Here is a 46389-nt window from a genome sequence, read left to right on the forward strand (position 1 = left end):
TGGTGGGTCGTGAGAGGCTCGAACTCCCGACATCTTCGGTGTAAACGAAGCGGCTCTTACGCAACCTACTGAAAACTGCGCCAATAAACACTTTGTAAATGAGGTTTTCCGCGGCCTGCGCAATCTTCGCAGGTTCACGTTGGTTCAGTGAACCGCCATGCACTTCGTAAATCGCCGCGGTGTTCGATTCCCTAGAGGTCTGCGCGAAACCTGCGCCCGCCAATAGCTTACGGGGAAACACCCCCCATTTTCATGATATGAGACTCAATGGGTTGCGCGGGGGTTGGAAACGATTATTGCCAAGAAAGCACCAGCCCCTTGACGCCCTGAGACTTCGCAAAGCGCACTGTTGACCATGTGCCGGACCTCTGCCGCTCTGGCCCGTCTGGTGCCGCAATCATGCGATCTACGGCCCTCACGATAGTCTTGTTGCGATCTAGGTAGGGCGCAGGCGGCAAGATCACATCGGACGCAGTGAAGGCGCGGAAACTGTCGTTTGTCGGCGGATGGGCGACTGTCTTTAGGCCAAGCGCCCGCGCAACCTCAAACGCCTGTTCGTCCCACCCGCTGCAATCTCCTTGGTGCAACTCTGTAGCGCCCCACTCCAAGAGCAGGACGCGCAGTCGGTCAACCGACCGAACAGGGCGCGGGTAGCGTGATCCTGTTACGCCGACGATCATCTTGTGTCTCCGTCAATGGGTTGCAGGGGGCGTATGCCCTCCTATTTGGATTTGGGTTTCGGCATCGCCGCGATGAACCTTGCCAGCGCGGCTTTGCCTGTCGGCGTTGCGTAAAAACGCCTCAATATTTCCAAGCTATCCATGCTTTCTCCTATTTGGACATTACAAAGCCGGGATAATCTGGCCCCGGCAAACCAGCCGCGCAGCGCGGGCATTTTGCATTCCCTGCATCATCGAACACCCAGCCAGCGCGAACCGCATCACGCTTCATTTCTCGGCGCGGGATAGTCCCCGATACATTCCGACCCTCGGCAGCATCGGCGCAATCGTTGCAGACTATTTCGCACCAAACGAAAAATGACACGGGCCGCGCTCCTTTGTTAGACGTTTGGCCAGAACGGAACCCAATGCGATCCCTTCGGCCCCAAGATCATCGCGCCGCGCTCGGTGCGAAGCGCGATAAAGCCCTCGGGCATGATCGGGGTTGAAACCACGTCAAAGCCCATATCCTCCAAAGTGGCATTGCAAGCCATCGTTTCGCCCGCTTTGCGGAACCCGGCCTCGCGCGCCATTTGTTCAATCGTCGCCATCGCCTGCGCTCCTATTTGGATTTGGTTTCGCCGCGCAGAGAGCGCCGCTTGTTGCTTACGTTCTGGGCGCTGGCAAACTTGGCCTGTAGCCCGTCGAGGTCGCCGCCCGGTTCGATCCGCGCCACGTCACCATTGACGATGATCGAGACACCCTTGCCCTGCAACTCCGGCAGAAACCAAGCCACGTCTTTGACGCCAGCGCCAAGGCATAGCGCATTGGCAAACACCACCGTATCACCGGGCTGCACCGCCATAATCATCGCCTCGCGCTCCGCAAGCTGACCACGGGGGCGCGTTGATACCCGCTTGATCGTGTCCTGCCACACCGTGCCTATCGGGCTTGTGTCGCACCCCAGAATATCCAACGCCTTGCGCTGCTCTGCCGCTGCCGGTCGCCCCGGTGCGGCGAGAATATAACCCCAAATTTTGCTCATTGTTGGATTTGTCTTACCTCTTATTCCTTGCCTCAACTGTATTACCATAGTAAGCTAATGGCAACATAAACCGGAGGCCAATATGGCGGAGAATAGCGGAATTGAATGGACTACCCACACCTTTAATCCTTGGATCGGCTGCACGAAGGTAAGCGCGGCCTGCGATCACTGCTATGCAGAGGCTTGGGATAACCGCTTCGGCGGCGAGCGTTGGGGGCCACATGCGTCGAGGACGCGGACAAAGACATGGGGCAACCCGATCAAATGGAACAAGCAGGCCGCAGGCGCTGCCGAGCGTCCGCGCGTGTTTGTCGCCTCTCTGGCTGACGTGTTCGACAACCACAAAAGCATCCTGACTTCATGGCGGCATGAGTTGTGGGCGCTGATCCGGCAGTGTCCGAACCTTGATTTCCTCATGCTGACAAAGCGCCCGCAGAACATCGCGCGCTATCTGCCCGAGGATTGGGGCAACGGTTATCCGAACGTCTGGCTGGGGGCGACCGTCGAAAGCCAGAAAGAAGCAGACCGGCTGGCCCACCTGACTGCCGTGCCTGCTGTGGTTCACTTCTTGAGCATGGAGCCGCTGCTCGGCCCGGTCGATCTATCGCAGCATATCGACAGGCTGGAATGGGTCATTACCGGGGGCGAAAACGGCAGCGCCTATCGTCCTGTTGATCCTGACTGGTTCCGCAGCCTGCGCGACCAGTGCGCCGCCGCCGATGTGCCGTTCTTGTTCAAGCAATGGGAAGGTCGCAACCAACGTGAAATCAAGGCCAAGGGCCGGGAACTGGATGGCGTCGTGCATGACGGCTATCCCGCCCCGGTCGCGGTCCACTAAACCCCCACCGAAAGGATAACCCCATGAATGGAATTGAGCGCATCGCCGCAGAGCGCAAGCGGCAGGTTGAAAAAGAGGGCTGGACGCCCGAGCATGACGACGCGCACAGCAAAGGCGAATTGAACGCCGCAGCCGTGGCATACGCAGCCGCAAACCTTGATCGCATCTGGGGCGGCGAAGATGCGGCCTTCCACTCCTTCTTCCCCAGCAATTGGCAGGTGGCGTGGTGGAAGCCGAGCGCCGACCCCATCCGCAACCTCGAAAAAGCCGGGGCGCTGATCGCCGCTGAAATCGACCGCCTGCAACGCTTGGCAGGCAAATCCAACTAACCCCGCCCCCCAAACGCAAAAAAACCCGCGCCCCAATTAAGGAGCGCGGGCTAACAGCCATATCCCCCTGTAACGGGCAATAACAGCCTAGCCGCGCTCAATCGGGTCAAGCGCCCGCAACACAATCCCGTCTTGCTTGTGGAAGGTGATGGACTGAATAGCCCGCCGCCCTCCATAGCCCATAGATGCGGCGTAGCTGTCAGGGGGGCAGAATGCCCGCAGGCTTTCCCACCGCATCGGGCCGAGGTCTTTGGCGCTATCGTGATGGATATGACCCGTGAAAATGTGCCGATGCCGCGTGTCTGACCAAAACGGGCAAACATCGCTGAGATACATTGCCAGCCGATCCGGCTTTGCTTTGTCGCCGTGGTGGCCCGCAATCAAGCACTTGCCCCACTGCATCATAAACAGGTCGCGCGGCTCTTTCTCGACGGTCACGCGGTCGCTATCCCTGTATCTCTCAGCAAGGGCAAAGGTCAGAACCAAGTGTGCGTGAATGTCGTGGTTGCCGCGCAGGACGCGCACCAGCACATCGGAGTGCTTTTCGCTTAGGCGGTCGATCACCTTGGCAATTAGGGCAACCCCATCGTTAAGCACCTTCCAGTGCCGCCCGTCCACGTCCAGCTTGTGCTTGCTCTGCGGTGTCTCTGCCCGTTCATCATCCGCATGAAAAAAATCACCACCGATCACAAGCACCGCTTGCTTGCTGGCAGGGGTTAGCGCGTCCAGCTTGTCGAAGGCGTAGGACATATCGCCCGCCGCCGTTTTCATGTCGTAATTGGTTTCGCCTGTTTCCCTGCCCCATGCCTGCATTCCAAAATGCACGTCCATCAGCGGATAGAGCGAACACAGGTCGTCCATGACGTTTGCAGGGGGGTTGGCAGGGGTTGCCGCTGGAATGCCCGAAAAGGCATCCTGTAGCCCGTCTATGAGGCTCTGCGCGTCCTGCTCTGGCATCTTCCACCGCGTCGAGATACGCGAACCCGTTTCAGGGTCCACATTCACGATCCAGCCGCCCTGCGCTTCGCCGGGGGTGATTGCCGCGTTTTGGATTGCGCCCCTAACACCTAGTGAAAGGTCTAGCCCGCGCGTTTTGGCTACTCTAATCCGATGTTCAAACGTCCCGGTAGGAAGGCCCAAAGCCGCCGCTGCTGTGGTGTTGTATCGGTGCTCTGCCTTGGCTTGGATCGCTTCAAGGCATTGCGCGTCTGTGAGGGGCGGCGTAGGCACTTATGAAGCCTCACCCGTCTTGCGGCGCAGATTGGCAACGCCCTCAAGATACCCGTCCACCGATACGCGGACACAGAAGACGTTGTATTTCATGCGGGGGTTAGTGACCTTGCCATCAAGGAAACGAGTCATTCCGGCGCGGGTCTTTTCGCACTCGGCTAAGGTGGCGTAGGTTCGCGGCTCATAGCCGTCGATAACGTGCGGAGACAGGTCCGCTGGCGTTGTGAATAACGCCACCAGTACAAACCAGTGCATGGCGATTTCCTTTTGAGGGGAGGCCGCTTATTCCAGCGGCAGGAGTTCGTAAGCCAGAACGGCAGTACGGTCATTCACAATGCCGCCATTCGGCGCGCCGGGGCATTGATAGGTCAGGGCCAAGTAAACCGTCACACGGCCCGGTCGGATTGTCTCAGGGGGGATCATGCCAACGCGCAGACGGGTTTCCGTGTCGCTGATCTGCTGTGCCACCGATTTGCCGGATAGCATCTTGCCGGGGGTCGGAATGTTCATTCGATCGGCAAACAGCGGGACGCGCTCAATCAGGCGGCACTTGTTGCCTAACCGTGTCCGCGAAACCACAAGGATCATGTAGACGTTTTCGCCCTGCGTTACGGGTTCCTCAATATAACTCATACCGTCCGGCTGGCGGATTACGCGGTCTTCGCCTTGCAGGGATTTAACGTCTCGGCTCAGGTCCGCGATAGCATACTGCATTTCGCGCCATTGCTTGAGAAGGTCGGCAGCGGGTCCATAGGTCACAGACCAAGCGCCGCCAAAGAAGCCGATGATAATTGACACCGCGCCAAGCACCTTCGCCAGTTCGACAACGCGTCCGCGCCATGTGTGGGGGAACTCATCGCCTGTCATTCGTCACAGCCCGCTTTCAGGCCGCTCAGGAGCCTCACGCCACTTTCCTTGGACCGTGGTCCACCATCGGCAAGCAACGCGCCTGCGTGGGCTTTTCTGGCGTCCTGCGTTGCCGTGCAAAGCGCCTCCCTATTGGGATAGGTCACGCAAGCGCTCATCAAGCTCAGCGGGATCAATATGCTCAGACAACGCATCATTTACACGCCCTCTCGTTTCTGATTGTTCAAGTTTGCGTTCGATGCGGGTGTCTTTGCCGCCGAGCCAATACATGAAGAGGCCAGCCGCGCAGATTGCGACAACCACGACGACAACGCGGGTCATTGCAGCGCCTCTAGGCACAACTCACGCTCAGCCCCGCGACGGTTCTCCAGCCCACGAACAACGCGCCCGCCAGCTTTGCGCCACCGGGGTAGTTCGTTGCACGCGCCGCGCAGGTCGCCCGCGTTGGCTTTCCGTGCCAGCGTAGACTTACACGCCGCGCCCGTGCCGACATTGTAGGACCATGAGGTAAACGCCACCTGAACACCCTCGGGGTATGTCGGCAGGCCGGGAATGCAGGCCGCAAGCTGCGCGTGAAACTGCTCAACAGCAGTCGCAAGCATGGCATCGCATTCCGCTTTGGTGTATACATCGCCTAGGGAAACGCCCCGCGTCTCGCCATAGCAAACCGTGGGAATATTCCGAGCCAGCGCGTCAGGATAGGCCGTGGTTCTCAGCCCCTCCCACGGGCCGATAAACGCAACAGACGCCGCGATAACGGCAGAGATACCCGCCGCCCCGCGTTTCGTCTTTGGCTTGGTCTTAGAAAACAGGCTTCGCAGCCACGCCATTATCTGGGCAAGGAACTTCATTCGTCGTCCTCCATGTTGGATTGAGCCGCCACACGGGCGAACAAGGCCACTGCCGAGATAGCGCCAGAGAACGCCGCTAGGACGCCATCAGGCCAATCGGGGAGCCATAGCTGGGTAGCCACCTCAATGCCGCTCAGAGCGCCAGCAAGGATGATTAAACGCACCGACCACGCACGGGTCAGCACTTTGCGCCAGTTCGTCACAAACATATGTCACCTGTTATTTAGGAAAGCGCCGCTCATAGCTTCGGCGCGTGTGTTGCGGCTCAGCCCACGCGAACAGCCAGTCGAGAACGCGGCCAATCCGACGCCACGCCCGCTTGTCTTTCCGCCACCACGAATAAGCGCACAGCGTCATGGGCTGGCCTGTCAGTAAGCGGCAGATGCGCGAAGACACCCACTCGCAGAGGGTTAGGAAAACCGCCATAGGATCACCTCTTGCGGAAGGGGGTGTAGAAAATCGGCTTGAGAAAAACCAACCCCAGCAGCATAACGACAGACAGCGGGATTAGTGACCAGTGGATGCTTGCCACGCAGGCCATTAGCTCAACGTGGTCGCCTGAGTAGTCGTGCTGAATGCAGCACTCAGTTAGCGAGAAGCTGAACCAAGTGTCAGGCCACCACGTACACTGGAAGTCAGTCACTTAGGGCCAGCCGGACTCAATGTTAATTGCAGCCAGTTCAGCCAGCGTGGTAGCCGCCGCAATCTCGCCCGCGATCGCCGCCTCGCGGGTAAAACATGCCTGCACATGCGCCTCAATGGCATCGGCCAGCGCGATGATGGTTGGTGCATCCAGCGTCGAAAACGTGCCGGGGCCGGACTTCCAACTGCCGATGGTGTAGTTCGGATCGGCCTGCGCTTTGACATAGGCGGCAGTGAGCGCGGCCTGCGTCTTTGTATCAGTTGCCAGTGGCGAGCCGTTGAAGGTGGTGCCGCCGAACTCAACCTCGTACCGCTTGGCGGCGGCTGCATCGAGTAATTGCGCCTTCACGTCTGCAACTGGCTTATCGCGGTAGGTGTAGAGCGCTGTAGCGGTGGTGCTGTCCACGTCCACTGTGCGCTCAACGTCTTTTCCGAAGGGCGCATCTGGGCCTGCATCCACAAGCGGGAAAAGCATCTGATCGGGGCCAAAAGGTAGCGCCTGCTCCGGCTCGTTTTGTGGAAGGGAGGTGTTGATCTTTGTTTCGCGCTGCATGGCGCGGGGGAGCCAATCATCGTACTCCTTGCCCGCTGGGTGCATATACCATTTGCCCATTTATTCGTCCTCGGTTCTGGTTGAAGGGAATTGCCGCTCGTCGCCCGGCCAGATAATGCGAACCCCGCCGGGGCCGCCGTTGTAGCCGTGCGTGTTGTCCCGAGCCGTCGAACCTCGACCCCCGTAGCCACAAGCGGTACCTGATGGAGAGCCAGTGCCACCGCGCGGGGTCGAGGCATCGCCGCCCGCACCATTTGCGCCTTGACCATACAGGCCAACACCGCCGCCGCTGTTGTTTCCTGCGTAGGTATCCCCGAAGCCGCCGCCACCCGCGCCGCCCGTGCCGGACGTGCCGTTGTTTGCGCCACCGACCCCACCAGTGCCGCCAGCGCCAGAGTAGCCACCAGCGCCGCCACCGCCCGCACCATAAAAGCCGCCGGAGTTGCCGCCGGTGCCGCCATTACCACCGCCATCGCCTGTGCCTCCGGAGCCTCCGATCTGAGCATTTGCTCCATTGGCTATGCAGTGTGCGCCAACAAAACTCTGACCACCGGCGGATGGGTAGCCCGTCTGTCCAGACCCCGCTTTGCCGACTTGCACTGTTATCGTTGCGCCGGGGGTCACTGATATATTGTTCGTGTATCTAAGCTCCCCACCGCCGCCGCCGGAGGAGCCGTAGGAGCCGGTATATACAGCCCCGCCGCCGCCAACACATACAGCCGATATGCTGTAAACGCCCGCAGGGACCGTGAAGGTATATGCGGCATCTGTTCCGCTATAGTTTAGGTACTCGATCTGACCCACCACCGGGCCAGAGTTTGCGGCGGCTTTGAGAAGGCGCTTATGGATCATCAGCCCATCTCCGTCCCTGCGGCGAACCCATGCCATGTGGTGCCGCCATCGCGCGTGAAGAACGTAAGCACATCAACACCAGCAGCCGTCAGTGTTGGGGCGGTTGCGGCAGGCCAATCCACAGAGGCGGGCCAGTTGAAAGTTTGCGACCCCCCATTGGTGAGAATGAGTGTGAAGCCAGCGGCGGTGCCAGTTGCAGGCGGATTGTCGAAGGTGGGTGTCGTCGTGCCTGTGACAGTGAGCGTGAACACCGTGCCTGCCTCGCAATCTATCGACGGTGTTGCGCCCGATGCGATGGCGACAACGGTTTCTTGCAGTTCGAGCGTTTTGAGCGGGCCGGTGAATATCGCGCTAGAGAGCGAGGCATAATCGCCACCGTCGATTGTCAACACGGTCCAATTGGTCGCGTCCGAGGACGGGTCAGTCGCAACGCCGGAATGCGTGGTTTTGGCGCGGTAGGTCTGCTGGTTCACCGGGCTAACCACCGCCGAAACATTTGCGGTGTAGCTGGCCTCAGATACCCACTCAGACGCACCAGCGGCGGCAGCGGCAGCATCCCGGTAGGTCGCCGCATCGTCGGCGCTGTCGCTTGCGTTGCTGGCGCTGGTAGCCGCTTCGCCCGCCTTCGTCGTGGCCGTGCTTGCCGCCCCGGTTGCTGTGCTTGCCTTTGCATTCACGTCAGAAGCAAGCGCGTTGGCCTCCGTCGCAAAGTCCGGCAGCGCGCCGAGAAAGTTGTCCGCAGCCTCATCAAAAACGCCTTCCGACATTGTTGAATTAGGCACAGGCGTAGGAAGTGGTGTGATTGCCATTAGACAAGCCCTTCGATTTCGAGTGTCATTTCTGAGGATTGCGGGCCAGTTCGCAGCGTGATGAAATCCTTGTAAAACCCAAGGATCACCGTTTCCGGCCTGTTTTGGTCGCCAACGTAGACGGTCGGCTTGGCCCGCTGTGCTGCTAAGGCCCGAAAGGTCGGATTGACCTTGCCATTGGGAATGAAGATGTCGTATGTCGCGATTTTAGCGAACCCGCGTTCAGTGATAACGAACCGCCCGAAAGCGTCACGCTCCTTGCGGCTAAAGTCCTCAATGCCAAACTGAAAACTCATCATCGTATCACCGAGGACTTGGAACTCCCCAACCGCGATTTCGCCAACCGAAGCATCGGCCCCGGTTTCGTTCACAACCGTCACGCTGATTGTCGCGTCTCGGTATCGTGGCAGGTCAAAGAAAACCGCCGTATCTTCGCGGGAGGCGCGGGTGAAGAAATACTTATACCAGCTACCCATGCCCACAGGCGATGAAAGCGAGATCGTCCGGTCATATACCAAGCCCGCCGTGGGGTCGGTCACTGTGACTTGGATTGACTGCCCCGACACGTTGAAGAACGCGATGCCGTTAACAACGCCGCCCGTTGTGATATCCACGTTGATCGGCGCTTCGTCCTGCACTGTCGCGTCACCAATAACCAAGTCGAACATACGCCAGCGGTTAATGACGCCCACCTTGATCCAAGTGGGAACCTCTTTAGCTGCCCCCGCCGTTGGTTCGTCGTCTGTGTCGGGAGTTGCCACCACCTCGTAAAGATCAATCCCGACATAGCGCTGGTCGCCCGTGTTATAGGTGCCTGCTGTCCATTCCGTTTCAGTGATCGGCACATCGCTTGTCAGCATCGCAGGCGTGACCGTGATCGGGGCAAGCATACTCATGCTCATGCGGTTTCTCCCTGCAATTCAATCTCACGCAAGCGCCGCTCCTGCTTGTTGTTGATCTTCACCAATTCGCGGATGTACTCGTTCAGCTTCGACAGTTCCCGGCGGACCTCTGGGTCGCTGCTGACAGCCATGACGCCGCCGCCCTTGGTCGTGTCGGTCACTACCTCGCGGGGGTGCATCATCGCCATGAAACCGCCCTTGCCATCCAAGCCGCCGGAGCGCGGCCCGTTGCCGGTGTAACCGCCGCCGTCGAAACTCGCCAAATGCTCGAAGCCCGGTGGTAGACCTATTCCCGGCGAGGCGTAGTCGCGCCAGTTCGCACCGCTGCCGACGGAGTAGTCGTAGACCCCGCCGGGCTGGTAACGGGGATCATCAGCGAGGTGTTCAAAGCCGGGAGGAGGGCCATCGCTGCCAAACGCACCGCCGTTGCTGCTGCCGCCGCTGCCTGCCTTCTCAGCGGCTGCTTGCGCGGCCATAAACGCCTTGATCGCGTCCGCTAGGCTCAATATTCCTTCGTCAATACCAAGCAAAGCATCAAGCTGCTGCTGCAACATGGCGACTTCCAGATCAGACTGCGCCTGCATGTCGGAAATCTGCTTTTCGAGCAGCAGCACCGCTTCCTCGTCCGCGTTAAGCGCAAAGCCTGCGGTCTTTTCCAGTTCGGCAATCACGCCGGACGTGCGGTAGAAGTCGCGACGATAGCCCTCAAGCGTCTCGTATGTGTCCGCAGAGGGGCTAGCCACCGCCTGTAGGGCCGCTTGCAGCGCGTCTAGGTCGTTAATCTGCCCCTGACCTACCAACGTGCGCAGATAGGCCGCAGCGCGGTCCTGTGACTGCCGTTCGGCCTCTACGCTTGGGAAAACACGGTCATGCAATGCGCCTTCCAAAGCGTTCGCGATAGCGCGGGATGCCGCCAAACGCTCACGCGCCCCCGTCAGTTCGTCTTGAAGGCCAGAGATCGCCGACTGAAACGCCGCGCGGGTCGCCTCCATCTCGCGGGCAAATGCGCTGCGCAAGTCCTGCGTTGCCGTGGCAAGTGCCGCCTGTGCGTCCCGCTCGGCTTGGGCGCGTGCTGCTTGTACCGCTGCCGCATTCTCCGCCGCAGCCGCGTCAAGTGCGTCCTTCGTCTGCTGTGCGGTGCCGTTAACCTCAACAAAAGCCGCCGCAACATCCATCAGCGCAGTATAAGTATCCCGCCCGCTCTGCGTGGTCAGGTCTTGCGCCTTCACCAACGCCATATACTCGGCGTGGGTGTCGGGGATGGCTTCGCCAATATCGCCAAAGGTGTCGTTGAGGGCGTCCACAGCCAACTCGACTTTGCGCGCCTTTTGCTCGGCCTCGGTTAGCATACTGGTGAACAGATAGCCGGTCTTTTGGCTGAACGCGTCCAGCCCGCCCGACAATTCAATCAGGTCACGCGCAGCCACACCGCTCGCCACACTCACGTCAAGCAGGTTTGTGTCAAAAAGGGTTAGCGCCTCGTTGACGATTGTGAACGAGTTAGCCAGATCGGCCAAGACTTGATCCGCTGTCTCGCCTTCGCGGATGACGTTGCCCATTTCCTCTTGAAAGTGGCCAAGCGCCGCATAGCTGAACTGCTTAGCCAATACGCCGAACGCCCGCTGAATTTCCGCCTGCGCCTCTTCGTCGGACAAGCCCTTGAGCGAGACGCTAATCTGGCTGGCAAAGCTGCTGAAGTTGTCAGCCGAGAGGCCCAGCACATCGCCCATTGCCAACGCGCTATCCTTGATCGCGTCTACCGCGTCCTTGATCGGGCCATCATCCTCCATCGGGCTGTAGTTGGTCCGCTTTTTCTTGGACAGCCCCCAGAAACGCGACTTCTCGATCTTTTCAAACTCTTCCACCAAGGTTCCGGTTGCGTCAGCCGTGATGCGCAGGCCCTTGTCGAGAATCTTTGTCTTGCTGGAGAAGAAGCTGAACACAGCCGCGACTGCTGCCACGGGGAGTGCGACCGCGCCAATGGCCGTGCCAAGCCCTGCAAGGCCCGATGTAGCCTGTGTCGCCATCGCGCCGACCGCGCTTAGCCCGCCACTGATACCACCGCTTGTGAACGCCCCCAGAGCCGCAGACGCGCCGCCGAGGATACCGGACCCGCCGCCCCATGCGCCTAGCAAGCTGCCAAACATGCCGCCTGCGCCCCCGCCGATGCCCATGAGGTTGCCAAGCCCGCCCCCGCCCGGTGCTGCCGCCTGTGCTGCGGTGCCTGCCATGCCTCCGCCTACGCCCATCAGCGACAGCTTGATCGGGTTCGCAATCGCGGTGGCAATCATTTGCTTGAGCATGTTCTTGAACGCGCCCAGCAAGTCGTCAAAACCCTTAAGGCCCCCAGCCACGAAATCCGCGATTGCATCGCCCGCTTTGGAGATCATCGGGTCGCTGTTCGCAAATTCGTCATTGAGTTCGGCAACCGCGTGAGCATACGCGCCGTCAGACAGGCCGTTTGCGGCTAGTTCGTTGAGGTTGGCGAGTTCGGCGTTGTACTTTTTCAGCGGGTCGGCATCGAACTCTAGGCGCTCGATTTCGTCGGCGAACTTCTTTGCCTCTTTCGCTGCGGCCTTCATCGCCTTAGACGCTGCGCCGCCCGCACCCTTCGACGCTTTTTCGACCTTGTTCAGCGCCGTGATCTTGTTGCGGTATTCCTCGTTCAGGTTCTGGACATTGGTGAATTCCTTCACCTGACGGTTAATCACGCCGGAGATATACGCGCGTTCTGCCTCGTTCGCCGCGTCAGCCAAGCCGTATTTCTGCTCAAGTTCCTTGCGATAACCCGCCGCGCTGGCAGTGATCTGACCAAGGCCAGCATCAAGCGCGGCAATCTGCGCCGTTAACTGTTCCGCCTTGTTCTGGAATCCCTGAATACCTGCCGGGGCCATAGCAAGGTTGGCGGCAACCTGGGCGGCATACTGAGCGGCAACTGAAAGCTGGCCCGACAGGTTGGCTGCGGCGTTGGCTGCGGTGTTTGCGCTATTCGCAGAGCCATCTAGACGGGCTGTGATGCGGGCTGCGGCTGTCTGCGCCTCAAGCAAGCGCTGCACCATTTCCCGCAACTCAGGGGGGATATCTTGTGCGCTGCCAAATGCTGAAACGAGGTATTGATTCAGGCGGTCAACGGTCTGAACGATTTCCTCCGGCCCCTTGGCGGTCCTGATTTCGTTCAAATGGTCGCGCAACTTCAACGCTTGCTCGCCCGTCACGCCGAATTGCTCTTGAAGGCCCGCAAGCGCCTTGTTGTAGGTGTCGCTCAGAACTTCAAGTTCTGCTGGGCCTTCTTTAACGATAGTCGCCAGCCGCTCCAGTTCGCTAAAGTCCATCGTGCCGAGCGCGACTGTTAGCTGATCCAGAGCCTTGCCAAGGTTTACCCCCTGCATAAACTCGAATGCCCGCTTGGCTTCTTCGGCTGCGGAACCAAACTCTAGCGCCAGTTCGGAGACAGACATTTTCGCCTGATCTGCCGCGCTGGTGTAATCGTAGGACGCCTGAGAAAGGCTATCCATTGCGTTCTCTAGTTCCTTGGCGTTGTCCCGCCCCGTGATGAGGTCTGCCGCCATAGGCAGAAGCGCACCAGCCACAACACCGATACCGATGCCTACAGCGCCAAAGCCTAGCGCAAGGTCCGGCAACTGGATCGCCAGAGCGCGTACAAAGTCGCCTGTCGCCGCTGTCTGCTGTGCTACCTGCGAAAGCTGCATCGCGGCCATGCGGCTCTGATGCGCAAATCCGCCGTTACCGCCCATCTTAGCGCCTGCGGTCTGCGCCGCGTTGCCAAGGCCGAGGTATTCTTTTTCGGCTAGGTTGAGAACGCGATTTGCTTCGGCCTGCGTGATAACGCCTTGCTTTAGGGCCGCGTTTAGCTGTTCTTGCGCTGCCTCATATCTGCGGCTGCTTGCATAAAGGGGGTCGAGCGAGGAGCGCAGCGCGGTGTAGGCTTGCGTGGCTTCCTCTGTGGCTTGCTCGCTCGCCTGCTGTGCGGCTGCCGCACGTTCCGCAGAGGTGGCCACACCCATGTACTTACTCGCGGCTTGCTCTAGCATACCGTTAGCGACACGCTGCGAGATCGTGCCTTGTTCAACAAACCGCGCGACCTCTTTTTGAGCCGCCGCGAACTGCCTTGATGCGGCATAAGCCGGGTCAATCGACGCGCGGAATTGCTCAAAACTGCGCGATGCATCATTCGCCGCCGCTGGAACCTTGCGCACCGCGTCCTCTACGCCTTTCATCGACTTTTTGACGCCAGCTTCGGTTTTGGCCCCGGCAGAGGTAACGGCGGCAAGGTCGGTCTTAGCCTTCAACAGGCCAGACGTATTCGCGCCCAAAACGAGCGTGGCAAAATCGGTCATGCGGGTATTCCTTGCGGCAACGAAAATTAGCCCGTAGCCTTCCGGCGACAGGATAATTAGAGGTTGAAATGCGGTATTTTTTTCTTTGGGTCGCTCTTAGCGCCACGCCATCTTGGGCATACGATACGCACAAAGAGTGCATTGAGGCGCAGGTACTGATCTACGAGAACTTAGATTCTCTCAGGCATTCATCATCGAACTTCGGAATTACGTTTAGGTCTCAGGAGCATGGGCTAGATCAAGCCCGAGAAGTAGACGCCAAGTGGAAAGAGGTCGTTGACGGGTACGAACAAGTTTCCAAGCTTCACGCAGATTACTGCAAGTCCTACCCCGCAGACGAATGACTAACTTTAGTCAGATCACACCTGAAGAGGCATATAATCAACTAAATGACGCGCTAAATGCCGTCCGCAAGAGGCACCCAGATAACCTACTGGAAGGCCCGAATGCTCCGGCTGCCGCTCTAGCGACAGCACGTATGCTAATTCAAGAACTGCAAATGGCCCTTTTGATAAGGATGGAAGGACTTGATCCTGCTAGCTTTTCCACAAAGGGCACAAGGGAAGTTACTATTCGCCTCAAGCCGGACGAGGCGGAAGCCCTTTCAGAGTACATTACTGACACTAACCCCCAGCCCACTGCCGAGGCGGCAGCACTGACCATTGTCAAAAGTCAGCTTCGCAAGCTTGGTTATTTAGAATAGACACCCCCTAAGGGATGCCCAAGGCGGCTAGGCCGCGTTTTCATCGGCGATTTCCAACTGCGACAACACATCGTCAAGCGACGACAGGTCAATGTCACAGAATTCAGCTACGCCGCGATATCTGGCAAGCCATGCGCGTAGAGCCTGAGCGCCCTGCCCGCGCAATTCCGCCACCATGGCCGGGTCGTCAGTCGAAAAGCTTTGATAGCCCCCGCCCGACTTGCGGCCCGCCATCGGTGAAACCATCGCGGGGAACTCCCGAACGGATACCGATACAGCGGCGGTCTTCGTCTCGCTGACCTTTGCACTGATGCGCAGGCCGCTTGCCATTTGCCTCGCCAAGCCGATGCGATATTCCCGCGCCGCCTCAGCGTCGTCCTTTGCGAAGAACCACGGGTAAGCCTCGTGATCTTCTTGAGTTGAGAGCCAGTCGATGAACTCAGAGGCAACAAACATGTTTTTGCCAGTTGCCGCCAAGTATTCATCAATGATGCGCTGACGATCTTTAGAAGTGAATTGAGCCATTGCTAGTCTCCTTTGATGTTGACCGCCGTGACCCACCGGACCCCGACCAAACGCGCCTAGACCGCCATGCCGCACCGCAGCCCGACATACCATGCCTCGCAATGCCTTGACCGCCAAACCACAACAGAACTTGCCGCGCCTAACCTTTCCACGTCTTGACCGCCCGACCTAGCCTATCCTTACTTCACCCCGCCTTGACCGCCGCAACTGACCGCTCCATGCCGGACCTATCCGCGCCCCGCCTCGACCGCCTAACCGTGTACGACTGATTTAAAGACCGCCGAACGTCTGTGCTGCTTACCCTTGGCGGATCAGCCTTTCCTCTTCCAAGACATCCATCAGTTCCGCCGTTTCCTGATCCGCAAATTCGGGATCATCCAGCGCGGCTTGCTGAACGTCGCGGCCCTCTTGTGTGATTTCGTCCCACACTTCTTGCCAGTCGCCCATGTCCTCACCGGACACCGCAAATGTGCCGAACGAACCCTTGCCCTTTTCTTGGCGAAAGTCGCCGATCCCGCAGACAACGCCAGCGTTTGACAGCAGCGACACGATAGCGTGGACGCTCAGCGTCGGCGTAACGAACGCGATATCAACCTCTGCACACCAGCGGGGTAGGAAGGCCCGCGTCCGAACATCCGGCGTCCGGTTCATATCGGCGCTGCGAACCACGTCCATTTTCAACTGCGGTTTACCCCAAATGTTGACCTTTTGCTGCGGCAAGAAGATCAGGCGTTGAACGCTTGTCTTTGTCACGCCCGGCGTCTCAAGTGCTGCCGTAGCCATTGCCGCCTTGATCCCCGGCGCAGGGAAGCAAAGCAACGTATCCCCGTTGGGCTGGCGATAAACGCTGTCCCGAAACTCTTGCTCAGGATCGTGCTTAATTTCCTTTCGTTGCGCCGCCGTTTTCTTGCCGCCCCCGATCAACAGGGACCGCTTTGCCTTGGCGCTCATTGCGTTGAAGTAGAACGGCGTTGTGCCGATCAGGCGGAGGGTAACGCGGCCTTGCTTGAGCGCGTCAATCTGGAGCGTATCTGCTTTCTTTGCGACAGCCATTACACCAGCCCTCCCTGCGCTTCATCGAGAACCGAGAAGATTGAGTTAAGTCGATCCTCTGTAATTGCATGGAACTCATGGTGGCCAAAATGAAGACCAACGTCTTCCCGGAGGCATTCGACCTCAGCGACAAGGCGCTCCCACCAAATAGGCAGCTTAGGATCGTCCTGCACCGGGGTATCCGGCATTTTGAACGCATGGGCCGCTGTAGCTGTGGCCGCGAGGGCAGGAATTGCCGCGAAGATCGAACGGCGGTTGATTTTCTTCTCGGTTGAACGTATATTCATGACTGAAAGTCCTTTTGATTTCCGTCGAAGGTTTCACTAAAGACCGTTGGAGTGTCCGCTCCGGCGGTCTTTCTCGTTTCAGGGGGCGGGCTGCTCTGCCTCCATTTTTTCGTGAAGCGTGATGTTGATCTGAGCATTATTCGATATGCCCCGTTCCTGTGCACGCTTGGAAACCCACTCACTCAGCTTACCAGTAAGCCTTAGAGTTATGCGTGTTTCCGATCTAGCTTGTGGTGTCATGTGTTCCTCCTATGCCGCTTTGTGGTGTCACTTTTGCACATAGAGACACCAGTGTCAAACAATTTGTTTGTGACACCATAACCGTGTAAAGAAGCGACATGACAGAAGACGCGTCCAAAAGAATCACGTTGCGCCTACCGCCTGATCTGCACGCCTCCCTGACGGAGATTGCTCAGCGGGAAGGCCGGTCGTTGAATAACCAAATAGTCTGGCTTCTTAGGTCCGCGTCTGACCCGGATCGCCTAAGCGACGAACAGCTTCTAATGAAGCTTCAGTGGATGCTGACTGAAATAACCAAAGAGGCGGCGCGAATTGCTGAAAGGATTAAACCATGACCCCGATTGAGATCACTGCCATCCTGATTACACCCGCCGCTGGCCTCGCCATTGCCGGGCTGCTTTACTACATCGTGCGGCACTGAGAAGGGCGTCCATACTGTGGACGCCCCCTACTCGCCCATCATTGCTTGACGCGCTCCCTGATTCCCGCTGAGGGTGAGGCTTTTGGGAGGACGACATGGCTAACGAAACATCACTCAGCGCCCACGTAACGGCGCTAGACATACTGCTACGTGCGCTTTACGCGGAAAGGGCGCGTAGCGAGGCAAACCCCGCTGACTTCATAGACACCATAGTCGGCGACATGCGCACAAGCCTTCAGGCGAAGCTATCCGAGCCGGACGCCGACGATGTGTTCCTTGAGGGGGTCGCAGAATACATCTGGCAATTTGGTGAGAACGTTAAGACTCGCTTTTAGGCTTAGAATGGTCGCAGATAGTTTCGTCAGGGTGGATTGCGGCGAACTTAAAACCTTCGCCCTGACGCTTCACTTTAGGCTGTTCGCTGGTTTTCTGTGTAGTCGTATCAGTCATATGCTGTCCTTTCATTCCCGATCCACCGGAGCGATTGAAAACGGGCTAGTGCCTTCGCTTAGGCCCGCTGCGTATGCTTGACTCATGCGGCGTAGAAGGTTGGCTTCCCAGCCCTCCACATCCTCAACCGTGAGCGACAGATAGGCGTGGATATCAACCCAATCTAGCGCTTCACGCCCGCCCATGGGGGCTGATTTAACCGGCCCCGCTTCCATCAGCATTTGCAGCAGGTATGCGCCCTCGTCTATCTCGACAAACGGGGGCGCAACCTTGGCTGCTTGGTACTGCATGGCCCTGCTTTCAGGCTTGCGGGTGCCTGCCTTGTCTCCGTGGTCAATGGTTGCGTTGAGCCATCCCGCTTGATGGGCGGCGAGGATTAGCCGCTCTTGGCGTTTCCCAAGCGGTTCGCTTGCTTGCCCGCGAACTCACCGATTTGCTTAGCGAACGGTAGGTTCTTCATCTCGAAAACTGGCGTTCCGTCTTTGTCGGTGATCGTGTTGCCTTCGGCATCCTCTTTGACGCCCATTTCGGGGAACGTCAGGTCAAGAAACCATTCGGCATCATCAGCAGTGGCTGGCTTGTCGCCCTTGCTGACGTTCTCAAACCCCACAATAAACGGCGCTGCGCCTTCGCAGAGTTGAATGTGGACGTCTTCGAGAACCCGCGCCTCTTCGTCTTCGTCTTTGCCGCTTTTAGCCTTCTTTGCCATCATCGCGGCCTTTTGCTTGGCCCGCATCTTGGCTTGCATGGACTTTGATGCAGTGCCACGAACGATCACTCGACAGGGCTTATCCCCGTCCATCATCGGCTCTTTAGTCCAAGGGTCTAAAATTTGCATAGGCGAACCGGCTTCGGCAATCGCTCTGCTGTCATACTTCGTGAAGTCCATAGGTCCATTTCCTTCTTTGGGTTCTAGGGTTTGTAGGCGAATTCGCCATGATATTTTGATGCTGCGGCGCATTGAGCCGCGTGGGCTTCCAGCGGGCTGGAGAAGAGACCGACATGCCGACGCTTCCCATCGCAAGTGATATACGCGCGCCATTTCTGGTGCCGCCTATCCCAAGCGACTCCTTTAAAGCCTGACGAATTGTCAGCCCTAACTTTTGCATTGTGTTGGTTCTGGGCGCAGGAGGCTTCGCGCAAATTCTCTATGCGGTTGTCTGCCCCGTCGCCGTTGATATGGTCGATCACGTCTGCGGGCCAAGCCCCCGTAACCATGCACCAAATAACGCGGTGCGCATAATAGTTCTTACCGAAGATATTGCCCGCACAGTGGCCGTAGGAATTGACGTGCCTAAGCGCCTCCGTACCAGCATATCGGGTATTCCAGCCCTGTGGCCCCTCTGGGCGCTCCTGCCAAAACAGCTTCCCTGTCTCTGGCTCATAGCGCAAGAGGTTGCGCAATACTTCTGCGGTGAGTAAATCTTCTTTATTCATGACGCTACTCCTAATAGCGGATTGATAGGGCCAGCCGGTGTTGGAAGCACCGCGTCTGGCCTGCTTTTTATACCATAACCCATTGCCATAGAAAAGGGAATCGGTTGGTTGGCACGGCAAGCTGAACCAAACCTGCCGTGCCGGTTCTGCGCAGAACGCTTAGACCGGCTCGGTGCCGGTGACTGTGGGGGCGTTCTGACGGAAGCCGACAGAGAAACCCTCATAGTTGCTATTATCGCCTTGGTTGGGCTGGTAGCTGTGCACGATGCCTTGGGCGTACTGGACCGGATCGCCGGACGCTGGCGCGTTATCGACACCAGACCCCTTAACGACCTTGATAGACATAATGCCGCCTTGACCGTCTGCGGTTTCCCGCACGTCCTCTTGGCCCGGATCGGCGTCCACGTCGCGGAACGTCGCGGTGGTATCCACACCCTGCGCCGCGCCCTTCACAGCGGAGGTAAAGCCGCTTTTCAGGTCTGGCACGTCGATCATAGAATGCGTCACGCCAAGCTGTGGCAGGGTGATGTGGCCTTTGGCCTCAACCCATGTCAGTGCTTCAAAGCCTGCTGCGTCGTTCGTTGCGGGAGCGGCCTGCGCGACCCACAGCGTTTTGCCGATGTGATTTTCTGTCATTTGCTCGTATCCTTCCAAGCAGTAAGACCCCGCTCGCGGGGCTGTTTCGTGTTGAGTTTTGGGGAACTCGCTTCAGCCGTTGAGGCTACCCCGCGAGCGGAGGGGGGTTAATCGGCCTTCCCGGCCTTACTGACGCGCTTCCAGCCCTTAGCTGTCCACTTATCAATGTCCTTTTTCCAGACGTTAGCCCGGCCTGCCATCTTGGGATGCTCTAGTTCAATCCGCTTTGGCTCAGGCGCTTCCATCTTTTCTTCCGCTGTCCGCTTATCCTTCATATCGTGCTCCCGTAACTGATCTAGGGTGGGGTTACTCTTCCAGCAGAACGGCGACTAACCCGGTCCCACCCGAGATGGCGATTGTTCCGGCCAAGTATTTCTTAATATCAACGGGACGAACGGCGATTACACCCCCCACTGAAATTGCGCCCGGAGACCAGCCAGTCGAAAGGTCAACATCTCCTATACCCCCCAACGTCACTGTGCCTGCGTCTGATCCTGTCAAGGTCGGCGTGAGCGCCCCCGCTGTAGCATTGCGCAAAATCAGGGTTTGACGTCGGCTGCGGTCGAAAACAAAGGTATCCGATGTTCCTGTTAGCGTGGTTTCAATTACGGAGGTTTCCTCGATGCCGTCCAGCCGTGTTGCTGCGATGGTTACCATTTCTTCACGTCCTTCAAGTTATGTGGTTTGTGGCCACGAAAATACCCAGCACAAAATGCAAGGAGGTCTTAACTCGCCCAATAGTCAATCTGAACAGGAACCCGCCAATCACTGCCGTCGCGCAAGGCAGGCAGGATGTTCGGCGCTTCCATGATCGTCACCTTGCCGCCATTTTCTGACAGCTTGGTGCCTTTAACGAAGTGGGCGGCGATAGCGTCTGCCGTTTCCTCCGAAGAGGTGGCGAACTGGTCGAGGTCAGAGACAATCGTGATTTGCATATAACCGCGTGCGATTGTGCCAGCCGCACCGCCCGCTAGATCAGGGTTACGGCGAGACACGCGGACCATCTGCACCGACAGGTACGGGCGCGCAGTGCCTTCCGGTACGTTCTGGTTCTCCCAATAGATCGGCGGCGCATCTACCATGCCCATAAGGCACTGGCCTAGCGCCTTGGAGATATCGGCTTCATTCATTTCCGCACCTCGGCTGCGCGCTGTGAGACAAACTCAGGGAACCTGCGAGCGTTCGCGCCCACGAATTGACGCCCCTGCATTTTGCTGGTCCCGACTTCAACGGCGTAAGCGTATGGCGCGGTCCATGCGAACTCCATCTCGTCGCCCACCTCATAGCCTGCAATCGCGACCGTGTAGCTATCCGCGCCCTTCACACCCTCGCTTGTAAGGCTGTTAATCAGTTCCGAGGTATCAACGGGTATCTTGCCTTCAACAAAGCCTGTAGCGCCCTGCCCAATGCCTCTCTGGGGCGTCTGAGCGGATTCCATAACGTCTTGGATGGATTCCGCCGCGACATAGCGCATATTTTTGAGCGTCATTTGCTCGAAGTCGGCCAATTGGGCAGTGAAAGATTTGCCAGCCATGCTCAGTCCCTCGGTAGCTTGACGCGGTAAACACATGTGCAGCGGCATGAGATAGAATGCTCAGGCCCGCCTGCCGGATCGTGGGGGAAACGCATACGCGCCCCATCGTCCATGACAAATACCTCGTCAAAGTCGATTGTCTCCCCATCCATCCGCAGATGATCTTCGCGCGGCTCTTTGCTGAACCCGTGCTGCCATTTTTTGGTCACGGCTTCGACTTTGCCATCGTCTAAAAGCTGTTGGTACGCTTCTTCGCGGCCTGCCGCCTGAGCGGTGAACGCCTCATTCCGCGCCACAACCTTCGCCCGGTTGCCGCTGGCCTTGGACTTGTATGCGTCTCCGATGCGGTCAACGTCAGCCGCTGGCAGTGCCTTGCCGCTCTTGATTGCCTTGCGAACCATTGCATCGAAGCGCCGGTCGCTTTCCTTGTAGCGCGGTATCTTCATATCCGCGTCTTTGAAGTAGTCGCTGATCTGCTCAGGATCGCTCAACATGGAGCGCAACCGGATCATGCGGTCGGTCTGAGGTTCCGTCAGGCCGATAATGCCGCCCTGCCGTGTCCGCCCCACCTTGCGCCCCACCAGATCGCGGGCAACGCTGTTCAGGCTGCGGTTACGGCTGAGGCCGTCCACAATGATCTTGCGGGCACCAGACACGGCATCATCGCTGACATAAGTCACCAGTGCTGCAGCTTGCCGCTCAGCCAGTGCGATCGCGCGAGGATGGCGACCGTCGAATCCGAATGCGCCGGAAAGGCCTTTCGGTAGATCGTCCGCCACGGCCATCCCGCCGCCGATGAAGGCGTTGCGGATCGCTTCCTCAAGGGGGAAGGCCACACCGCGCTCCAGGCGGAACAATGCTGCCGCACGCTCAACCTCGTTGGCCTCCAGTAAACGGATCAGGGCATCACGGTCGACTGCGTTTGTGGCCTTCCGCATCGCCTCTAGAAAAGCTTTGCGCACGGCCGCTGACTGGCGTTGAAGCAATGCCTCAATGCGCCTCTGTTGAGCAGTCTTGCGAGCCATGGAGCGCCCCATACAAAAAACCGCTCAAAAGCGGCAAAGGATCGAATTGTGAGAGAATACGGGTTAGCCTCGAGCGGCCAAGGCACCGAGATAGAAGGCCCACAGGATCGCACCCGCGAATTGCTCGTACTCCTGCCGAGTGTATGTGTAAGCCAGCATCGCATCAGTCGGGTTGCTCTGGCACTCAGCCCACCAACGGGGCAGGATCGCACTGAGAGCGGCTATTTCGAGCGCTGTGGGCGGGTTAATCGGCAAGCGTGACCTTGTGCATCAGTGCCACGCCCGCAGGCGCGACGGTTTCGGCGTCCGCAATCTCGTGAAAGCGCGTGTCGCTCGTCACGTCTGCTATGCGGAGGTTAACCGCGACGTAATCGCTTTTCAACGGCGTCACCCCAGTAGCATCCACCAGCAGCACCGTCCGCGTCTCACCAATCAACGTGCCGGACGCATCGCGGATGTGCTTTTGCGTCTGAACCGCTGTCACCTCGTGATAGGTCGGCCCGCTACCGCCACCGCCCCAAGGATCAGTCGGCCCGTCTGCCGCAGGTCGCCGCAGGGTGCAGATCATCGGCTCGTTGCCGGTCGCCTCGCCCGCCTCTTCCAGCCCTGCCAGCACTTCAGCGGCGATGTCGGTGCCAGCGCTCACCCGATCACCCCAAGATAAAGCCCGCTATTGGATGTGCCACCAAACAGCGCATCAATCGCAGGCGACACCGGCAATTGTGCGTTGTAGCCCTTTTCCATCGCGGCATTTTCCGAGACGGTCCATCGGATAGCGTCAACGCCGGTCAGTGTCTTTTGCTGCGCGGGCGTGAATGTCTTAGACCAAAACCCCGGTGTCGTCAGTTCGTACCCCGCCGCGATGTGCGTTGCCTCGATCACGTTATCGGCAGTACCAGACAGCCCCAGAGGCAGCACGTAGCGCGTTCGGATGTAGTCGCTGGCACGTTGCCGCGCAGCGGACGCATCGCCATCGCTGGCGTTCGTTGGGGACACATTGCCCCTTGCCAAAGCATACGCCCGCCACGCTTCATTCGTGCTGTAGATGGTCACTTGTTAGAGGCCTTCTTGGATTTAGTATCTGACGCCTGCGGTGTAGCAACTGTCATCTTCTTTGGCTCTTCCTGTTCGGACGTGCCGAAGCGCTGCCAGTGGCCCGGCGCGGGCGCAGACAACATCAACTCAGAACCCGGCATGATTGTCACCTTGTCAACTTGCAAGCCAAGCCCTGTCACCTTGAATTTGTGCTGCATCTCATGTCCTCCAATTGAAGGCTGGCCCAATCACTCAGGCCAGCCGATTACTCACGCGATATTGCGCGCGTACATGACACCCGACTTGCCGGTGAAGTCCGTGCGGATTTCCAGACCGACATTTGCCCACGTCATGTAGTTGTAGGCATCCATTGGGTTGGCGCGGAACAGCGGGACAGTCGAAACGGCCATGCCGATCAGCGGGCGGATGAACTGAGCGTTCAGCACAAGCCCGACGACTTCGTTACCAGACAGCGAGCGATCAACCTTGATATCGGCCACGCCTGCCAGTTCCTTCAGGACTGTCATAATGGTCTTGCCGGTGTCGCCTGCGGTAGTGCCGTAGAACCGCTGGAAGTTGGTTTCGATATCAGCCGAGATGTAGAACGTGATGTCCTGACCGACGTTGTTGTCCACACGCAACGTTTTGACAAGCTGGACCCAGCCCGCGCGGATATCATCTGGCGTGGCGGCCCCTGACGTGAAGTCGATGTTCAGGCCGGACGCATCCAAATCAACTGCAACGGTTTTGGTCGAGGTTTTGATGCCTGTCGCAGCGGTGCCGTTGTAGCTGATCACGTTGCCGTTTTCGTCCAGTGCGCCGCTGTAGATATGCGTGGCGATGCTGTCCAAAACGGTGCGGTTGGAGTTGGCCTGATCGTCAACAAGGCCGTCAAACGCTTCTGTGCGCTGGCCCTGCATTTCCATCCAGTCACGCCCAAAGCCATCCTGATGGACAACCTTGATTGTGCTGTCGTAGTCGTAACCGGCCTTGTCGATATCAACCGTGGTGCGGCCCGTCAGGCTGCGCTTGGCTGTACCGCTATCGGACACGCGACGATGGATGCTTTCGATCTTCCCGACTGCCAGAGACCGTGCCAGAGGCATCAAATCGCTGAGTAGCGTCAAGTTATTCGCGCGCATAAGTTCAACCTGTTGACGGTCAAACTCTTGCGCCACGTCGCGCGGCAGAACGGCAGCGTCATTGCCCATCATCTGCGCGTTGTGGCGGTTCACGGTCGAGCGGATGTTGCCCACCATAGAAGCCTGAGCGGCATGGTTGCGATGTGCACCCCACTCAGGATGTTGTTCATTATCGAAGTAGAACATGTGTCCTATCCTTTCGGGGTTATACCAGCTTATTCACGCCAGTTGGGTTATAGCGCGCACGGATGCGGGCAGTGACGCCTGCGCCAGTTGTGACCGCCTCTTCTGCGGTAAACAGAGGCTCGACATCACCAAGGCCAGTGTCGGCTTTGACTGTCCCGCCGCCGTTTGACACCAAAGATGCGCCCTTCGCGATTGTCTGCGAAGCCGCCAAGATGATGTTGTAGGAATAGCCGACCTGCGGGATGAAGGCGGGATGCGACTGCCCAGCCGTAAGAGCAGCCGTGACGGCCTTCTGACCCACAGTATCCATGTCGATCACGTGGACGTTGCCACCCACATCCGCCGCCGCAGCGGCCCACTCTCCAGCGTCGAGTGTGACAAGGTTGCCGCCGACCAATGTCTCACCCGCTTTGATTTTGGCCTCATTCATCAGCGGCTTTACCGCCTCGACAGGGCCGGCGAATACTACGTTTGCAGTGGTCATTGCTTTGCCCCCCAGCCGAGAGGCGACATATCGTCTTCCGCCTCAGAGTTCATCATGAAGCCGGACGCCAGCGGTGCCGCCTTCTTGTTCTGCGCCGTGTGCATGGTCAGCAGAGCATTGAGCGCCGTAGCGTCCATTTTCTCGGCCACATCCTTGCCCAGACCCTCGATCTTAGCTTCGACCACCTTATTGACCAATGCGGCGTGATCGGCCTCGGCTTTCGCCTTGGCGTTGGCTGTCATTTCGGCCTGCGCGTCGATCAGGGGCTTCATTGCCTCTGTCAGCGCGTTGGTCAGGTCTTCCTTGGTCACTGCGCTTTCCGTCAGGGCATTCACCCGCTTGGAAAGATCGTCAAACTGAGTTTTATCAGTCATGTCTGCATCCTTTCGATTGTTAGTTGCAGGTTCCTGCACCTCGGAGCCTAATGCTTCGAGAATTGCGGCTTTGATGCGCGTCAAAAGCGGGCGGTTTTCCTCCCGTTCCTCCTTGCGCTCTATCGCCCGAGCGATGCTATCCACCGCCCATTCGATCTCTTGATCCAGCTGATCATCCAAGCTGGAGTTAATGACTTTGACCTCTTCGGATTTGCCCGCCGAATTGACGAAGATCCCCACGCCTTGCTCAGGCGCGATGGCAGGCGTCTCATTCAGCAGAATAGCCACGTGGTCCCATTCGATGCCGCGCGCGATGCCCTCGTAAGGCTTGTCGGTCGCGGCCTCCAAATTGCACAGGAGGCCAGTTGAGGTGGCGATAGGCTGCTCGTTGGCAATTGCCTCAAGAACCTTGCGCCCGTTTTCGCTCTCCTTGGCGCGGGCCTCGTCGATCACGACATCCAGCGCGATACGGTCACCATCCCAGCGGGCGTTCTCATTCCATGCGAATATGCTAGTGCGCGCCATCGCCTCCGGGTCTTTCGCCGGGACGAATTGCCCGTTCAGGACAGGGTGCCCGTAAGGCGCTGGCGTCCGGTTAAGGCCCGCATAAGAGGTTTCAAGTTCATCCTTTGGGTAGAGGATGTTGTTCAGAACCGTGTCGGCCTTGGCGGCGTAGCTGGGCAGGATGATCGTTTCCCGGCCTTCCCGCTGCACACGCTTGATCTTGCCCGACACATTGTGCCGGACGTGGATTGCTGTCTGTGTCATGTGATTATTCCTCTAGGCCCATGTCATCGAATGCATCAGGCACTTCGCCATCGTATCCGGCTTCGATCCTGATTTCCTCGCCGGTAAACACGGGCTGGCTTTCGGTTGCGGTCTGCTTGGTGTTGATGTCGGCCATCTTATCGGCCCGATCCAGCTTGGCCTGCGGGGTGTCGTCGGTCAGGTCGTCCCATTCGATCACCCATCCGGCGGAGATCATGCCAAAACGCTCCATCTGTTGCAGCAATGCTCGGATAGATGGGATCGTCCATCGGTTGCGGCGAGACATAATGGCGTTATTCCACGCCTGTGCGTCCTGTGTGCTTGCGCGCTCACCGGTTTGCATTCCGACAAGCTCCTTAACCGGCATTGAACGGCCCGCCGCGTAAGAGGCGAGAGGGATGTCGAAGAACTCTTTCGGCTGCGGCAAGCTGATTGAGAAAGGCGCGACGTTCATGCCTTGGCTGATGTAGGATGTGTCGAATCCTGAGTTCAGCTTTTTAGCCTTCTCGTCTAGGATTTCCTGAAACGACTTGCTTGGATCAGACGCCTCTATCGCCTGCTTGAAAGCCTGAAAGTCGGTTGCCTTGTCGATCTGGATATTCAGACGGGCAGCGGCTGTTTTCCAGAACCCCTCACCACCGGCACCGCTAATCTTCTCCATATCCAGCAGGTTGTTGTAGCCGGACAGTAAAGCCGAAACGCAGTTGACTGTATCCCCGGTCGAAGACCATACAAACACCCGGTCAGGATGAACCACTACGCTGCGATTGGCCCCCTCACGTGTGATCGCCGATTCATTGAAGGTGAATGTCTTTGGCTTGCCGTATGTATCCGGGTCGGTTTCATCAAGGTGCCACTCAGACACCTTTAACTGCTCAGACCATGCAGGAATTATCTCGACCAGATCATCCAGCGACACAGAACCATCGATAGGCTCGGCAAAGCTCTTTCCATCTGCAATGCGGATCACAAGACCAGAATACCCGCCGACCTGCGCATATTCATCCAGATCAGCTAGCTTGTCCCAAAAGCCCAACCGGTCGAAAGCGTCGGAAAGTTCGGTGTCTTCTATATCATTGCGCAGAATCACCGGCAGGTTTTGGAATGTCTTTTCGGTCGTCTTTTTAACCGAAGCTTTTGCCAGATCGTTCCGCTCATACATCTTATGCAGTTGCCAGAACGTGACATTTTCAGGCCAGCCGAAGTCGGTGTAGTGGTCGTGTTTGGAACTAAGCCCCACCACACGGGACAGGAACTCTTTGATGCTGAATGCGGTCATTAAAGAAATACCTGTGCAGTTGGTATGGATGCTTGAGCGGGCCAGAACGCCATATTGATCGCATCCGCCAAGTTGGGCGACCGTGCGCCATCGGGCTGTTTATCCACCATGGTTTTCCCCGTCCCGCTGGTCTTGTGCTGCGGCTGCGTCAACTCCTCTTCGATCTGTCCGAGGTTCGGAAGGTCGCGAGGTAAGCTGATCAGCATTTCAGCATCGTATGGCTTGCCGTGTCTGGCCTTGTGCGCGTTTTCGAACCGCTTGCGCAGTGAGAACCATGCCTGAGCCTTCATATTTTGGTACTGATCTTTGTTCAGTGGCGATTGCGGGTTATCCGGCTCGATCCGCTTGTCCGGGTCCATCACCGCAGCGCCGCCTGCCCATGGGTGCATCTTCATGCCGTCGGGCTGGTCACCACGACGCCCCATAGACGCCCATTCGCCCGTGACGCCCTCACCTACCCCGATGCTGTCATAATAGACCTCAGAGACGCCCGCATTCTTTGCCGCGACCGCTGCCTTGTTCGTCGTGAGCGATGTATCCAGCCCGTTCCACGCTTCCACGCTCAGAAGGCCGATGCCCTTCCTGATCGCAAGCGCGTTTTCGTCGCCACCATCTTCGCCACCAGCAACGTCGAGCGCCGCATACTTCCGCCCGGTCACCTCAATGCCGAGATCATCAGCAAGCCCAATTGCTGACTGCACCCACGATGCCGGGATAACCACCTTGGAGCCGACGTTCTCATATTCGCCCAGCCAAATGTGGTCAAAACCATCGGGGTTGAGCAGCTTGTCGCTTTCCGCCACCCGCCGCAATGTCTCCGGCAGGAATGGGTTATCCGTGTAGTTCGCCTTAACCACGATTGCATCATCGCGCGGCCCGGATCGGCTGCGGAGTAACTTTTCCACCGGATCGCCGCGGCGCCGGGGGTTCCAACTGAAAACAACCCGCGACCCTTCGGCCCGGATCGTCGGCAGCAACAAGTCCATGCTGCGCTGCGAAAGAGACTGGGCCTCCTCGACCCATGCGATATTGAAGCCCTCAAGCGATTTCACGCTATCGGCTGTGTGATCCTGCATCCCTTGAAAGATGCAAATGCCTGACCCGCCAACGCGCCGGATTTCCGTCTTCAGCACCTCGAATAGATGCGAGACGCCAAACTCACGAATCTTCGCCTCGATCAGCTTTTTAGCTGACAGGGCTAGGCTCTTCTGGATTTCCCGAATGCAAACCACGCTGCAATCTGGGTCTGCGATCATCTCCTCAACCACATATCCCGCAAGCTCATGTGACTTGCCGCTACCCCGCCCGCCATAGACGCCGATGTATCGAACGATCAGCCCTGCCGCTGTCTCCGTTGCGTATATCGGGACCGCCCAGCGTGGCGTCGGGATATCAAGCGCCTGCATCGTCCTTGGGGTCGATCACGGTGCGGGTGATCGTCTGCGGCGTCATGGTGCCGTCGCTCGATTGATGGTCCTGCTTATCCGCCAAGCCCAACTCACGCGATACAATGTTGCCATTCAACAGATCAGCAGCGGCGCCCTCGAACTTCTGCGCGAAGATAATCGCCTCTACTCGCGATATGATGTCCGATAAATCGGGGCGCGATGTCCGCCACTCATCCCAAGTCGATCGGGACACATCGATGAACAGGCACATTGCGCCAACGGTCATGGCCCGCATCTTTGCGACCGGCTCGTGGGTTGCCTGACCTTGGAACGTGACCAGCTTATCCTCGAACAGTGGATTCTCAGTGACCCACTCGAAATACTGAGCGCAGGCATCCCACAAATCATCAGGGTTGCCGAACTTAGGCTTAACCCCGTGTGTACTGCGGGCCTCCCAGAACCGATTGCCCGGCAAGAAGCGCCCGGCTTCATCCCGGTCGGTCATATCGTGTCGCCTCAGTTGTTGGAGGTTGTGGGCTTCCCGCCCTGCGTATCGCCGCCGCGTTGCGCCTATGTGCGCTGAGATTTGCTGGGAAAGGCGGGATTTGCACCCACGCAGACTGACGATGCTTTGTCGCCAGCTTTGCAACCTTTATTCCTGATAAGCTGTCAGGCGGTCGCTATATCGACGGCACAAGCCGCCCGCTCTACTGCTGAGCTACTTCCCCATAGATGGTGGCAGGAGGCGGAATTGAACCGCCGAAGTCCGGCTTATGAGGCCGGATGGGATACCAATTCACCCTGCGTAAAAGATGACCCGCGCATGTCCGAGGCCGTAGCCAAGTGCAGAGGCGCGTGTCGTATGTTGGGGTATCCGGCTCATGGCTTGGGATAGCGGCCTTGCGTTCGCCCCGTTGCTGCCTTTGCCCAAGCGGTTCATAGCAGCGAGTGTGTTGAGACGCGCCCCGGTAAGCTTATGCTACTGACGTTTGCCGGGTTATCATGCTGCCACATGGGGTAATGCCAGACGCGCTCTGGAGACGCCACTAACTTGCAAGTTTCAGTCGAGCTTCCCGACCTAGTGACGCCACCAGAAAGCGGCTTAGAAAACGCGGGGCGATGATTAAAGACCTTCGCTCTTACTATCGGGACGGTCAGGCGAGTCCGCGTCGGAATCACAAAAGGCAACTACGTTAAACGCAATCGCCTTTCGATTATCTTCTTGTAAGGACGAAATTGCCCCTAGTCAACCCCTCGCCTTCATTAATGCCATCAAGCCCTCACGCACTAAATGCGGTGGTGCTGCCTCATCCAAGACACAAGCCCGCTTGATTGCCCATCGTACGCCCGCGCTGCAATGCGTTAGCACCCGCTGATCGGCAAAGTGCTCATCTTTCGCCGCCTGTGCAGCCCGCAGCCTTTCCGGGCGCGATCCGCCTCGCACCTCGCCATATGCTGGCCCTTGTGGCGTGGGCCGTGGCATCCCGTTTAGCGCCGCATAGGTCATGTATCGCTGGCAGTAGTCATCGCCCGCCGCCTGCATCTCTGCGGTGATGTGTCTATCGTCCGCCATGCAGCCCAGCACGGAGCCGCGTTTTCCGAGCCGCACAGCCTCATCCTTGCCTACGGGGCGCATTGCCATGTCAATCGGCATAGGGCCTCTGAGCGCCCGCCTCCGCGCCTGTAGCACTACCTGCTGGGGGCTTTCCTCGAACGGAACGGCCTTAGCCCTGCTGATGCGGCCATTTTCAGTACGCGCCACGCCCTGCTTGCGCTTGCGCCCAACTTTCTTCGCTTTTGCGTCACCCTTGCCCATGTGTCTGTCCCATGATAAGAAAAATGCAGTCCTTGAAGCCCCTGCCCGGTTTGCCGGGTGGGGGTTTTTCTTTACCCACCTGCCTTCTTGAGAACGCGCGGCCCTACCGCCTTCTTGATCCGGTCTAGGTCCACCCGAAGCGTTGAAACCTCCGCCAGCTTCTTCTCAGCCTTGTCGGCCAAACCGGACGCGGACTGCGCAACGGCTTTCACATCGCGCTCCATCTCGGCCAGCTTGACGATCAGCGCCTCAATGTCGTCGTTGCCGCCATCAGGTCCGAAGAATTCCTCGCGGATGTTGGCAACCCACCCCGGCATCACCTTGAGCGTGCTGGCCACGGTGTCGTCAGTGTCGCCCCCGGTGTAGCGCTCCGCGTCAACGTCATAAACCGCTTCTAGCATGTCCATGATTTCGCGTTTTTCGGCCCGTGTGGGTTCGCGCGGCGCTTCCGCCTTTTTCTCTACCGCCTTCATCGGCACCACCTTTCGCTTTGCTTCGCATGTGGGGCAACGCAGCTTGCCCTTGATGTCAGACCACCCGTGCGCGGTGATCTTCTTTTTGACCTGCCCTTCATTCGGGAACCATTCCCCGCCCGGCTGTCGGGTGTAGTCGCATGTGATTGGCTCGGACTTGCCGCAATCGTCGCAACTTACCTTTGCCCGCTGGACGCCCTTGCCCCTGATTGGCTCAATCATTTCCAAACCACCTTTCTGCCTGCCCCTTGGGGTCTTCCAGTTCGGCCACCCGCGCTTGGAGCCAAACAACCATTCCTTGAAGCGGGGCATTGCGGCCCCGTTCCTTTGCCAGCTTCCGCGTCAACGCTGCCTTCTCGACCCATAGCCGCTTGATCGTCTTTGCCTGCTGCGCGTTGTGGGCTTTCAGTTCGTCGGGGGTCATTTGCGCTTTCCCTTCGGCCTTAGATCAAACCCGACGCGGTTGCGGGTGACGTACTGCACCGGCTCGCCATCCGGCCCCAGCACTGACGAAACCTGCCCCTGATCCATGTGAACCGTGGGGTTAGGCGTCCAGCCCTCCTCATGGCAGTCGCAGTCATCGCCGCGCCGCCTCATAGCGCTTCGGCCTTTGCCGCCGCTATCCGGTCCTTGCAGGAGACGTGGGGTTCGCGGGGGATAGACCAGACGAACGTATCGCCCCGCTTGCGCTTCGTTGCTTTCCCCGTCCGCGTAATCGTACCCCGCAGTACGTTGTTCACCTGATTGAACGTGAGGCCGGGGTGCTTTTCCTGAACCGCTTCGATGATTTCGCTGGCCGTCATTTCGCCATGGATTTCGGCCAAGATTGCCTGCGTAATCCCCCCGCGCTCTAGGCTGACGACTACGCGGCCATCCTCCTTGCCTTTCAGCAGATGCCGATCCACCTTGCCCGCGTTGTAGCAGTTGCTGAGAAAGTCAGCGTCCATCCCGGCGAGGTCGCACACCGTGCGGAAGTCCTGCCCGCAACGGCTGATCCACTTGTGGGTTTCCTCCTGCTCGCGCTTCTCTGCTTTCTGCGGCCCGTCATAGGTGGCGTCGAGAAAGGCGCGGTGAATGACGGCCTGCATTAGTTCTCGGCAACCTTGCGCGTCGGTGTTGGCGTGTACCTGTTCGTCAGATGCGATTAGTCCGAGGTGGCTCATTGGATGCGCTCCCCTGCTGGTGGGTTGGGTGTTGGCCGCACGGGGCCGTTGTTTTCGCCGTAGTGCGAATATTCGTCAAAGCGATCCGAGGCGTCTTTAGCGGCCGCATAAGCTTCTACGGCCTCTTCCTTCGTGTCGAAGTAACCAAGATGTTTTCTTTTGCCGAACCGCCGTATCGAGGAGGCCCACTTGCCAGTTCTCTTGAAGAACTGTGCGCAATCCTCACCCCTGTTGTGCTGGTTCATGCCCTTAGGGATGCATCGCAGGTTCTCTAGCCGGTTATCTGAGGGGTCGCGATTAATGTGATCAACCACGTACCCAATAGGAATTTTGCCAAAGTACATCTGCCAAATAACCCGGTGAACCCGCTCGCGATGCCCGTCAAAAAAGACCTCGGAATACCCGTCAGCACGCTTGCTGCCCGCTACCTGTCCGACGCGTCGGTTCTTCCCCATTGTCGCCCACAACAGCTCACCGTTCCGGTAAACAAAGTGATCCCAGTAATTGGGGAGTTCTCCCGGCTCAAACTTGGGTTGGCCGTATTCGTCAAAACCTCGGTTGCTCATTTCTTCGCTCCAATTTTCTGATAGCGGGCCAAGCGCGCCGCCTTTTCTGGGTCATGCTGAGAATTGCTTTGGGGGGCTTCGTCGGCCCATTGCTCGCCATTGAGCCATGTGGCCGGGTGCGCGGTGTACTTTTCATCCTGCCCCACCCGCGTTGCCGCATAGCGCCTCATCCCGTCGATGATTTCGGGGGCTTTCGCCTTCTTCAAAGCGGCCTTGAAAGCGATACGGGCTTTGCCCTTCGCAACCTTCCTTGGAACCACTTCCCAGAACGTGTCAAAATCACTGAGAAAGGGTTCTTTTAGGTTCTTTACAGGTTCTTCCTTATATAGGGGGTCCCGCTGCTGGGACTTAACCTCATCAGGATTGGGACTTAACCCTTCGTCAAATGGGACTTTACCCCCGTCCCGACCGTGGGACTTTACCCCCGTCCCAATTTGGGACTTTACCCCCATGTGAAGGTCATATTGGCTGGACGATCTGCCCCCATTTTCGGAGCCTCTTTTCACCCGTGTCAGGTGGCCTTTTTCTTCCAGTGTGGCGAGGTGGCGCATGACGGTTGAGCGCCCCATTTCGCAATCCTCGACCAGCAAGGAGATACGTGGGTCACAACGCCCGGTGTCTTTATTGTGCCGCTCTGCAAGCTGGATAAGGACGATCTTTTCAGCAGGGGCTAACCCCTTAACATTCGCCGCCCATACAAGTGCTGCCCCGCTCATTCTTACTGCTCCCAGACCAAGTTTAGGGCCGGGTTGAACATCACGTGAGCCGTGGCAATCTCGCCTTGTCGCTGCTTGGCAACAATGATTTCCAGCTTGTTATGCGCGGCGCGACAAGCGTCATGCCATGCGGCCCGAACTTCCATGTCGTCATGGGGCGGTTCTTCGCGCTGGAGGTAATATTCATCCCGGTAGCAGAACATCACGCCATCAGCGTCTTGTTCTAGCTGACCGCTCTCGCGCAGATCGCTCATCATGGGTCGCTTATCTTCGCGCTGCTCTAGGGCGCGGGAAAGCTGCGACAGAGCCACAACAGGCACGTTGAGGTCCATAGCCATACCCTTGAGGGCCAAGCTGATCTCTGTGACCTGCTCGTAGCGCGTCTTGGCCTTGCTGCGGAGTAGCTGCGCATAGTCCACCAGCACCAACGGCGTCTTGCCATTCTTTGCGTGGCGCAGGGCTTGCTTCACCCCAACCTGCAATAGGTCGGTGTCCTGATACTGGCGCGGTAGGAACGTGATCGGCAGGTTAGCGACAGCCCGCGCAGCTTCGCGGATACCCTCGCCCTGCTGGTCGCTGTATTCGCCCCGGCGCATATCTGAATAGCTGGTCGGGTTGCGAAGCCGTGCGGTTTCCTCAGACAGCGCGCGCATAGCCATTGCCGAAGGCGTCATTTCAAGGCTGGCGATAATGACCGGATGCCCTGCCCGCGCAGCGTTGAGCCCCATCGACAAGGCTACACCCGTTTTGCCCATAGAAGGACGCCCGCCAAGCAGCCACATTTCGCCGCCACCGAAGCCTGACACGATCTGGTCAAGTGAACGGATGCCGCTCGGCACTGAATTGATAAACTCGCCCATGTAGGCCGCGTGAGACTGCTCAACAGCCTCAGTGACAGCCTTGAGCATAGACACGGGCTTAACCGCGCTTTCAGACTGCGCCAGCGCCCCGAAAGCGGCCTCCATCTGCGCCGCTACATCAGACGCCAACAGTTCGCCGTTAGACAAACCCTCGCGGCCCTTCTCGATGATTGCGATTAGGTCACGCTTAGCCTTTGCCTCCGCAATGACCTTGGCATAATCCGCAGCCCACTTGGCAGAGACAGACGCCCCGGCAAGCCGTGCCAGATAAGCCTTGCCGCCCAACTCTGACAGGCGGTCGCTCAGGTCGTCGGAGATAGCCGCACCGACCGTAACAGGCGTGATAGGCTTGCTGTTCTTTTCCAGCCGCAAACACGCTTGGAAGATTTCGGCATGTACCGGGTCATAGAAGATATCCGCGCCACCAACTGCGGTGACTGCCTCAGTGCCGAAGCCCAGCAGGATAGCGCCAAGCAATTGCTGCTCGGCCTCTACGCTGTGTGGCAGTTCGGGCTTGATGCTTACAATCTGGTTCATTTGCCACCTACCTTTTCAGCTAGCTTGCGGGCCAGTTCACCAATCGACTTCCAGTTGTCATTTTCATTGTCCATGAGAACACCTTAGCAAAACGTAAGTCGTTGGAAAAAATGTATCTTTTTGTTGATAACTCGGCTCACTGCGCACCCCCGAGGGGGAACGTGGTCAGGGGCGTGACCTCAACAATGGTCTGCGCTTCACTGCCCCACATCTTACGGCTTTCGGTCATACAGACTTGGCTATCGTCGTTGAATGCGATACGATCAAGCCCGTCGAGAATGGCTTTTTCGATGTTGTCCAAGTCGGGCTTCTGGGTATGCGGCCCCCACAATGCGGCCTCGCGGCGCTTCTTGCTCCACGACTTCGCAGGCTCAAAGATGGCGGTGATTTTCAGACGCACCGGACCATCCAAGAGCGGGCATTTCTCAGCCATTGCGTACTCGCCCACAACGCGCTCAAACGAGACTGTTTGCGCGGGCGTGTATGTCCGGCCCTTGGCGAACCGTGGGCGTTGCTTGGCGAAAGGCTTGCCGGGGATAACGAACCTCATGCCTGCGCCTCCATCGAATAGCTTGCGACCCGCGCCCCGGTGTCGGTTTCGACGCGGGCGGTGTGGATCTTGTGGCCAGCCTGTTTCAGTTCGTGAATGCGAGCGCCGAGGCGAAAGCACGAGAACTCCCGCAGCGCGTCCATCGGCGTGATGTGACGGCCTGCCTTGAGGGCGGAGAGGATTTGGTCGGTCTGGGTCATGCGGCAGTTCTCCCGTAAAACTCGGTCGCGCCCTGCCCTCTCTGATCGAACAGATACCAAGCGCAGTTGTCTTTCCCGGTCATTTTGCTGTCAGGAATCCACTTCACGCGCCCTACGCTCACGACTTTGCGAAGCCATGGCATGTAGGGGGCGGATTGCTTGGTGTGCATCCAATCGGCATCGAACAGCAGCCACGTGGGCCGCATTGCTGAGAAATGCTCAATCATCGGGTGCAGGATTTTGCGATCCCATGGCGGGTTTGTGATGATATATTCTTCCATCACCCCAGAGGTGTCTTGCAGGGCGTCCCGCGCCTCAATATCCGCATGTCTCGGCTCAATGTCGGACGCGAAAAGGCACATTGCCCGCGCCGCAAGGGACCGGATTAAGGCACCATCGCCTGCGCACGGCTCCCAATATGTACAGTCCTGCGGCAGGTGTGGAAGAAGCGGTGCTACAGCCTCTGGCGGGGTCGGATAATAATCACGCGGGATGCGGTCGAAGTTGCTACGCTTACCCATGGTCCATCCCCCAAAGACCCCCGGTGACGGCAGGAAACGCCACCGGGGTAGTTGTCCCGCCGCCATGACAACGGCAGGCACAGGGAGGAACTGACGCAGTAACGTACCGCTGCGCCTCGGATGCTGGGGAGGTCATTGGTCGTCACCGAGGAACAGCCAATCAAGCGAAACGCCCATAACCTTGTGGAGTGTCAAAGCCCCATCCAAGGAAAGACGCTGCGCCCCGCACTCCCATAGGGAATACCGCGAGCGCTTAACGCCGATCAGGCTGGCAAACTCAGATTGCGTCAGCCCTTCCGCTGCCCGCAACTCGACAAGGCGCATACCAATAGCCCCGTAGGATAATGGGTCTTTGATTGCCGACATGCGGTTATGCGCCGGACGCTCTTGAAGAATGGCCCTTGTCTCAGCGGCCCGCGCCTCAACGCGGCTGTTGAACCATTGCGTCTCAGAGCGGGCGACCAGCTTATGCCAATCTGCGCCTTTGGCGTGGTCTTTGTCGCGGGTAGATAGGTCGTCGGTGATGCCAATGTACAGGCAAACACCCGCCTCATCGTAGTGGCGGTATAGAGCGGTACGTGTGGTCATTGCGCAACGCCCTCTTGCGGTTTGGGGGTTGCGTTCACATTTTGTGAAGCATGAGGGAGTTTATGACCGAACAATTCAGGGGGGCATTCGACGCCCTCACGATCCGCAAGCATCTCGCAAACGGTAAACCATGAGGCAGGGAATTTTCCGCGCACAACCGCGTTACTCACAGCAGTCAGCCCTACGTCGAGGGCGTCCGCCATTTTCTTGCGGCCAATTGCGTCTGCAAACTGGGGGGCATTGATCATGACCACCTTATATCCACAAATGGTGGACGCAATCAACCCCACAATTGGTGAATTGCCAAATTCCCCTTTCGGCCTCAGTTACCACTCTATGGTTAATGATTTGCCGGAATATGCTGAGATAGGGGAACGCCTACGGGCGATCCGCGTAGGATTCTCTGAAATGTCTCAAAAGGCATGGGCGCAGAAAAATGGTTTCAGCGTCACCCAGTATAACAACTGGGAGAAAGGCACCCGGCGCATACCAATAGATGCAGCCGAGCGCTTAAGCGATACCTACGGGCTAACGCTCGATGCAATATATCGAGGCAGGCTCGACGGGTTGTCGGAGAAGGCGCGGAACGTTTTCTGATCCGCCCTACCTATGTGCTTAACAACATCATCCAGCGTTAAGCCTGTCAGATCGGCAATCTCAATCATTCTATCCAAACGCTGATCAACTATACTTGCCATACGGCACCCCCTTTGGAACATTTTAGGAACATAGCCACTGCCCGCAATTTGCGGAAGTGCTTTTTGCTGTCTTTGCTCTAATCGGCTGGCAGCAAACCCCGATTTCCCGACTTTTCCGGCGGAAAAATCCACAATAAAAACAACTGCTAGGCGGTAATTTTCCACTAAATGTGAATTCTTGCTTGCACTGTCCACCATTTGTGGATACCTTCTTTCCTACAGGGCACAACGGCCAGCCACAAGGCAATGGAGAGAACGCAATGCAACACTACACCTTTGACACCAACGACCCCGCCGCTTTCTGCGCCATTACGGAAGCAGGCTTGCGGGCCTTTGACCGCTACCACCGCAATCTCGAAGCGCGGACCGTCACGCTATCCCCAGCAGACTGGCACCGCGTAGACGACGACACCCCGAAAGGTGGTGCGCAGGAGGCGGCGCAATGAGCCAGCGAGAGAATGAACTCAGGGAAATCATCAGCGACCTTATCCAAGGCGCTCGGCGTGATCGGTCCATACTTTCCAGCAAGGCGGGGCCGCTTCACATCATCGAAACCCGCGTAACAAAGGGGCAGGTTCTTCGCGCAATCCACGCAACGTCTCAGGAGGCAATGCAATGGCAGCCGATTGAAACCGCCCCAAAGGATCAGCTCATAGATATTTGGCTGGCTGATGGGTTGCGCTGGTGCGATTGCTACTACGACCGCATCTGCGACGAGTGGAGAACAAGCAGGCCAAGCTGCAAGCTGGTCACGATCAAAGCTCGCTTTGTGACCCATTGGATGTTTCCGCCCGCAGCCCCCGTAGACGACGACACCCCGCAATGTGGTGCGCAGGAGGCGGCGCGATGAACTGGCAAGGCATGGATAGCGCCCCCAAGGACGGCACCGCATTTCAGGCGGAAATCCCCGGACACGGCTCTGACAACGTAATCGCATGGGTTGATGGGCTGCTGAATGAAAGGGGCGACGATTGCGGCGGCTGGCACTTCGTATCTGAGCAAGAGCCGCCCGAGTGCTGGACTGACGGCGTTTGCTGGGAGGCGAATGAAGATGGCAACCCATCGGTCCCGCCTATTCGCTGGAAGCACCTCCCCGTAGACGACGAGCAGACGCCCCCTAGCGCGGCGCAGGCGGTGGCGTCGTGAGTTACGTCGAAGTCCTGTCAGAAGGATGCCCGAAAGCGCGTAAGCACCACCAATGCTTCCACTGCTATCGCAGCATCGCGCCGGGGACCAAGCACCGCAAGTCAACGCTGAAATATGATGGCGTCTATACGCTGAGAATGCACCTCGACTGTGACGCCCTCTGGGATCGCTACATGAAGGATAACGGGCTTTCGCATTGGCGGGACTTTCCAGACGGCTCGCCGCCTCTTGCGGATGAGTTCGTGGATAGCGGCGAGTTTCGTCACCTGTGCAACGCCTATCGCGGTTTCTTCCCGCATGTCGTCGCACGGTTGGAGTTCAGCAGCAAACGCGAGGCCACCCAATGACCCCCCGCTGGACCGCCCAAGGAGACGGCGTTTGGACCGCAGGCGGATACCGCGCCGAGACTGACACGCCCTTTGGCGGCGCATGGACGCTCACCGGACCCGGCAACCTTCACCACACCGGGACCGCGCAGGAATGCCGCGAATGGGCGGCGCAACACGCACAGGAGTCGACGACATGAATAATCACGATCTCAAGCCATGTCCGTTCTGCGGTGGAGACGCCGTGACCAATGAGGGCGGCAGCAGCACATATGGCCGCTTTTGGTGGACTGTTGGCTGCGTCGATTGCGACATTTTCATGTCAGACCCCGAAGTATGGGACCCGCACCGCCCCGGAATGCTCGACCCTGCATATCCCCCTCAGTTCTGCTTCGACCAATGGAACACCCGCGCACAGGAGGCAACAGCATGACCCTTCATCAGCCTATCCCACAAGTGCCGCTATCACAGCCCGCCGACTGCATCTGCGAAGAATGTATGCGCCACGACCTGCGCCGCGATGAAATGTCACCGAACAAGCGCTTCGGCTACCCGATCTGCTGCGACTGCGCCGACATGATCCTGAGCGGCTACGTGGTCTGCAATGAATGCCGTGGCAAGCCCGCTGGCATCCGCCGCTATCACAGCGTCAGGGCCGAGACATACACCGACTGGTGCCAACGCTGTGACGGACGCCGCAAGGTCTTCGTGGGCGTTCCCCAGCACCTTGTTGAGCAGGTACCAGGGGAGACGCTGCAATGAGCATGATTGACGCAATTCGCACGGACGCGGGTCTCGGCACTCAGGATCAGTGGCAAGTTTCCGGTGTCCGGTCCAGCTTCAAGGGGAAAGGCCACCAGATTGACGCCCCTTCATTGGCCGGTGTTGCATGGATCGGATACGAAGCCGACCAGCACAATGCCTGCATGGCAGACGCCCGCCGCATCGCCCGCGTCCCATCAATGGAAGCCGCGCTGCTTGCTGCGGAGGAACTGGCAGACGCCGTGGATGAATGGGGCGCAAAGGGCCGCACAGAAGCGACAGCCGCCGCGCTTAACACCGCTCTAGGCAACTACCGCGCAGCAACGGAGGGCAAGGCATGATCCGCCGCATCCTCGCCCGCTTTCTTAAGCCCGCGCCCGTTGAGGACTTCCGCGACGTGCTGGCCCGCCGAGCCGCAGCCCGTGAAGCCGAGCGCGAAAGCCTGCTCTGCGACTTCAACGACGACATTCCAGCGCGGTATCGCCAAGCACAGGGAGACGACCAATGATCACGCAATCCCACCCCGCCCCCGAGGTCCAGCGCCAGCAGACAGAGCCGCGCAAGATGCTGACCGTGCCGATGTTCGTGTGCGGTCTGGCGCTATCCGTAGCGGGCCTGATCGGTGGTCACATCGCATCCAAAGGCATCGCGAATGCTGCGCATTTCAACGCGAACACGCCCTTCACCATGAGAGGATTTTGACATGAACGCCGTAACCAAGACAGAACCGCAAGAGCATTTCCTGCCCGCCGATCCCATGGTCAATATGATTGAGCGGATCGCCATGGACCCCAGCAGCGACTTGGACAAGCTGGAACGTATGCTTGCAATGAAAGAGCGCATCGACGGGCAGAATGCTATGCGCCAGTTTGCCGACGCTCTTTCCCAAGCCCGCGCTGAAATCCCGCCAATCGTCAAGGATTCAACGGTGGACTTCACGTCCAGCAAAGGCCGGACGCACTACAAGCACGAGACACTGGCAGGCATCGCCAAGATTATTGACCCGATCCTGTCCAAGAATGGTCTTTCCTACCGCTTCCGCACCGATCAGGGGCAAGGCGGGGTAAAGGTGACTTGCATCATTCAGCACCGCGCAGGCCACGTCGAGGAAACTACCCTGATGGGCGGGGCCGACCAGTCTGGCAACAAGAACGGGTTTCAGGCAATCGGCAGCGCCGTAACGTACCTGCAGCGCTACACGCTCAAAGCCGCGCTAGGGCTTTCCGCAGAGGTAGACGACGACGCGCAGAGCGCAGCGGATAACGCGCCCGCGCCACGTCAATCTAAGCCTGCACAGCCCGCTGCGCCTAACCCAGAAGCGGTGGCCGATCAGATGATTGCCGCAATCAAAGGCGCAGATAGCGAAGACCGCCTGAAAGGCATCTGGACCAGCGACAAGTTCAAAGCTGACTTGGCATGGCTGCGCAAGGAAAGCCCAGAGAAGGCCGCTCACGTCGAGGCAGCAAAGGACTTCCGCAAGCAGAGCCTCGCACAGACGAACCACGACTTGGACGATGAAATTCCAGAATTTGAAGGGAGCCTGACGTGAACGACATGAACCCACGCGCGGTAGTTGGGGGGAACAACCCCCCCGACCCCATTGACGAAATCAACGCATCTTTCGAGGCTGATCGCGAGGAAGCCGCCAACTGGACCGATGGCGCACCCGTTGAGAATGAAGCGCAGATGAAGGCGGTAGACGCCCTGCGTAAGTCCATGCGGGAATGGCGTTTATCGCTTGAGAAGGGCCAGAAGGCCGCGACCGCCCCGCTCCGCGCCGTGTATCAGGCCGAGTTGGACCGTTGGAAGCCGACCATTGAGGACGCCAAGCGCATCGAAGGGTGCCTTGTCTCAACTGTCGATGCCTTCAAGCGCAAGCTGAAAGCCGAGAAGGAAGCCGCCGAGCGGGCAGCATGGGAGGCCGCAAACAAGGCCCGCCGCGAAGCCGAGGAAAAGGCCCGCGCCGCTGACGCATCCAACCTTGAGGCGCAGCGTGAAGCACAGGCGGCAAAGGAAGCCGCGATGGAAGCCGAGAAGGCCGCGCAAGCTGCGAAGAAAGATCAGGTCAAAGGGCTGCGCACCGTCACCCGCTACACCATCGACAGCCACAAGACCGCGCTGGCCGACATTTACAAAACCGACCCGGAATCAATCGTTGCCTTTGTCGATGAATACGTCCGGCGGAACCACAAGACCCGCGCCATTGCAGGCGTGACCGTAACCCAAGAACAGGAAGCCTACTAATGCTCAACCAATGCTCCTTCATCGGCCACTTGGGCCGCGATCCTGAAACTAGGACGTTTCAAAACGGTGGGAAAGTCTGCAACCTACGCTTGGCCGTTTCTGAGAAATGGCGCGACAAGGAAAGCGGGGAGCGCAAGGAATCCACAGAGTGGGTATCCGTGGCGGTGTTCAATGACGGGCTGGTCCGCGTCTGCGAACAATACCTCAAGAAAGGCTCCAAGGTATTTGTCCAAGGCAAACTGAAAACCCGCAAGTACCAAGCGCAGGACGGCTCCGACCGCTACAGCACCGAGGTTGTGCTGCAAGGCTTCGGCGGCACCCTGACGATGCTGGACGGGCCGAGCGGTGGAGGTCAATCGCAGGGCTATGACAGCGGCAGCACGGGCAACTATGACGCGCCCGCTGGCGGTGGGTATGACGACCTCAACGACGATTTACCCTTCTAGGTGCCGGAATGATGAGAGCAGCCCTCACAGCACAGGACGCGGGCCGCTTGGCGGAATGGGTAGAAGGCTTGCCCATTCCGTTCACCCTGACCATGCGCGAAGGCAAGGTGCGGTCACTGAACCAGAACGCCCTCCTGCATAAGTGGTTTGGCGAGATTGCCAAGCAGACCCACAGCACCGCCGATCAGGTGAAGCGTGAGTGCAAATTCTATCAGGGTTGCCCGATCCTAATGGCCGAAGACCCGCAGTTTGTCGCGTTTCTAAGCCACCTGAAAAGCCTAACCGTAGAGCAGAAGATAGCCGCGATGGATTATATCTCAGTCACTTCGGTGATGAACACGAAACAGCTTAGCGCGATGTGTGACGCGATAGAGGCCAAGTATCTGCCGCAGGGCATCCGCCTTACACAGCCGGAGGATAAGCAGTGAGAAACCTAGTCCTAGACCCCGACTTCCTTAGACTTGCCCTCAAGGCTCAAGACAACCTGCGGAAAGCCCACAGGATGGACGACGCCAACGGCCTTGAGGCGCAATTCTGCGTTCACGACATGCTTGATATGCTTGGGGCAGAGATTGACCGGACGAAGGGCAGCGCCCCATGAACAAGCCCCTCCGCCGCACCCCCATGCGCCGCAAGTCGAAGAAGCGGGCCGCGCGTGAGGCATCGCCAGAGGGCCGCGAAGATGCGGAGTATCTGGCGGCAGTGCGGAATCTCCCATGCGTAATTTGCCAAGCATTCGGCATGACCCAGAACAGCCCGACAGAGGCGCACCACGTCAAAAGCGGTAGGTTCTCAGCGCATAAAACGCCCGACAAAATGGCAATCAGTCTCTGCCATTCTCACCACAACAAGCTGCGCCCCTATCCCGGTGATGAGGACAAGATCGGCTACCACAACGCGCAGGCCACATGGGAAAGGCTGTACGGCGAAGATCACGAATACAGCGCGGCAACTCAGGACGCGATTGAAAGGATGGAACTATGACCGTGGATATTTCAAGCGAGGCGTTTGATTGGAAGGCTGCATGGTACGCACTGGACGAAGAACACCGCGCCCAAGCCGAGCGTATCAAGGAGTTGGAGGCGCAGAACGCCGCAGGGCTGCGCCGGGAGAAGGACGCAAACGAAAGGGCGATGCAGCACCTCCGGCGGGCCGAAAAGGCTGAGATCGCCTCTAAGAACCATGCCGCATTTTCAAATGAATGGAGGGTTAAGTTCGAGACAGCCCGCAATGACGCGCTGCGGGAGGCACTGTCTCACAAGTGGCTGTGCTTCCATAAATGCGACGAGGAAATCGAAGTGGTCAACGCGGAAGATATTATCTCCCTTATCGAAGGAGCCACCAATGACTGAGCAAGTAGATCGCGATAAAGTGGCACGGCTGATAATGCTGGATCACTTGCAGCTTCTAAGCGACTTCGACGTTGACGGGGACATTTATCGCAAAGACCCAGAATGTGCCGCGTCTGTATATTCTACGGCTGATGCGATTATCGCCGCCCTTACCGTGACACCGCAGGAGGCGGCGGAGGTGCGAAAAGCAGTGGGCCATCAAGCTACCGAAGTGAACCGCGCGTTTATAATCGCCGCCAACGCAAGGCCAGCGGGCGCACCACGGGCAATCCATGAGGTAGAATTGATCTTGGAGAAGGCCGTGAAAGCCCTACGCGCTATCTCGGAGGACAGCCAGTGAGCAACGCACTAGATCGAGAAGAAATCATAGCCCGTGGCCGCGTTCTAGAAGATGCCAAGAAACGGGCAGCACTAGACGACCTGATTGCGAAGGTGGAAGCGGGGGAAGCAAAGCCCGCTGACTTCCGGTGCCTAGAAGTGCCAATGCAGGACATGCGCTATACCGAAATGCCGCATAGCGCCCGCATGGCTTACAAGGGTTCATTTGACGCCGCTCTTGCGCTGCTAGAGGCGGCCCGCCCCGGCTGGACAATCAGGCTCACGGCCACAGTCGGCGGGAGCAAGAGGTGGCCCTACGTCCATATCTTCAAGATGCGGGAGACTGAGGACGATCCAGCAATGGGGGCGAACTCGTCGGGGTATGAAGGATTTTGCCCAGCTAGGGCCGCGCTCTTAGCAATCCTACGGGCAATGAACGAGGGGAAGGACGCATGAGCCAGCCGAAGCCATACAGACCGGACACACTTGCCAGCCGTTGGGAGATTAGTGCTACAACGGTCCGCAACATGTGCGATGACGGTCGCCTACCACATTTCAAGATTGGCAAGCTGTATCGCATCCCCGCGGCGGCTGTAGAGGAATACGAAGAATGTCAGACATCACCATCGGCAGACTCCGCGGCGGATACTGCGTTTCATGGCATGAAGGCGGCAAGCGCAGGCGCTATCAACTTAAAGCACGCACGCGAAAGGAAGCCGAGGCAGAAGCACGGGATCGATACCTAAAGGAGACTGTCAGCCGCGGCGGGCATACCGTTGCCGACCTCTGGCGCATGTATGTCGATTACTTGGGAGATAAACCAACCGCGGCAACTATGGGCTGGACAGGCAAGGCGGTGCTGGCGCATTTCGGCGCACTCAGGCCGGACCAGATCACACTTGCCGACAGCCGCGGCTATATCGCAGCAAGAACCGCGGCGGGACGCAAGCTGGGGAGCATCCATACCGAACTCGGCCACCTGCGAAGCTGCCTAAATTGGGCTGTGAAAAAAGCCGCGGCGATTGACCGGGTGCCGCCTATTGAAATGCCCTCTAAGCCTGATAGCGATGTGCGCCCGCTTTCGCAGAACCAAATTCACAGGATCGTTGACAACTGTGCGGCTCCGCATGTGCGGCTGGCGGTTATCCTGCTACTGACGACCGGGGGGCGGGTTTCCGCGGTACTGGACCGGACATGGGATAAGATCGACTTTGACCGCGGGGTTATCGATCTTCGCCTAACCGATGGCGTGACGCGCAAGGGCCGCGCCGTGCTGCCTATGAACTCCCTAGCCCGCACCGCTCTAAAACAGGCTTATGACGCCCGACAGACAGAATGGGTGGTTGAGTACAATGGCGGGCCGATCAAGTCGATTAGGACAGGCTATGCCGCGGCTCTGCGCCGTGCTGGCCTGTCAGGTATCCGCATTCACCAGATACGCCACACCGTTGCCGTGCAGATGCTTGCCGCGGGCCAGCCGATTGAGCGCGTGAGCCAATATCTCGGCCATAGCAATATCCAGATCACGCAAAAGATTTACGCCCGGTTCCTGCCTGAACACCTGTCAGACGCCGCGGATGTTTTGAACTTCGGCATGGGCGGATTGCGCGGGGTTAACTCAAGGAGCGCACAATGAACGAACAGGAATATAACGAATTTGTATCTCTTATCGACCGCTCGAATGGACCGGAATCTTGCCACCTGTGGCAAGGTAAATTCTACGAATCCCAAGGTGGGTATGGGTGGTTCAAAAAGGAAACGGCACATCGCGTGGCTTGGTCGCTGAGAAACGGAGAGATACCGCCCGGTAAGGTCATTCGCCACACCTGTGACAACCCGCCTTGCTGCAATCCAGCGCACCTTGAAATTGGCGATCACTCGGACAACCGGACTGACTGTGTTTCCAAAGGCCGAAACGCCAAAGGCCAAAATCATGGACACGCGAAGCTTACCGCAAGGCAAGTCAGGTTTATCAGAACGCACCACAAGGGCTGGACCCACAAAGCGATTGCCGAGAAATATGGGGTCGCCAGATCAACCATTACGCGCCTCAAGAATGGTCAAGGCTGGGATGGCGTCGGTTCGCGGAACTAGTAAGCACTTTGTTAAAACCTGCCCCGCGGAAAATAAAGCCAACATTTACAGAGGATTAAATGGTGGGTCGTGAGAGGCTCGAACTCCCGACATCTTCGGTGTAAACGAAGC

At 58.2% G+C, this 46389-nt stretch carries 74 protein-coding genes; 26 read left to right on the top strand and 48 right to left on the bottom strand.

The window, feature by feature from the left end; genetic code table 11:
* Positions 1–293: 293 nt before the first annotated feature.
* The 3 genes from R1T45_RS01590 to R1T45_RS01600 all read right to left on the bottom strand — a co-directional run bounded on the left by R1T45_RS01590 (position 294) and on the right by R1T45_RS01600 (position 1704).
* A complete protein-coding gene (locus R1T45_RS01590; protein ID WP_317388989.1) occupies positions 294–680 on the bottom strand; it encodes a hypothetical protein in 387 nt (128 codons plus the stop codon).
* 380 nt (positions 681–1060) lie between these two features.
* Positions 1061–1270: a hypothetical protein gene (locus tag R1T45_RS01595; RefSeq protein ID WP_317388990.1), complete on the bottom strand. Its 210-nt coding sequence runs from the start codon at positions 1268–1270 to the stop codon at positions 1061–1063.
* An 11-nt stretch (positions 1271–1281) separates the two neighbouring features.
* Positions 1282–1704: a hypothetical protein gene (locus R1T45_RS01600; protein WP_317388991.1), complete on the bottom strand. Its 423-nt coding sequence runs from the start codon at positions 1702–1704 to the stop codon at positions 1282–1284.
* Positions 1705–1786: 82 nt separating this feature from the next.
* On the opposite strand from R1T45_RS01600, the gene R1T45_RS01605 reads away from it, so the two are divergent.
* Both R1T45_RS01605 and R1T45_RS01610 read left to right on the top strand, forming a co-directional pair.
* Positions 1787–2542 (top strand): phage Gp37/Gp68 family protein, encoded by a 756-nt coding sequence (locus R1T45_RS01605; protein ID WP_317388992.1) that lies wholly within the window; start codon positions 1787–1789, stop codon positions 2540–2542.
* Positions 2543–2565: 23 nt separating this feature from the next.
* On the top strand, positions 2566–2871 hold the full coding sequence (locus R1T45_RS01610) for a hypothetical protein (protein ID WP_317388993.1): 306 nt from the start codon (positions 2566–2568) through the stop codon (positions 2869–2871).
* 87 nt (positions 2872–2958) lie between these two features.
* On the opposite strand, the gene R1T45_RS01615 is transcribed toward R1T45_RS01610, so the two are convergent.
* The 11 genes from R1T45_RS01615 to R1T45_RS01665 form a co-directional block, all read right to left on the bottom strand.
* A complete protein-coding gene (locus R1T45_RS01615; protein ID WP_317388994.1) occupies positions 2959–4101 on the bottom strand; it encodes a hypothetical protein in 1143 nt (380 codons plus the stop codon).
* Positions 4102–4356, bottom strand: coding sequence for a hypothetical protein (locus R1T45_RS01620; protein ID WP_317388995.1), 255 nt, complete (start codon positions 4354–4356; stop codon positions 4102–4104).
* A gap of 27 nt (positions 4357–4383) precedes the next feature.
* Positions 4384–4968, bottom strand: coding sequence for a hypothetical protein (locus R1T45_RS01625; RefSeq protein ID WP_317388996.1), 585 nt, complete (start codon positions 4966–4968; stop codon positions 4384–4386).
* A 129-nt stretch (positions 4969–5097) separates the two neighbouring features.
* Positions 5098–5289 carry a hypothetical protein gene (locus R1T45_RS01630; protein WP_317388997.1) on the bottom strand — a complete coding sequence of 64 codons (192 nt, stop codon included), beginning with the start codon at positions 5287–5289 and terminating at the stop codon, positions 5098–5100.
* The gene (locus R1T45_RS01635) at positions 5286–5819 is read right to left on the bottom strand and encodes a lysozyme (RefSeq protein WP_317388998.1); all 534 of its coding nucleotides are present in this window, start codon (positions 5817–5819) and stop codon (positions 5286–5288) included. The genes R1T45_RS01630 and R1T45_RS01635 overlap by 4 nt, the downstream gene beginning before the upstream one ends.
* Complete coding sequence (locus R1T45_RS01640; RefSeq protein ID WP_317388999.1) at positions 5816–6028, bottom strand: hypothetical protein; 213 nt, start codon at positions 6026–6028, stop codon at positions 5816–5818. Before R1T45_RS01640 ends, R1T45_RS01635 begins: the two co-directional genes overlap by 4 nt.
* Before the next feature lie 434 nt (positions 6029–6462).
* The gene (locus R1T45_RS01645; protein WP_317389000.1) at positions 6463–7074 is read right to left on the bottom strand and encodes a DUF4376 domain-containing protein; all 612 of its coding nucleotides are present in this window, start codon (positions 7072–7074) and stop codon (positions 6463–6465) included.
* Complete coding sequence (locus R1T45_RS01650) at positions 7075–7866, bottom strand: hypothetical protein (protein WP_317389001.1); 792 nt, start codon at positions 7864–7866, stop codon at positions 7075–7077.
* Positions 7866–8675 carry a hypothetical protein gene (locus R1T45_RS01655; protein ID WP_317389002.1) on the bottom strand — a complete coding sequence of 270 codons (810 nt, stop codon included), beginning with the start codon at positions 8673–8675 and terminating at the stop codon, positions 7866–7868. The genes R1T45_RS01650 and R1T45_RS01655 overlap by 1 nt, the downstream gene beginning before the upstream one ends.
* Positions 8675–9577, bottom strand: coding sequence for a hypothetical protein (locus R1T45_RS01660; RefSeq protein ID WP_317389003.1), 903 nt, complete (start codon positions 9575–9577; stop codon positions 8675–8677). Before R1T45_RS01660 ends, R1T45_RS01655 begins: the two co-directional genes overlap by 1 nt.
* Complete coding sequence (locus tag R1T45_RS01665) at positions 9574–13935, bottom strand: hypothetical protein (RefSeq protein WP_317389004.1); 4362 nt, start codon at positions 13933–13935, stop codon at positions 9574–9576. The genes R1T45_RS01660 and R1T45_RS01665 overlap by 4 nt, the downstream gene beginning before the upstream one ends.
* Before the next feature lie 340 nt (positions 13936–14275).
* On the opposite strand from R1T45_RS01665, the gene R1T45_RS01670 reads away from it, so the two are divergent.
* Complete coding sequence (locus R1T45_RS01670) at positions 14276–14638, top strand: hypothetical protein (RefSeq protein WP_317389005.1); 363 nt, start codon at positions 14276–14278, stop codon at positions 14636–14638.
* A gap of 27 nt (positions 14639–14665) precedes the next feature.
* On the opposite strand, the gene R1T45_RS01675 is transcribed toward R1T45_RS01670, so the two are convergent.
* From R1T45_RS01675 to R1T45_RS01685, 3 genes are all read right to left on the bottom strand, one after another.
* Positions 14666–15163, bottom strand: coding sequence for a hypothetical protein (locus tag R1T45_RS01675; RefSeq protein WP_317389006.1), 498 nt, complete (start codon positions 15161–15163; stop codon positions 14666–14668).
* A gap of 297 nt (positions 15164–15460) precedes the next feature.
* Positions 15461–16216 carry a hypothetical protein gene (locus R1T45_RS01680; protein WP_317389007.1) on the bottom strand — a complete coding sequence of 252 codons (756 nt, stop codon included), beginning with the start codon at positions 16214–16216 and terminating at the stop codon, positions 15461–15463.
* On the bottom strand, positions 16216–16503 hold the full coding sequence (locus tag R1T45_RS01685) for a hypothetical protein (protein ID WP_317389008.1): 288 nt from the start codon (positions 16501–16503) through the stop codon (positions 16216–16218). The genes R1T45_RS01680 and R1T45_RS01685 overlap by 1 nt, the downstream gene beginning before the upstream one ends.
* Positions 16504–16841: 338 nt before the next feature.
* Here R1T45_RS01685 and R1T45_RS01690 point away from each other — a divergent pair, with 338 nt between their 5' ends.
* Both R1T45_RS01690 and R1T45_RS01695 read left to right on the top strand, forming a co-directional pair.
* Positions 16842–17078, top strand: a complete 237-nt coding sequence (locus tag R1T45_RS01690) for a toxin-antitoxin system HicB family antitoxin (RefSeq protein WP_317389009.1) — start codon at positions 16842–16844, stop codon at positions 17076–17078.
* 181 nt (positions 17079–17259) lie between these two features.
* Entirely contained in the window at positions 17260–17499 is a 240-nt protein-coding gene (locus tag R1T45_RS01695; RefSeq protein ID WP_317389010.1) for a hypothetical protein, read from the top strand.
* 126 nt (positions 17500–17625) lie between these two features.
* Here R1T45_RS01695 and R1T45_RS01700 read toward each other — a convergent pair whose 3' ends face one another.
* From R1T45_RS01700 to R1T45_RS01845, 30 genes are all read right to left on the bottom strand, one after another.
* The gene (locus R1T45_RS01700) at positions 17626–17904 is read right to left on the bottom strand and encodes a hypothetical protein (protein ID WP_317389011.1); all 279 of its coding nucleotides are present in this window, start codon (positions 17902–17904) and stop codon (positions 17626–17628) included.
* Between the two features lie 86 nt (positions 17905–17990).
* Entirely contained in the window at positions 17991–18503 is a 513-nt protein-coding gene (locus R1T45_RS01705; protein ID WP_317389012.1) for a hypothetical protein, read from the bottom strand.
* 23 nt (positions 18504–18526) lie between these two features.
* Positions 18527–19051 (bottom strand): HNH endonuclease, encoded by a 525-nt coding sequence (locus R1T45_RS01710; protein ID WP_317389013.1) that lies wholly within the window; start codon positions 19049–19051, stop codon positions 18527–18529.
* A 159-nt stretch (positions 19052–19210) separates the two neighbouring features.
* A complete protein-coding gene (locus R1T45_RS01715) occupies positions 19211–19687 on the bottom strand; it encodes a hypothetical protein (protein ID WP_317389014.1) in 477 nt (158 codons plus the stop codon).
* A 107-nt stretch (positions 19688–19794) separates the two neighbouring features.
* Positions 19795–19962, bottom strand: coding sequence for a hypothetical protein (locus tag R1T45_RS01720; RefSeq protein ID WP_317389015.1), 168 nt, complete (start codon positions 19960–19962; stop codon positions 19795–19797).
* 31 nt (positions 19963–19993) lie between these two features.
* Positions 19994–20344 (bottom strand): hypothetical protein, encoded by a 351-nt coding sequence (locus R1T45_RS01725; RefSeq protein ID WP_317389016.1) that lies wholly within the window; start codon positions 20342–20344, stop codon positions 19994–19996.
* A 68-nt stretch (positions 20345–20412) separates the two neighbouring features.
* Entirely contained in the window at positions 20413–20817 is a 405-nt protein-coding gene (locus R1T45_RS01730) for a phage tail terminator-like protein (RefSeq protein WP_317389017.1), read from the bottom strand.
* Positions 20814–21221, bottom strand: coding sequence for a hypothetical protein (locus R1T45_RS01735; RefSeq protein WP_317389018.1), 408 nt, complete (start codon positions 21219–21221; stop codon positions 20814–20816). Before R1T45_RS01735 ends, R1T45_RS01730 begins: the two co-directional genes overlap by 4 nt.
* A 2-nt stretch (positions 21222–21223) precedes the next feature.
* Positions 21224–22159, bottom strand: a complete 936-nt coding sequence (locus R1T45_RS01740; RefSeq protein WP_317389019.1) for a phage minor head protein — start codon at positions 22157–22159, stop codon at positions 21224–21226.
* 331 nt (positions 22160–22490) lie between these two features.
* Entirely contained in the window at positions 22491–22892 is a 402-nt protein-coding gene (locus R1T45_RS01745) for a hypothetical protein (protein WP_317389020.1), read from the bottom strand.
* Entirely contained in the window at positions 22889–23242 is a 354-nt protein-coding gene (locus R1T45_RS01750) for a hypothetical protein (protein WP_317389021.1), read from the bottom strand. Before R1T45_RS01750 ends, R1T45_RS01745 begins: the two co-directional genes overlap by 4 nt.
* A gap of 53 nt (positions 23243–23295) precedes the next feature.
* Positions 23296–23499, bottom strand: coding sequence for a hypothetical protein (locus R1T45_RS01755; protein WP_317388951.1), 204 nt, complete (start codon positions 23497–23499; stop codon positions 23296–23298).
* 51 nt (positions 23500–23550) lie between these two features.
* Complete coding sequence (locus R1T45_RS01760; protein ID WP_317388952.1) at positions 23551–24609, bottom strand: major capsid protein; 1059 nt, start codon at positions 24607–24609, stop codon at positions 23551–23553.
* A gap of 19 nt (positions 24610–24628) precedes the next feature.
* A complete protein-coding gene (locus tag R1T45_RS01765; RefSeq protein ID WP_317388953.1) occupies positions 24629–25093 on the bottom strand; it encodes a hypothetical protein in 465 nt (154 codons plus the stop codon).
* The gene (locus R1T45_RS01770; protein WP_317388954.1) at positions 25090–26235 is read right to left on the bottom strand and encodes a hypothetical protein; all 1146 of its coding nucleotides are present in this window, start codon (positions 26233–26235) and stop codon (positions 25090–25092) included. Before R1T45_RS01770 ends, R1T45_RS01765 begins: the two co-directional genes overlap by 4 nt.
* A 4-nt stretch (positions 26236–26239) precedes the next feature.
* Complete coding sequence (locus tag R1T45_RS01775) at positions 26240–27514, bottom strand: anti-CBASS protein Acb1 family protein (RefSeq protein ID WP_317388955.1); 1275 nt, start codon at positions 27512–27514, stop codon at positions 26240–26242.
* Complete coding sequence (locus tag R1T45_RS01780) at positions 27514–28920, bottom strand: PBSX family phage terminase large subunit (protein WP_317388956.1); 1407 nt, start codon at positions 28918–28920, stop codon at positions 27514–27516. The genes R1T45_RS01775 and R1T45_RS01780 overlap by 1 nt, the downstream gene beginning before the upstream one ends.
* Positions 28907–29407 (bottom strand): DNA-packaging protein, encoded by a 501-nt coding sequence (locus R1T45_RS01785; RefSeq protein WP_317388957.1) that lies wholly within the window; start codon positions 29405–29407, stop codon positions 28907–28909. The genes R1T45_RS01780 and R1T45_RS01785 overlap by 14 nt, the downstream gene beginning before the upstream one ends.
* 741 nt (positions 29408–30148) lie before the next feature.
* Positions 30149–30718 (bottom strand): hypothetical protein, encoded by a 570-nt coding sequence (locus R1T45_RS01790; protein WP_317388958.1) that lies wholly within the window; start codon positions 30716–30718, stop codon positions 30149–30151.
* Between the two features lie 71 nt (positions 30719–30789).
* Positions 30790–31413: a hypothetical protein gene (locus R1T45_RS01795; RefSeq protein ID WP_317388959.1), complete on the bottom strand. Its 624-nt coding sequence runs from the start codon at positions 31411–31413 to the stop codon at positions 30790–30792.
* Positions 31406–31615, bottom strand: a complete 210-nt coding sequence (locus R1T45_RS01800; RefSeq protein ID WP_317388960.1) for a hypothetical protein — start codon at positions 31613–31615, stop codon at positions 31406–31408. Before R1T45_RS01800 ends, R1T45_RS01795 begins: the two co-directional genes overlap by 8 nt.
* 169 nt (positions 31616–31784) lie before the next feature.
* Positions 31785–32354, bottom strand: coding sequence for a hypothetical protein (locus R1T45_RS01805; protein ID WP_317388961.1), 570 nt, complete (start codon positions 32352–32354; stop codon positions 31785–31787).
* Entirely contained in the window at positions 32351–32920 is a 570-nt protein-coding gene (locus R1T45_RS01810; protein WP_317388962.1) for an HNH endonuclease signature motif containing protein, read from the bottom strand. The genes R1T45_RS01805 and R1T45_RS01810 overlap by 4 nt, the downstream gene beginning before the upstream one ends.
* Positions 32917–33636 (bottom strand): helix-turn-helix domain-containing protein, encoded by a 720-nt coding sequence (locus R1T45_RS01815; RefSeq protein ID WP_317388963.1) that lies wholly within the window; start codon positions 33634–33636, stop codon positions 32917–32919. The genes R1T45_RS01810 and R1T45_RS01815 overlap by 4 nt, the downstream gene beginning before the upstream one ends.
* 2 nt (positions 33637–33638) lie before the next feature.
* Positions 33639–35033 (bottom strand): replicative DNA helicase, encoded by a 1395-nt coding sequence (locus tag R1T45_RS01820; protein ID WP_317388964.1) that lies wholly within the window; start codon positions 35031–35033, stop codon positions 33639–33641.
* Between the two features lie 136 nt (positions 35034–35169).
* Positions 35170–35583: a RusA family crossover junction endodeoxyribonuclease gene (locus tag R1T45_RS01825; RefSeq protein WP_317388965.1), complete on the bottom strand. Its 414-nt coding sequence runs from the start codon at positions 35581–35583 to the stop codon at positions 35170–35172.
* Positions 35580–35783, bottom strand: coding sequence for a helix-turn-helix domain-containing protein (locus R1T45_RS01830; RefSeq protein ID WP_317388966.1), 204 nt, complete (start codon positions 35781–35783; stop codon positions 35580–35582). The genes R1T45_RS01825 and R1T45_RS01830 overlap by 4 nt, the downstream gene beginning before the upstream one ends.
* A complete protein-coding gene (locus R1T45_RS01835) occupies positions 35780–36304 on the bottom strand; it encodes a class I SAM-dependent methyltransferase (protein WP_317388967.1) in 525 nt (174 codons plus the stop codon). The genes R1T45_RS01830 and R1T45_RS01835 overlap by 4 nt, the downstream gene beginning before the upstream one ends.
* Positions 36305–36436: 132 nt before the next feature.
* A complete protein-coding gene (locus R1T45_RS01840) occupies positions 36437–36892 on the bottom strand; it encodes a helix-turn-helix domain-containing protein (protein ID WP_317388968.1) in 456 nt (151 codons plus the stop codon).
* Positions 36889–37140 (bottom strand): hypothetical protein, encoded by a 252-nt coding sequence (locus R1T45_RS01845; RefSeq protein ID WP_317388969.1) that lies wholly within the window; start codon positions 37138–37140, stop codon positions 36889–36891. Before R1T45_RS01845 ends, R1T45_RS01840 begins: the two co-directional genes overlap by 4 nt.
* 160 nt (positions 37141–37300) lie before the next feature.
* On the opposite strand from R1T45_RS01845, the gene R1T45_RS20990 reads away from it, so the two are divergent.
* On the top strand, positions 37301–37489 hold the full coding sequence (locus R1T45_RS20990; RefSeq protein WP_411041122.1) for a helix-turn-helix domain-containing protein: 189 nt from the start codon (positions 37301–37303) through the stop codon (positions 37487–37489).
* Here the strand turns inward: R1T45_RS20990 and R1T45_RS01850 are convergent.
* The gene (locus R1T45_RS01850) at positions 37414–37788 is read right to left on the bottom strand and encodes a hypothetical protein (protein ID WP_317388970.1); all 375 of its coding nucleotides are present in this window, start codon (positions 37786–37788) and stop codon (positions 37414–37416) included. The genes R1T45_RS20990 and R1T45_RS01850 overlap by 76 nt on opposite strands.
* 62 nt (positions 37789–37850) lie before the next feature.
* On the opposite strand from R1T45_RS01850, the gene R1T45_RS01855 reads away from it, so the two are divergent.
* The 20 genes from R1T45_RS01855 (at position 37851) to R1T45_RS01945 (ending at position 46278) form a co-directional block, all read left to right on the top strand.
* A complete protein-coding gene (locus R1T45_RS01855) occupies positions 37851–38036 on the top strand; it encodes a hypothetical protein (protein ID WP_317388971.1) in 186 nt (61 codons plus the stop codon).
* Entirely contained in the window at positions 38033–38440 is a 408-nt protein-coding gene (locus R1T45_RS01860) for a hypothetical protein (RefSeq protein ID WP_317388972.1), read from the top strand. Before R1T45_RS01855 ends, R1T45_RS01860 begins: the two co-directional genes overlap by 4 nt.
* Positions 38437–38736: a hypothetical protein gene (locus R1T45_RS01865; RefSeq protein WP_317388973.1), complete on the top strand. Its 300-nt coding sequence runs from the start codon at positions 38437–38439 to the stop codon at positions 38734–38736. Before R1T45_RS01860 ends, R1T45_RS01865 begins: the two co-directional genes overlap by 4 nt.
* Complete coding sequence (locus R1T45_RS01870) at positions 38733–39083, top strand: hypothetical protein (protein WP_317388974.1); 351 nt, start codon at positions 38733–38735, stop codon at positions 39081–39083. Before R1T45_RS01865 ends, R1T45_RS01870 begins: the two co-directional genes overlap by 4 nt.
* Positions 39080–39262, top strand: a complete 183-nt coding sequence (locus R1T45_RS01875; RefSeq protein ID WP_317388975.1) for a hypothetical protein — start codon at positions 39080–39082, stop codon at positions 39260–39262. The genes R1T45_RS01870 and R1T45_RS01875 overlap by 4 nt, the downstream gene beginning before the upstream one ends.
* Positions 39259–39495 (top strand): Lar family restriction alleviation protein, encoded by a 237-nt coding sequence (locus tag R1T45_RS01880; RefSeq protein WP_317388976.1) that lies wholly within the window; start codon positions 39259–39261, stop codon positions 39493–39495. The genes R1T45_RS01875 and R1T45_RS01880 overlap by 4 nt, the downstream gene beginning before the upstream one ends.
* Entirely contained in the window at positions 39492–39824 is a 333-nt protein-coding gene (locus R1T45_RS01885; RefSeq protein WP_317388977.1) for a hypothetical protein, read from the top strand. The genes R1T45_RS01880 and R1T45_RS01885 overlap by 4 nt, the downstream gene beginning before the upstream one ends.
* A complete protein-coding gene (locus tag R1T45_RS01890; RefSeq protein WP_317388978.1) occupies positions 39821–40165 on the top strand; it encodes a hypothetical protein in 345 nt (114 codons plus the stop codon). The genes R1T45_RS01885 and R1T45_RS01890 overlap by 4 nt, the downstream gene beginning before the upstream one ends.
* Complete coding sequence (locus R1T45_RS01895) at positions 40162–40332, top strand: hypothetical protein (protein ID WP_317388979.1); 171 nt, start codon at positions 40162–40164, stop codon at positions 40330–40332. The genes R1T45_RS01890 and R1T45_RS01895 overlap by 4 nt, the downstream gene beginning before the upstream one ends.
* Entirely contained in the window at positions 40329–40526 is a 198-nt protein-coding gene (locus tag R1T45_RS01900; RefSeq protein ID WP_317388980.1) for a hypothetical protein, read from the top strand. Before R1T45_RS01895 ends, R1T45_RS01900 begins: the two co-directional genes overlap by 4 nt.
* Before the next feature lies 1 nt (position 40527).
* Positions 40528–41373: an ERF family protein gene (locus tag R1T45_RS01905; RefSeq protein ID WP_317388981.1), complete on the top strand. Its 846-nt coding sequence runs from the start codon at positions 40528–40530 to the stop codon at positions 41371–41373.
* Between the two features lie 5 nt (positions 41374–41378).
* A complete protein-coding gene (locus tag R1T45_RS01910; protein ID WP_317389022.1) occupies positions 41379–42068 on the top strand; it encodes a hypothetical protein in 690 nt (229 codons plus the stop codon).
* A complete protein-coding gene (gene ssb, locus R1T45_RS01915; RefSeq protein WP_317388982.1) occupies positions 42068–42514 on the top strand; it encodes a single-stranded DNA-binding protein in 447 nt (148 codons plus the stop codon). Before R1T45_RS01910 ends, ssb begins: the two co-directional genes overlap by 1 nt.
* A gap of 8 nt (positions 42515–42522) precedes the next feature.
* A complete protein-coding gene (locus tag R1T45_RS01920) occupies positions 42523–42942 on the top strand; it encodes a hypothetical protein (protein ID WP_317388983.1) in 420 nt (139 codons plus the stop codon).
* A 169-nt stretch (positions 42943–43111) separates the two neighbouring features.
* Entirely contained in the window at positions 43112–43498 is a 387-nt protein-coding gene (locus R1T45_RS01925; RefSeq protein ID WP_317388984.1) for a Ref family recombination enhancement nuclease, read from the top strand.
* Complete coding sequence (locus tag R1T45_RS01930) at positions 43495–43866, top strand: hypothetical protein (RefSeq protein ID WP_317388985.1); 372 nt, start codon at positions 43495–43497, stop codon at positions 43864–43866. Before R1T45_RS01925 ends, R1T45_RS01930 begins: the two co-directional genes overlap by 4 nt.
* Positions 43859–44206 carry a hypothetical protein gene (locus tag R1T45_RS01935; RefSeq protein WP_317388986.1) on the top strand — a complete coding sequence of 116 codons (348 nt, stop codon included), beginning with the start codon at positions 43859–43861 and terminating at the stop codon, positions 44204–44206. Before R1T45_RS01930 ends, R1T45_RS01935 begins: the two co-directional genes overlap by 8 nt.
* A gap of 430 nt (positions 44207–44636) precedes the next feature.
* A complete protein-coding gene (locus R1T45_RS20995) occupies positions 44637–44930 on the top strand; it encodes a helix-turn-helix domain-containing protein (RefSeq protein ID WP_411041115.1) in 294 nt (97 codons plus the stop codon).
* Between the two features lie 89 nt (positions 44931–45019).
* Complete coding sequence (locus tag R1T45_RS01940; protein WP_411041116.1) at positions 45020–45820, top strand: tyrosine-type recombinase/integrase; 801 nt, start codon at positions 45020–45022, stop codon at positions 45818–45820.
* Positions 45817–46278: an HNH endonuclease gene (locus tag R1T45_RS01945; protein ID WP_317388988.1), complete on the top strand. Its 462-nt coding sequence runs from the start codon at positions 45817–45819 to the stop codon at positions 46276–46278. The genes R1T45_RS01940 and R1T45_RS01945 overlap by 4 nt, the downstream gene beginning before the upstream one ends.
* Positions 46279–46389 lie beyond the last annotated feature (111 nt).

The organism is Sulfitobacter sp. LC.270.F.C4 (genome assembly GCF_032922545.1).
Taxonomy (GTDB): Bacteria; Pseudomonadota; Alphaproteobacteria; order Rhodobacterales; family Rhodobacteraceae; genus Sulfitobacter; species Sulfitobacter profundi.

Coding starts and splice junctions, on each gene's coding strand:
- R1T45_RS01590 (WP_317388989.1), bottom strand. CDS start 680: ATGATCGTCGGCGTAACAGGATCACGCTACCCGCGCCCTGTTCGGTCG.
- R1T45_RS01595 (WP_317388990.1), bottom strand. CDS start 1,270: ATGGCGACGATTGAACAAATGGCGCGCGAGGCCGGGTTCCGCAAAGCG.
- R1T45_RS01600 (WP_317388991.1), bottom strand. CDS start 1,704: ATGAGCAAAATTTGGGGTTATATTCTCGCCGCACCGGGGCGACCGGCA.
- R1T45_RS01605 (WP_317388992.1), top strand. CDS start 1,787: ATGGCGGAGAATAGCGGAATTGAATGGACTACCCACACCTTTAATCCT.
- R1T45_RS01610 (WP_317388993.1), top strand. CDS start 2,566: ATGAATGGAATTGAGCGCATCGCCGCAGAGCGCAAGCGGCAGGTTGAA.
- R1T45_RS01620 (WP_317388995.1), bottom strand. CDS start 4,356: ATGCACTGGTTTGTACTGGTGGCGTTATTCACAACGCCAGCGGACCTG.
- R1T45_RS01625 (WP_317388996.1), bottom strand. CDS start 4,968: ATGACAGGCGATGAGTTCCCCCACACATGGCGCGGACGCGTTGTCGAA.
- R1T45_RS01630 (WP_317388997.1), bottom strand. CDS start 5,289: ATGACCCGCGTTGTCGTCGTGGTTGTCGCAATCTGCGCGGCTGGCCTC.
- R1T45_RS01635 (WP_317388998.1), bottom strand. CDS start 5,819: ATGAAGTTCCTTGCCCAGATAATGGCGTGGCTGCGAAGCCTGTTTTCT.
- R1T45_RS01640 (WP_317388999.1), bottom strand. CDS start 6,028: ATGTTTGTGACGAACTGGCGCAAAGTGCTGACCCGTGCGTGGTCGGTG.
- R1T45_RS01645 (WP_317389000.1), bottom strand. CDS start 7,074: ATGGGCAAATGGTATATGCACCCAGCGGGCAAGGAGTACGATGATTGG.
- R1T45_RS01650 (WP_317389001.1), bottom strand. CDS start 7,866: ATGATCCATAAGCGCCTTCTCAAAGCCGCCGCAAACTCTGGCCCGGTG.
- R1T45_RS01655 (WP_317389002.1), bottom strand. CDS start 8,675: ATGGCAATCACACCACTTCCTACGCCTGTGCCTAATTCAACAATGTCG.
- R1T45_RS01660 (WP_317389003.1), bottom strand. CDS start 9,577: ATGAGCATGAGTATGCTTGCCCCGATCACGGTCACGCCTGCGATGCTG.
- R1T45_RS01665 (WP_317389004.1), bottom strand. CDS start 13,935: ATGACCGATTTTGCCACGCTCGTTTTGGGCGCGAATACGTCTGGCCTG.
- R1T45_RS01670 (WP_317389005.1), top strand. CDS start 14,276: ATGACTAACTTTAGTCAGATCACACCTGAAGAGGCATATAATCAACTA.
- R1T45_RS01675 (WP_317389006.1), bottom strand. CDS start 15,163: ATGGCTCAATTCACTTCTAAAGATCGTCAGCGCATCATTGATGAATAC.
- R1T45_RS01680 (WP_317389007.1), bottom strand. CDS start 16,216: ATGGCTGTCGCAAAGAAAGCAGATACGCTCCAGATTGACGCGCTCAAG.
- R1T45_RS01685 (WP_317389008.1), bottom strand. CDS start 16,503: ATGAATATACGTTCAACCGAGAAGAAAATCAACCGCCGTTCGATCTTC.
- R1T45_RS01690 (WP_317389009.1), top strand. CDS start 16,842: ATGACAGAAGACGCGTCCAAAAGAATCACGTTGCGCCTACCGCCTGAT.
- R1T45_RS01695 (WP_317389010.1), top strand. CDS start 17,260: ATGGCTAACGAAACATCACTCAGCGCCCACGTAACGGCGCTAGACATA.
- R1T45_RS01700 (WP_317389011.1), bottom strand. CDS start 17,904: ATGCAGTACCAAGCAGCCAAGGTTGCGCCCCCGTTTGTCGAGATAGAC.
- R1T45_RS01705 (WP_317389012.1), bottom strand. CDS start 18,503: ATGGACTTCACGAAGTATGACAGCAGAGCGATTGCCGAAGCCGGTTCG.
- R1T45_RS01710 (WP_317389013.1), bottom strand. CDS start 19,051: ATGAATAAAGAAGATTTACTCACCGCAGAAGTATTGCGCAACCTCTTG.
- R1T45_RS01715 (WP_317389014.1), bottom strand. CDS start 19,687: ATGACAGAAAATCACATCGGCAAAACGCTGTGGGTCGCGCAGGCCGCT.
- R1T45_RS01720 (WP_317389015.1), bottom strand. CDS start 19,962: ATGAAGGATAAGCGGACAGCGGAAGAAAAGATGGAAGCGCCTGAGCCA.
- R1T45_RS01725 (WP_317389016.1), bottom strand. CDS start 20,344: ATGGTAACCATCGCAGCAACACGGCTGGACGGCATCGAGGAAACCTCC.
- R1T45_RS01730 (WP_317389017.1), bottom strand. CDS start 20,817: ATGAATGAAGCCGATATCTCCAAGGCGCTAGGCCAGTGCCTTATGGGC.
- R1T45_RS01735 (WP_317389018.1), bottom strand. CDS start 21,221: ATGGCTGGCAAATCTTTCACTGCCCAATTGGCCGACTTCGAGCAAATG.
- R1T45_RS01740 (WP_317389019.1), bottom strand. CDS start 22,159: ATGCGGAAGGCCACAAACGCAGTCGACCGTGATGCCCTGATCCGTTTA.
- R1T45_RS01755 (WP_317388951.1), bottom strand. CDS start 23,499: ATGCAGCACAAATTCAAGGTGACAGGGCTTGGCTTGCAAGTTGACAAG.
- R1T45_RS01760 (WP_317388952.1), bottom strand. CDS start 24,609: ATGTTCTACTTCGATAATGAACAACATCCTGAGTGGGGTGCACATCGC.
- R1T45_RS01765 (WP_317388953.1), bottom strand. CDS start 25,093: ATGACCACTGCAAACGTAGTATTCGCCGGCCCTGTCGAGGCGGTAAAG.
- R1T45_RS01770 (WP_317388954.1), bottom strand. CDS start 26,235: ATGACACAGACAGCAATCCACGTCCGGCACAATGTGTCGGGCAAGATC.
- R1T45_RS01775 (WP_317388955.1), bottom strand. CDS start 27,514: ATGACCGCATTCAGCATCAAAGAGTTCCTGTCCCGTGTGGTGGGGCTT.
- R1T45_RS01780 (WP_317388956.1), bottom strand. CDS start 28,920: ATGCAGGCGCTTGATATCCCGACGCCACGCTGGGCGGTCCCGATATAC.
- R1T45_RS01785 (WP_317388957.1), bottom strand. CDS start 29,407: ATGACCGACCGGGATGAAGCCGGGCGCTTCTTGCCGGGCAATCGGTTC.
- R1T45_RS01790 (WP_317388958.1), bottom strand. CDS start 30,718: ATGGGCAAGGGTGACGCAAAAGCGAAGAAAGTTGGGCGCAAGCGCAAG.
- R1T45_RS01795 (WP_317388959.1), bottom strand. CDS start 31,413: ATGATTGAGCCAATCAGGGGCAAGGGCGTCCAGCGGGCAAAGGTAAGT.
- R1T45_RS01800 (WP_317388960.1), bottom strand. CDS start 31,615: ATGACCCCCGACGAACTGAAAGCCCACAACGCGCAGCAGGCAAAGACG.
- R1T45_RS01805 (WP_317388961.1), bottom strand. CDS start 32,354: ATGAGCCACCTCGGACTAATCGCATCTGACGAACAGGTACACGCCAAC.
- R1T45_RS01810 (WP_317388962.1), bottom strand. CDS start 32,920: ATGAGCAACCGAGGTTTTGACGAATACGGCCAACCCAAGTTTGAGCCG.
- R1T45_RS01815 (WP_317388963.1), bottom strand. CDS start 33,636: ATGAGCGGGGCAGCACTTGTATGGGCGGCGAATGTTAAGGGGTTAGCC.
- R1T45_RS01820 (WP_317388964.1), bottom strand. CDS start 35,033: ATGAACCAGATTGTAAGCATCAAGCCCGAACTGCCACACAGCGTAGAG.
- R1T45_RS01825 (WP_317388965.1), bottom strand. CDS start 35,583: ATGAGGTTCGTTATCCCCGGCAAGCCTTTCGCCAAGCAACGCCCACGG.
- R1T45_RS01830 (WP_317388966.1), bottom strand. CDS start 35,783: ATGACCCAGACCGACCAAATCCTCTCCGCCCTCAAGGCAGGCCGTCAC.
- R1T45_RS01835 (WP_317388967.1), bottom strand. CDS start 36,304: ATGGGTAAGCGTAGCAACTTCGACCGCATCCCGCGTGATTATTATCCG.
- R1T45_RS01840 (WP_317388968.1), bottom strand. CDS start 36,892: ATGACCACACGTACCGCTCTATACCGCCACTACGATGAGGCGGGTGTT.
- R1T45_RS01845 (WP_317388969.1), bottom strand. CDS start 37,140: ATGATCAATGCCCCCCAGTTTGCAGACGCAATTGGCCGCAAGAAAATG.
- R1T45_RS20990 (WP_411041122.1), top strand. CDS start 37,301: ATGTCTCAAAAGGCATGGGCGCAGAAAAATGGTTTCAGCGTCACCCAG.
- R1T45_RS01850 (WP_317388970.1), bottom strand. CDS start 37,788: ATGGTGGACAGTGCAAGCAAGAATTCACATTTAGTGGAAAATTACCGC.
- R1T45_RS01855 (WP_317388971.1), top strand. CDS start 37,851: ATGCAACACTACACCTTTGACACCAACGACCCCGCCGCTTTCTGCGCC.
- R1T45_RS01860 (WP_317388972.1), top strand. CDS start 38,033: ATGAGCCAGCGAGAGAATGAACTCAGGGAAATCATCAGCGACCTTATC.
- R1T45_RS01865 (WP_317388973.1), top strand. CDS start 38,437: ATGAACTGGCAAGGCATGGATAGCGCCCCCAAGGACGGCACCGCATTT.
- R1T45_RS01875 (WP_317388975.1), top strand. CDS start 39,080: ATGACCCCCCGCTGGACCGCCCAAGGAGACGGCGTTTGGACCGCAGGC.
- R1T45_RS01880 (WP_317388976.1), top strand. CDS start 39,259: ATGAATAATCACGATCTCAAGCCATGTCCGTTCTGCGGTGGAGACGCC.
- R1T45_RS01885 (WP_317388977.1), top strand. CDS start 39,492: ATGACCCTTCATCAGCCTATCCCACAAGTGCCGCTATCACAGCCCGCC.
- R1T45_RS01890 (WP_317388978.1), top strand. CDS start 39,821: ATGAGCATGATTGACGCAATTCGCACGGACGCGGGTCTCGGCACTCAG.
- R1T45_RS01895 (WP_317388979.1), top strand. CDS start 40,162: ATGATCCGCCGCATCCTCGCCCGCTTTCTTAAGCCCGCGCCCGTTGAG.
- R1T45_RS01900 (WP_317388980.1), top strand. CDS start 40,329: ATGATCACGCAATCCCACCCCGCCCCCGAGGTCCAGCGCCAGCAGACA.
- R1T45_RS01905 (WP_317388981.1), top strand. CDS start 40,528: ATGAACGCCGTAACCAAGACAGAACCGCAAGAGCATTTCCTGCCCGCC.
- R1T45_RS01910 (WP_317389022.1), top strand. CDS start 41,379: ATGAACCCACGCGCGGTAGTTGGGGGGAACAACCCCCCCGACCCCATT.
- ssb (WP_317388982.1), top strand. CDS start 42,068: ATGCTCAACCAATGCTCCTTCATCGGCCACTTGGGCCGCGATCCTGAA.
- R1T45_RS01920 (WP_317388983.1), top strand. CDS start 42,523: ATGATGAGAGCAGCCCTCACAGCACAGGACGCGGGCCGCTTGGCGGAA.
- R1T45_RS01925 (WP_317388984.1), top strand. CDS start 43,112: ATGAACAAGCCCCTCCGCCGCACCCCCATGCGCCGCAAGTCGAAGAAG.
- R1T45_RS01930 (WP_317388985.1), top strand. CDS start 43,495: ATGACCGTGGATATTTCAAGCGAGGCGTTTGATTGGAAGGCTGCATGG.
- R1T45_RS01935 (WP_317388986.1), top strand. CDS start 43,859: ATGACTGAGCAAGTAGATCGCGATAAAGTGGCACGGCTGATAATGCTG.
- R1T45_RS20995 (WP_411041115.1), top strand. CDS start 44,637: ATGAGCCAGCCGAAGCCATACAGACCGGACACACTTGCCAGCCGTTGG.
- R1T45_RS01940 (WP_411041116.1), top strand. CDS start 45,020: ATGGGCTGGACAGGCAAGGCGGTGCTGGCGCATTTCGGCGCACTCAGG.
- R1T45_RS01945 (WP_317388988.1), top strand. CDS start 45,817: ATGAACGAACAGGAATATAACGAATTTGTATCTCTTATCGACCGCTCG.